Origin of the sequence: Streptomyces sp. NBC_00252, from assembly GCF_036187565.1 — a bacterium.
In the GTDB taxonomy this organism is placed as follows: domain Bacteria; phylum Actinomycetota; class Actinomycetes; order Streptomycetales; family Streptomycetaceae; genus Streptomyces.
This window is the reverse complement of sequence record NZ_CP108087.1, coordinates 690,728-746,891: the sequence shown is the minus strand read 5'-3', so window position 1 is coordinate 746,891 and position 56,164 is coordinate 690,728. Positions and strand designations below refer to the sequence as shown.

54 protein-coding genes and 1 pseudogene (2 of these 55 cut by a window edge) are annotated in these 56,164 nt (G+C 69.7%); 30 read left to right on the top strand and 25 right to left on the bottom strand.

Features of this window, described 5'->3' with window-relative positions; genetic code table 11:
- From OHT77_RS03270 to OHT77_RS03260, 3 genes are all read left to right on the top strand, one after another.
- On the top strand, positions 1–1,267 hold the final stretch of the coding sequence (locus OHT77_RS03270) for a discoidin domain-containing protein (RefSeq protein ID WP_328826415.1). 1,835 nt of this gene lie to the left of the window's left edge; only the last 1,267 of its 3,102 coding nucleotides appear in the window; the start codon falls outside the window, past its left edge; it ends in the stop codon at positions 1,265–1,267.
- A 240-nt stretch (positions 1,268–1,507) separates the two neighbouring features.
- Positions 1,508–5,068, top strand: coding sequence for a choice-of-anchor D domain-containing protein (locus OHT77_RS03265; RefSeq protein ID WP_328826414.1), 3,561 nt, complete (start codon positions 1,508–1,510; stop codon positions 5,066–5,068).
- A 65-nt stretch (positions 5,069–5,133) separates the two neighbouring features.
- Positions 5,134–7,107: a discoidin domain-containing protein gene (locus tag OHT77_RS03260; RefSeq protein ID WP_328826413.1), complete on the top strand. Its 1,974-nt coding sequence runs from the start codon at positions 5,134–5,136 to the stop codon at positions 7,105–7,107.
- A gap of 45 nt (positions 7,108–7,152) precedes the next feature.
- Here the strand turns inward: OHT77_RS03260 and OHT77_RS03255 are convergent, their stop codons facing one another.
- The 4 genes from OHT77_RS03255 to OHT77_RS03240 all read right to left on the bottom strand — a co-directional run bounded on the left by OHT77_RS03255 (position 7,153) and on the right by OHT77_RS03240 (position 13,228).
- Positions 7,153–8,568 (bottom strand): DUF6461 domain-containing protein, encoded by a 1,416-nt coding sequence (locus OHT77_RS03255; protein WP_328826412.1) that lies wholly within the window; start codon positions 8,566–8,568, stop codon positions 7,153–7,155.
- Positions 8,569–8,769: 201 nt separating this feature from the next.
- Positions 8,770–10,356 (bottom strand): amidohydrolase family protein, encoded by a 1,587-nt coding sequence (locus OHT77_RS03250; protein ID WP_328826411.1) that lies wholly within the window; start codon positions 10,354–10,356, stop codon positions 8,770–8,772.
- 318 nt (positions 10,357–10,674) lie between these two features.
- On the bottom strand, positions 10,675–11,553 hold the full coding sequence (locus tag OHT77_RS03245) for a GNAT family N-acetyltransferase (protein WP_328826409.1): 879 nt from the start codon (positions 11,551–11,553) through the stop codon (positions 10,675–10,677).
- A 454-nt stretch (positions 11,554–12,007) separates the two neighbouring features.
- The gene (locus OHT77_RS03240; protein ID WP_328826408.1) at positions 12,008–13,228 is read right to left on the bottom strand and encodes a metallophosphoesterase; all 1,221 of its coding nucleotides are present in this window, start codon (positions 13,226–13,228) and stop codon (positions 12,008–12,010) included.
- Positions 13,229–13,521: 293 nt separating this feature from the next.
- Between OHT77_RS03240 and OHT77_RS03235 the strand changes: the two genes are divergently transcribed.
- Positions 13,522–14,415: a serine hydrolase gene (locus OHT77_RS03235; RefSeq protein ID WP_328826407.1), complete on the top strand. Its 894-nt coding sequence runs from the start codon at positions 13,522–13,524 to the stop codon at positions 14,413–14,415.
- A gap of 97 nt (positions 14,416–14,512) precedes the next feature.
- On the opposite strand, the gene OHT77_RS03230 is transcribed toward OHT77_RS03235, so the two are convergent.
- A complete protein-coding gene (locus tag OHT77_RS03230) occupies positions 14,513–16,180 on the bottom strand; it encodes a purine-cytosine permease family protein (RefSeq protein WP_328826406.1) in 1,668 nt (555 codons plus the stop codon).
- A 316-nt stretch (positions 16,181–16,496) separates the two neighbouring features.
- On the opposite strand from OHT77_RS03230, the gene OHT77_RS03225 reads away from it, so the two are divergent.
- The 4 genes from OHT77_RS03225 (at position 16,497) to OHT77_RS03210 (ending at position 18,699) form a co-directional block, all read left to right on the top strand.
- Positions 16,497–16,952: a MarR family winged helix-turn-helix transcriptional regulator gene (locus OHT77_RS03225; protein WP_328826405.1), complete on the top strand. Its 456-nt coding sequence runs from the start codon at positions 16,497–16,499 to the stop codon at positions 16,950–16,952.
- A gap of 251 nt (positions 16,953–17,203) precedes the next feature.
- Entirely contained in the window at positions 17,204–17,695 is a 492-nt protein-coding gene (locus tag OHT77_RS03220) for a DUF2975 domain-containing protein (protein ID WP_328826404.1), read from the top strand.
- Positions 17,695–17,952: a helix-turn-helix domain-containing protein gene (locus OHT77_RS03215; RefSeq protein ID WP_328826403.1), complete on the top strand. Its 258-nt coding sequence runs from the start codon at positions 17,695–17,697 to the stop codon at positions 17,950–17,952. Before OHT77_RS03220 ends, OHT77_RS03215 begins: the two co-directional genes overlap by 1 nt.
- 279 nt (positions 17,953–18,231) lie before the next feature.
- Positions 18,232–18,699 (top strand): LysR substrate-binding domain-containing protein, encoded by a 468-nt coding sequence (locus tag OHT77_RS03210; RefSeq protein ID WP_328834135.1) that lies wholly within the window; start codon positions 18,232–18,234, stop codon positions 18,697–18,699.
- 129 nt (positions 18,700–18,828) lie between these two features.
- Here the strand turns inward: OHT77_RS03210 and OHT77_RS03205 are convergent, their stop codons facing one another.
- A complete protein-coding gene (locus OHT77_RS03205; RefSeq protein ID WP_328826402.1) occupies positions 18,829–19,812 on the bottom strand; it encodes a tetratricopeptide repeat protein in 984 nt (327 codons plus the stop codon).
- 124 nt (positions 19,813–19,936) lie between these two features.
- On the bottom strand, positions 19,937–20,233 hold the full coding sequence (locus tag OHT77_RS03200; protein ID WP_443047905.1) for a DoxX family protein: 297 nt from the start codon (positions 20,231–20,233) through the stop codon (positions 19,937–19,939).
- Between the two features lie 75 nt (positions 20,234–20,308).
- Between OHT77_RS03200 and OHT77_RS03195 the strand changes: the two genes are divergently transcribed.
- Entirely contained in the window at positions 20,309–20,671 is a 363-nt protein-coding gene (locus OHT77_RS03195) for a winged helix-turn-helix transcriptional regulator (RefSeq protein ID WP_328834133.1), read from the top strand.
- A 30-nt stretch (positions 20,672–20,701) separates the two neighbouring features.
- Here the strand turns inward: OHT77_RS03195 and OHT77_RS03190 are convergent, their stop codons facing one another.
- Positions 20,702–21,085, bottom strand: a complete 384-nt coding sequence (locus OHT77_RS03190; protein ID WP_328834132.1) for an STAS domain-containing protein — start codon at positions 21,083–21,085, stop codon at positions 20,702–20,704.
- Positions 21,086–21,341: 256 nt separating this feature from the next.
- On the opposite strand from OHT77_RS03190, the gene OHT77_RS03185 reads away from it, so the two are divergent.
- The 3 genes from OHT77_RS03185 (at position 21,342) to OHT77_RS03175 (ending at position 24,510) form a co-directional block, all read left to right on the top strand.
- Positions 21,342–22,091 (top strand): helix-turn-helix domain-containing protein, encoded by a 750-nt coding sequence (locus tag OHT77_RS03185; protein WP_328826401.1) that lies wholly within the window; start codon positions 21,342–21,344, stop codon positions 22,089–22,091.
- A gap of 53 nt (positions 22,092–22,144) precedes the next feature.
- Positions 22,145–22,585: a pyridoxamine 5'-phosphate oxidase family protein gene (locus OHT77_RS03180; protein WP_328826399.1), complete on the top strand. Its 441-nt coding sequence runs from the start codon at positions 22,145–22,147 to the stop codon at positions 22,583–22,585.
- 197 nt (positions 22,586–22,782) lie between these two features.
- Positions 22,783–24,510, top strand: coding sequence for a sensor histidine kinase (locus tag OHT77_RS03175; protein WP_328826397.1), 1,728 nt, complete (start codon positions 22,783–22,785; stop codon positions 24,508–24,510).
- A gap of 121 nt (positions 24,511–24,631) precedes the next feature.
- Here OHT77_RS03175 and OHT77_RS03170 read toward each other — a convergent pair whose 3' ends face one another.
- Complete coding sequence (locus tag OHT77_RS03170) at positions 24,632–25,483, bottom strand: alpha/beta fold hydrolase (RefSeq protein WP_328826396.1); 852 nt, start codon at positions 25,481–25,483, stop codon at positions 24,632–24,634.
- A gap of 109 nt (positions 25,484–25,592) precedes the next feature.
- On the opposite strand from OHT77_RS03170, the gene OHT77_RS03165 reads away from it, so the two are divergent.
- Positions 25,593–25,994, top strand: a complete 402-nt coding sequence (locus tag OHT77_RS03165; protein WP_328826394.1) for a winged helix-turn-helix transcriptional regulator — start codon at positions 25,593–25,595, stop codon at positions 25,992–25,994.
- 229 nt (positions 25,995–26,223) lie between these two features.
- Here the strand turns inward: OHT77_RS03165 and OHT77_RS03160 are convergent, their stop codons facing one another.
- Positions 26,224–26,736, bottom strand: coding sequence for a universal stress protein (locus OHT77_RS03160; RefSeq protein ID WP_328826392.1), 513 nt, complete (start codon positions 26,734–26,736; stop codon positions 26,224–26,226).
- A 227-nt stretch (positions 26,737–26,963) separates the two neighbouring features.
- Between OHT77_RS03160 and OHT77_RS03155 the strand changes: the two genes are divergently transcribed.
- On the top strand, positions 26,964–27,812 hold the full coding sequence (locus OHT77_RS03155; protein WP_328826391.1) for a universal stress protein: 849 nt from the start codon (positions 26,964–26,966) through the stop codon (positions 27,810–27,812).
- A gap of 53 nt (positions 27,813–27,865) precedes the next feature.
- On the opposite strand, the gene OHT77_RS03150 is transcribed toward OHT77_RS03155, so the two are convergent.
- From OHT77_RS03150 to OHT77_RS03140, 3 genes are all read right to left on the bottom strand, one after another.
- Entirely contained in the window at positions 27,866–28,024 is a 159-nt protein-coding gene (locus OHT77_RS03150) for a hypothetical protein (protein ID WP_328834504.1), read from the bottom strand.
- A gap of 153 nt (positions 28,025–28,177) precedes the next feature.
- Positions 28,178–28,879, bottom strand: a complete 702-nt coding sequence (locus tag OHT77_RS03145; RefSeq protein ID WP_328826390.1) for a response regulator transcription factor — start codon at positions 28,877–28,879, stop codon at positions 28,178–28,180.
- Positions 28,880–29,046: 167 nt separating this feature from the next.
- Positions 29,047–29,511, bottom strand: coding sequence for a cyclic nucleotide-binding domain-containing protein (locus tag OHT77_RS03140; RefSeq protein WP_328826389.1), 465 nt, complete (start codon positions 29,509–29,511; stop codon positions 29,047–29,049).
- Positions 29,512–29,686: 175 nt separating this feature from the next.
- On the opposite strand from OHT77_RS03140, the gene OHT77_RS03135 reads away from it, so the two are divergent.
- From OHT77_RS03135 to OHT77_RS03110, 6 genes are all read left to right on the top strand, one after another.
- Positions 29,687–30,190, top strand: coding sequence for a hypothetical protein (locus OHT77_RS03135; protein ID WP_328826388.1), 504 nt, complete (start codon positions 29,687–29,689; stop codon positions 30,188–30,190).
- Between the two features lie 336 nt (positions 30,191–30,526).
- Positions 30,527–31,153: a DoxX family protein gene (locus OHT77_RS03130; protein WP_328826387.1), complete on the top strand. Its 627-nt coding sequence runs from the start codon at positions 30,527–30,529 to the stop codon at positions 31,151–31,153.
- 153 nt (positions 31,154–31,306) lie between these two features.
- Positions 31,307–32,188 carry a universal stress protein gene (locus OHT77_RS03125; protein ID WP_328826385.1) on the top strand — a complete coding sequence of 294 codons (882 nt, stop codon included), beginning with the start codon at positions 31,307–31,309 and terminating at the stop codon, positions 32,186–32,188.
- A gap of 31 nt (positions 32,189–32,219) precedes the next feature.
- Complete coding sequence (locus tag OHT77_RS03120; protein WP_328826383.1) at positions 32,220–32,399, top strand: hypothetical protein; 180 nt, start codon at positions 32,220–32,222, stop codon at positions 32,397–32,399.
- 5 nt (positions 32,400–32,404) lie between these two features.
- Positions 32,405–33,268, top strand: a complete 864-nt coding sequence (locus OHT77_RS03115; protein ID WP_328826382.1) for a universal stress protein — start codon at positions 32,405–32,407, stop codon at positions 33,266–33,268.
- Positions 33,269–33,352: 84 nt separating this feature from the next.
- Positions 33,353–35,743 carry a phosphoketolase family protein gene (locus OHT77_RS03110; protein ID WP_328826381.1) on the top strand — a complete coding sequence of 797 codons (2,391 nt, stop codon included), beginning with the start codon at positions 33,353–33,355 and terminating at the stop codon, positions 35,741–35,743.
- 83 nt (positions 35,744–35,826) lie between these two features.
- On the opposite strand, the gene OHT77_RS03105 is transcribed toward OHT77_RS03110, so the two are convergent.
- The 5 genes and pseudogenes from OHT77_RS03105 to OHT77_RS03085 all read right to left on the bottom strand — a co-directional run bounded on the left by OHT77_RS03105 (position 35,827) and on the right by OHT77_RS03085 (position 40,981).
- The gene (locus tag OHT77_RS03105) at positions 35,827–36,804 is read right to left on the bottom strand and encodes a hypothetical protein (RefSeq protein WP_328826380.1); all 978 of its coding nucleotides are present in this window, start codon (positions 36,802–36,804) and stop codon (positions 35,827–35,829) included.
- Positions 36,805–36,935: 131 nt separating this feature from the next.
- On the bottom strand, positions 36,936–37,880 hold the full coding sequence (locus tag OHT77_RS03100; RefSeq protein WP_328826379.1) for an ATP-binding cassette domain-containing protein: 945 nt from the start codon (positions 37,878–37,880) through the stop codon (positions 36,936–36,938).
- Positions 37,881–38,054: 174 nt separating this feature from the next.
- Positions 38,055–38,952: pseudogene (locus OHT77_RS03095) on the bottom strand (aldo/keto reductase).
- A gap of 72 nt (positions 38,953–39,024) precedes the next feature.
- A complete protein-coding gene (locus OHT77_RS03090) occupies positions 39,025–39,612 on the bottom strand; it encodes a hypothetical protein (RefSeq protein ID WP_328826378.1) in 588 nt (195 codons plus the stop codon).
- Between the two features lie 151 nt (positions 39,613–39,763).
- Positions 39,764–40,981, bottom strand: a complete 1,218-nt coding sequence (locus OHT77_RS03085) for an erythromycin esterase family protein (RefSeq protein WP_328826377.1) — start codon at positions 40,979–40,981, stop codon at positions 39,764–39,766.
- 58 nt (positions 40,982–41,039) lie between these two features.
- Here OHT77_RS03085 and OHT77_RS03080 point away from each other — a divergent pair, with 58 nt between their 5' ends.
- On the top strand, positions 41,040–41,852 hold the full coding sequence (locus OHT77_RS03080) for a TioE family transcriptional regulator (protein WP_328826376.1): 813 nt from the start codon (positions 41,040–41,042) through the stop codon (positions 41,850–41,852).
- A gap of 76 nt (positions 41,853–41,928) precedes the next feature.
- Here the strand turns inward: OHT77_RS03080 and OHT77_RS03075 are convergent, their stop codons facing one another.
- Positions 41,929–43,110, bottom strand: a complete 1,182-nt coding sequence (locus OHT77_RS03075) for a serine hydrolase domain-containing protein (RefSeq protein ID WP_328826375.1) — start codon at positions 43,108–43,110, stop codon at positions 41,929–41,931.
- Between the two features lie 172 nt (positions 43,111–43,282).
- Between OHT77_RS03075 and OHT77_RS03070 the strand changes: the two genes are divergently transcribed.
- Entirely contained in the window at positions 43,283–43,810 is a 528-nt protein-coding gene (locus OHT77_RS03070) for a hypothetical protein (RefSeq protein WP_328826374.1), read from the top strand.
- 56 nt (positions 43,811–43,866) lie between these two features.
- Here OHT77_RS03070 and OHT77_RS03065 read toward each other — a convergent pair whose 3' ends face one another.
- Entirely contained in the window at positions 43,867–44,562 is a 696-nt protein-coding gene (locus tag OHT77_RS03065; protein WP_328826373.1) for a TetR/AcrR family transcriptional regulator, read from the bottom strand.
- Positions 44,563–44,705: 143 nt separating this feature from the next.
- Between OHT77_RS03065 and OHT77_RS03060 the strand changes: the two genes are divergently transcribed.
- Complete coding sequence (locus OHT77_RS03060; RefSeq protein ID WP_328826372.1) at positions 44,706–45,863, top strand: FAD-dependent oxidoreductase; 1,158 nt, start codon at positions 44,706–44,708, stop codon at positions 45,861–45,863.
- 74 nt (positions 45,864–45,937) lie between these two features.
- On the opposite strand, the gene OHT77_RS03055 is transcribed toward OHT77_RS03060, so the two are convergent.
- Positions 45,938–46,342, bottom strand: coding sequence for a MerR family transcriptional regulator (locus OHT77_RS03055; RefSeq protein ID WP_328826371.1), 405 nt, complete (start codon positions 46,340–46,342; stop codon positions 45,938–45,940).
- A 360-nt stretch (positions 46,343–46,702) separates the two neighbouring features.
- Between OHT77_RS03055 and OHT77_RS03050 the strand changes: the two genes are divergently transcribed.
- The gene (locus tag OHT77_RS03050; RefSeq protein WP_328826370.1) at positions 46,703–48,217 is read left to right on the top strand and encodes a SulP family inorganic anion transporter; all 1,515 of its coding nucleotides are present in this window, start codon (positions 46,703–46,705) and stop codon (positions 48,215–48,217) included.
- Between the two features lie 196 nt (positions 48,218–48,413).
- Here OHT77_RS03050 and OHT77_RS03045 read toward each other — a convergent pair whose 3' ends face one another.
- A complete protein-coding gene (locus OHT77_RS03045) occupies positions 48,414–48,890 on the bottom strand; it encodes a nuclear transport factor 2 family protein (RefSeq protein WP_328826369.1) in 477 nt (158 codons plus the stop codon).
- 151 nt (positions 48,891–49,041) lie between these two features.
- Between OHT77_RS03045 and OHT77_RS03040 the strand changes: the two genes are divergently transcribed.
- Both OHT77_RS03040 and OHT77_RS03035 read left to right on the top strand, forming a co-directional pair.
- Positions 49,042–49,521: an RrF2 family transcriptional regulator gene (locus tag OHT77_RS03040; protein ID WP_328826368.1), complete on the top strand. Its 480-nt coding sequence runs from the start codon at positions 49,042–49,044 to the stop codon at positions 49,519–49,521.
- Between the two features lie 83 nt (positions 49,522–49,604).
- On the top strand, positions 49,605–50,081 hold the full coding sequence (locus tag OHT77_RS03035) for a hydrolase (protein ID WP_328826367.1): 477 nt from the start codon (positions 49,605–49,607) through the stop codon (positions 50,079–50,081).
- 131 nt (positions 50,082–50,212) lie between these two features.
- Here OHT77_RS03035 and OHT77_RS03030 read toward each other — a convergent pair whose 3' ends face one another.
- Positions 50,213–50,833 carry a TetR/AcrR family transcriptional regulator gene (locus tag OHT77_RS03030; protein ID WP_328826366.1) on the bottom strand — a complete coding sequence of 207 codons (621 nt, stop codon included), beginning with the start codon at positions 50,831–50,833 and terminating at the stop codon, positions 50,213–50,215.
- A gap of 169 nt (positions 50,834–51,002) precedes the next feature.
- Between OHT77_RS03030 and OHT77_RS03025 the strand changes: the two genes are divergently transcribed.
- The gene (locus tag OHT77_RS03025; protein WP_328826364.1) at positions 51,003–52,109 is read left to right on the top strand and encodes an FAD-dependent monooxygenase; all 1,107 of its coding nucleotides are present in this window, start codon (positions 51,003–51,005) and stop codon (positions 52,107–52,109) included.
- 22 nt (positions 52,110–52,131) lie between these two features.
- Here the strand turns inward: OHT77_RS03025 and OHT77_RS03020 are convergent, their stop codons facing one another.
- Entirely contained in the window at positions 52,132–52,776 is a 645-nt protein-coding gene (locus OHT77_RS03020; protein ID WP_328826363.1) for a TetR/AcrR family transcriptional regulator, read from the bottom strand.
- 143 nt (positions 52,777–52,919) lie between these two features.
- Here OHT77_RS03020 and OHT77_RS03015 point away from each other — a divergent pair, with 143 nt between their 5' ends.
- Entirely contained in the window at positions 52,920–53,699 is a 780-nt protein-coding gene (locus OHT77_RS03015) for an SDR family oxidoreductase (RefSeq protein ID WP_328826361.1), read from the top strand.
- 118 nt (positions 53,700–53,817) lie between these two features.
- Here the strand turns inward: OHT77_RS03015 and OHT77_RS03010 are convergent, their stop codons facing one another.
- On the bottom strand, positions 53,818–54,492 hold the full coding sequence (locus OHT77_RS03010; protein ID WP_328826360.1) for an SUKH-4 family immunity protein: 675 nt from the start codon (positions 54,490–54,492) through the stop codon (positions 53,818–53,820).
- Between the two features lie 513 nt (positions 54,493–55,005).
- Here OHT77_RS03010 and OHT77_RS03005 point away from each other — a divergent pair.
- Positions 55,006–56,115 (top strand): 3-oxoacyl-ACP synthase III family protein, encoded by a 1,110-nt coding sequence (locus OHT77_RS03005; protein WP_328826359.1) that lies wholly within the window; start codon positions 55,006–55,008, stop codon positions 56,113–56,115.
- A protein-coding gene (locus OHT77_RS03000) for an SDR family NAD(P)-dependent oxidoreductase (RefSeq protein WP_328826358.1) crosses the window boundary here: on the top strand, positions 56,112–56,164 show its start. The gene runs 814 nt beyond the window's last position; only the first 53 of its 867 coding nucleotides appear in the window; it begins with the start codon at positions 56,112–56,114; its stop codon lies beyond the right edge, outside the window. Before OHT77_RS03005 ends, OHT77_RS03000 begins: the two co-directional genes overlap by 4 nt.

Sequence of the window (56,164 nt, the reverse complement as noted above, 5' to 3'; positions counted from 1 at the left end):
CTCCACCGGATTCGTCGCCACGTTGAGCGACAACCACTGGCCCCCGCCCGCTCCCGAAGGCCCCTACGGCGGCAGCCCGGCCGCCGTGCCCGGCACAATCCAGGCGGAGAACTACGACACCGGAGGGCAGGGCGTCGCCTACAACGTCACCTCCGTCAACGGCAACGCCAACTCCTACCGCGCCGACGGCGTCGACCTGGACAACGCCTCCGATACAGGCGGCGGTTACAACCTCGGCTGGACCGGCGCCGACCAGTGGTTCCGCTACACGGTGGACGTCGCCACGGCAGGCACGTACACCCTCGACCTGCGCATCGCGGCCCCGACGGCGGTGACCGGCGCGCTCCACCTGTCCGACGCCTCCGGTACGAACCTCACCGGCCCCGTCGACCTGCCCGCCACCGGCGACTGGCAGACCTGGGGCACCGCGACCACCCACGTCACCCTGCCCGCGGGACGGCAGACCCTGACCCTCGACCAGGACACCGGCGGCTGGAACCTCAACTACCTTGCCCTCACGGCGAGTAGCGGCACACCGACCGCCACCCTGACCGCGTCTCCCGGGTCACTCGCCTTCGCCGACCAGACGGTGAACACGACCAGCGGCGCGCAGACCGTCACCGTCACCAACTCCGGTACGGGCAGCGCCTCGTTCACCGGCATCACCGCCGGCGGCGACTTCGCGCAGACCAACACCTGCGGCAACTCCCTTGCACCCAAGGCGAGTTGCACGGTCTCCGTCACCTTCCGGCCCACCGCGTCCGGCACCCGCACCAGCACCCTCACGCTGACCGGCAACCAGGCCAATAGCCCTACAGCAGTGGCCCTTTCGGGCACCGGCACCGAGGCCGCGAACACCGATCTCGCCGCCGGCAGGCCCACCAGCGAGTCCAGCCACGCCGACGTGTACCCGTCGGCGAATGTCACGGACGGCAACCAGGGCTCCTACTGGGAGAGCGCCAACAACGCCTTCCCGCAATGGGTCCAGGTCGACCTCGGCTCGGCCCGGAGCGCCTCCCGAGTCGTCCTGCAACTGCCCGCCTCCTGGGGCGCCCGCACCCAGACGCTGACCCTCGGCGGCAGCACCGACGGAAGCACCTTCGCCACCCTGAAGTCCTCGGCCGCCTACACCTTCGACCCGAGCACCAAGAACACCGTGACGCTCACCTTCCCCGCCACCACCCGGCGCTACTACCGGATCACCGTCACCGCCAACACCGGCTGGCCCGCAGGGCAGTTGTCCGCGTTCCAGGTCTGGGCCGCCTGACCCGACCCCACGCTCCCCGCGGTGCCGCCGGACAGCCCGTCCGGCGGCACCGCCACGCGCTCGGACACCCGGGATCTTGCAGGATGCATTTTTGTTTGTTGCAAAGCTCTGTTCAGATATTGCGTGATCATGTCAAGGATATTACGGTCCCCCATGCATCGTCACCAACCCCTGTCCCGCCCCCCTCCCTGACGGTGTCAGCGGAACAGTTACGGCATTTCGCCATGTAAGGAGTGGTAAGTGCTCCATTCCATCCGAGATCTGAGACGCGCCCTCGTCTGGTCGGTCAGCACCGCGATGCTGGCCGCCGTCGGCGTCCTCGCCCTGCCCGTCACAGCCGCCTCGGCGGCGACCACGGCCACCGGCGGGAGCGGCGCGAGCCTTCCGTACGTCGAGGTGCAGGCGGAGAACTCCGCCACCAACGGCTCGGCCATCGGCCCGAGTTACGCCCAGGGCCAGCTCGCCGACGAGGCGTCGTACCGCAAGGCGACGACGCTCCAGGGCACCGGCCAGTACGTCACGTTCACCACTCCGGTGGCGACCAACTCGATCAACTTCCGGTACAGCATCCCCGACACCTCGAACGGCTCGGTCTACACCGCCCCGCTCTCGCTGTACATCAACGGCACCAAGCAGCCCGACTTCACCCTGACCAACGCCTACAGCTGGTACTACGGCAGCTACCCCTTCACCAACTCCCCGGGCAGCAACCCGCACCACTTCTACGACGAGGCCCACCGCCTGTTCTCCACCACCTATCCGGCGGGCACGACCTTCAAGCTCCAGGTCGACGCGGGGGACAACGCCTCCTCGTACACGATCGACTTCGCCGACTTCGAACAGGTCGGCGCCGCCCTCACCGCACCCTCGGGCGCGGTGTCGGTGACCAGCAAGGGCGCCGACGCGACCGGCGTGGCCGACGCGACCAGCGCGTTCAACGCCGCGATCAGCTCGGCGGGCCCCGGCGGCACCGTGTGGATCCCGCCGGGCACCTTCAACATCCCGGGCCACATCAGCGTCAACAACGTCACGATCGCCGGCGCCGGCATGTGGTACTCCACCGTCACCGGCACGGCCCCCGGCTTCTACGGCAACTCCGCGCCCAACGCGAGCACCGACGTCCGCCTGCAGAACTTCGCGATCTTCGGCAACGTGCAGGAACGCGACGACAGCGCGCAGGTCAACGGCATCGGCGGCGCGATGAGCGACTCGACCGTCTCGAACCTGTGGATCGACCACATGAAGGTCGGCGCCTGGATGGACGGGCCGATGGACGGCCTCACGTTCACCGGCATGCGCATCCGTGACACCACCGCCGACGGCATCAACTTCCATGGCGGCGTCACCAATTCGAAGGTGACCAACAGCGACATCCGCAACACCGGCGACGACGGCATCGCCACCTGGGCCGACTCCGCCATCGGAGCCGACGCCAACGACACGATCTCCAACAACACCGTGTCCCTGCAGATCCTCGCCAACGGCATCGCGATCTACGGCGGCCACGACAACACCGTCAGCGGCAACCGCGTGGTCGACACCGGCCTCGCCCAGGGCGGCGGCATCCACGTCGGCCAGCGCTTCACCTCGACGCCGGTCGGCACCACCACCATCTCCGACAACACCCTGATCCGCGACGGCAGCCTCGACCCGAACTGGCAGTTCGGCGTAGGGGCGTTGTGGTTCGACGGCAGCCAGGGCGCGATCAACGGCCCCATCAACGTCACCAACGCGCTGATCCAGCAGAGCCCCTATGAAGCGGTCCAGTGGGTCGAGGGCACCATCAGCGGGGTCAACCTCAACAACGTGACCATCGCGGGCACCGGCACCTTCGCCCTCCAGGAACAGACCGGCGGCGCCGCCAAGTTCACCAACGTCACGGCCACCGGCGTCGGTTACTCGTCCCCGGTGTACAACTGCTCGGGCGGCAACTTCGTCGTCACCGACGGCGGCGGCAACTCCGGCATCAGCGGCACGCCGTACTGCGGCGGCTGGCCCGCCCCGGTCTTCCCGCCCTACCCGTCGGAGGGCGTGACGGCCACCCCGGGCGCGCTCAACTTCGGTTCGGTGGCGACCGGTTCGACCAGCGCGGCACAGACGGTGACGGTCTCCAACCCGACCAACACCGCCGCGGCCGTCTCGTCGATCTCCGCCAGCGGCGACTACGCCCAGACCAACACCTGCGGCTCGTCCATCGCGGCGAACGGCTCGTGCACCGTCAGCGTGAAGTTCACACCGACGGCGACGGGCAGCCGTAACGGATCCCTGACCGTCAACGCCGGCGGGACCACCAGCACGGTCAGCCTCTCCGGCACCGGCACCGCGCCGGGCCCGGTGCTCAACACCGACCCGGCGAGTCTGTCCTTCCCCGCCACGGTGGTCGGCTCCTCGGCCAGCACGCAGACGGTGAAGGTCACCAACTCGGGCACCGCGTCGGCGACCGTCTCGGCCGTCTCGGCGACCGGTGACTTCAGCCAGACCAACAACTGCTCCACCCTCGCGGTCGGCGCCAGCTGCACGGTGACCGTCGGCTTCAAGCCCACCACGGGCGGAGCGCGCGCGGGCAACCTCACCGTCACCAGCAACGCCAACAACAGCCCGACCACCGTCGCCCTGACCGGCAGCGGCATCGACAGCACCACCAACATCGCCGCAGGGCGTCCCGCCACGGCGAGTTCGGGCAGCAGCCCCTACGTCGCCTCCAACCTCACCGACACCGACGCCTCGACGTACTGGGAGGGCACCCTCGGCTCGTTCCCGCAGTGGGCGCAGGTCGACCTCGGCCAGAACTACGGCGTAGGCAAGGTCGTCCTCAAGCTCCCGCCGGCGACCGCGTGGTCGGCCCGTACCGAGACCCTCTCGGTGCAGGGTTCCACCGACGGCTCCAGCTTCTCCACGATCAAGGCCTCGGCCGGATACACCTTCGACCCGAGCGCCAACAACAACACCGTCACCATCACCTTCAACGCCGCCACGGCGCGCTACGTACGGGTCAACATCACCGCCAACTCGGGCTGGAACGCTGCCCAGTTGTCGGACTTCGAGGTGTTCCCCAGCAGCGGCGGCTCCTCACCGGCGACCCTGTCGGCCGACCCGACGTCGCTGACGTATCCCTCCCAGGCGCTCAACACCGACAGCGCCGCCAAGACGGTCACGGTGACCAACACCGGTACCGCCGCCGCGACCGTCTCCGGCATCACCGTCACGGGCGACTTCAGGCAGACCAACACCTGCGGCTCGTCGATCGCGGCGAACGCCTCCTGCACGGTCAGTGTCACCTTCAGGCCCACCGCGTCCGGCACCCGCGCCGGTGATCTCACCATCGCCAGCAACGCGTCGAACGGCACAACCACCGTCGCGCTGACGGGCGTCGGCGCCGGAACGGTGAGCAGAAACCTCGCCGCGGGCGCGGCCACCACCGAGTCCAGCCACGCCGACGTGTACGCCTCGTCGAACGTGACGGACGGCAACCAGGGCACCTACTGGGAGAGCGCCAACAACGCCTTCCCGCAGTGGGTGCAGGTCGACCTCGGTTCCGCACAGAGCGCGAGCCGGGTCGTTCTCCAACTCCCCGCGACGTGGGGCGCCCGCAACCAGACGCTGTCCTTGTCGGGCAGCACCGACGGCTCCTCCTTCAGCACCCTCAAGTCGTCGGCGACGTACACCTTCGATCCCACCACCAACAACACGGTCACCATCAATTTCACCGCGAGCACCCAGCGATACCTCAGGGTCAACATCACGGCGAACAACGGCTGGCCGGCCGGTCAGCTCTCCGAGTTCCAGGTCTGGAACACCTGACCTGACCTGACGGTGCCGCCGGGCGTACCCGCGCCCGGCGGCACCGGCCACCGAAAGGAGTCGAGATGGGTGTCACACGGAGAGTCTTCCTGAGGGCCGCGGTCGCGGCCACCGCGGTGGGAGCGGCGGGAGCCACCGAGACCGTGCTCGCCCCCACCGCGTCGGCGGCCAGCGGGCCGGGCGACGTCGTCGGCAAGATCACCGTCGGCTACCAGGGCTGGTTCGCCTGCATCGGCGACGGCGCGCCCATCAACGGCTGGTGGCACTGGACCCAGAACTGGGGCCAGCCGCCGTCCCCGACCAACACCGGCATCAAGTGCTGGCCCGACATGCGCGACTACACCAACACCTACCAGACGTCGTACGCGGCCCTCGGCAACGGCCAACCCGCCACCCTGTTCTCCTCGTACGACCAGCAGACGGTCAACACCCACTTCCTGTGGATGCAGCAGAACAGCATCGACACCGCCGCGCTCCAGCGCTTCAACCCCACCGGCGGAGAGGGCCCCACCCGCGACGCCATGGCGACCAAGGTGCGCTCCGCCGCCGAGTCGTACGGCCGGAAGTTCTACATCATGTACGACGTCTCCAACTGGACGAACATGCAGTCCGAGATCAAGACGGACTGGACCAACAAGATGTCCGCGCACACGGCGAGTTCGGCGTACGCGAAGCAGAACGGCAAGCCGGTCGTCTGCATCTGGGGCTTCGGCTTCGCCGACCCCAACCATCCCTTCACCCCCGACGCCTGCCTCGACGTCGTCAACTGGTTCAAGGGACAAGGGTGTTACGTCATCGGGGGCGTCCCGCGCGAATGGCGCACCGGCACCGGCGGCTCCCAGTCCGGCTTCCTCGGCGTCTACCACGCCTTCAACATGATCTCGCCGTGGATGGTCGGCGCCATCGGCACCATCGCCGAGGCCGACAACGCGTACACCACCTACACCGTCCCCGACCAGGCCGACTGCAATGCCAACGGCGTGGACTACCAGCCCTGCGTCCTGCCCGGCGACGTCTCGGGCCGACAGCGCGCGCACGGCGACTTCATGTGGCGTCAGTTCTACAACACGGTGCGGGCCGGGGTGCAGGGCATCTACATCTCCATGTTCGACGAGTACAACGAGGGCAACCAGATCGCCAAGACCGCCGAGACCCAGGCCTGGGTGCCCACCAACTCCGGGTTCCTCGCCCTCGACGAGGACGGCACCGCCTGCTCCGCCGACTACTACCTGCGTCTCACCGGCGACGGCGGCCGCATGCTCAAGGGCCAGCTGGCACTGACGCCCACCCGCCCCACCCCGCCGGTGGTCACCAACGGCGGCGACACCGCACCGCCCACCGCGCCCGGCACCCTGACCGTCACCGGACACACCAGCGACTCCGTCTCGCTGCACTGGAACACCTCGACCGACAACGTCGCCGTGAGCGGCTACCGCGTCCTCCGGGTGTCCGGCTCCACCAGTACCCAGGTGGGCACCACCAGCTCAACGTCCTTCACCGTCCAGGGACTTGGCGCGTCCACCGCGTACACCTTCGACGTCGTCGCCTACGACGCGGCGGGCAACGTGTCCCAGCCCTCCAACCAGGTCACCGCCACCACCGACGCCCCCTCCAGCACCACCAACCTGGCGCTGCACCGCCCCACTTCGGAGAGCAGCCACACCCAGACCTACTTCTCGGCCAACGCGGTCGACGGCGATACCAACACCTACTGGGAGTCCGCCAACAACGCCTTCCCGCAGTGGATCCAGGTCGACCTGGGCGCCTCCACCGGCGTCAGACGGATCGTCCTGCGCCTCCCTCCGGCCACCGCCTGGGCCACCCGTACCCAGACCGTCTCGGTGCAAGGCAGCCCGGACGGGGGCACGTTCACCCAGCTCGTCGCCTCCACGGGCTGCACCTTCGACCCGGCGAGCGGCAACACCGCGACCCTCACCCTCCCGTCCACCGTCAGCACCCGCTACGTACGCCTCACCATCGCCGCGAACACCGGCTGGCCGGCCGGGCAGGTCTCCGAGTTCCAGGTCTACGGTGCCTGAGCAACAGGCCTAACTGGCAGGGGAGTTGGTCGGCGCGCCGCGCTGTCACCAGGTGCCGAAGACCGCGCCCTGGTGCGTCCCCGTGAAGTGGTCGGGCCTGGGTGTGACACCGGCTATCAGGCAGGCGATCTCCAGCGGCGGCGGAAGGAAGGTGACCTCGTCCTCGCGGTACACGCCCAGGCCGATCTGCTTCATGAACGGCAGCATCGCGTCCGGCTCGGTGCCTTCGGGGGCGGGTTCGCCGCTGTGCAGGAGGTCGTGGTCGTCGTCCTCGTACACCGCGACCGGGTCGCCGTCCCGGTACCAGGAGAAGAGGACTTCGCCGTCGAAACCCTCGTGCCAGACGAGGACCTGGGTCCCCTCCGACATGGCCCGCGCCCGCTCCATGCCCTCGATGCTCCCCGGTTCGATCAGCATGACCCAGTCGTCGATCGGCACGGCCAGCGCGCACTTGACCGGCTGGCCGTCGGGATCGGAGAACGCGGCGGAGTCGACGTCCTCGTAGGTCATCGCGCTGATCGTCCCGGGGCCGGCGCCGAGTCTCCGCAACGCCTCGGGGCCGTCGACGTGTTGCACCCAGGTGATGGTGAAGGGCCCGGAAAGTTCCAGCAGTTCGAACCAGTCCGTCGCCAACCCGCTGTCGGCAGGACGGGTCGGCTTGGCCGCCTCCAGCACCTCCCGGCGCGCGAACTCCTGCCGCAGCGCAGTGAGTCGGGCCTCCTCGGCGGCGGTCCCGCTGGCATGGATCTCGGTGCCGTCCTCACCCAGCAGCACCACGTCACCCGCGTCGCGCACGACCACCTCGGAGACCACGACCGACATCGGGTCGAGCCCGTAGCGGCCGGTCCATCGCTGCAACACCGTGGAGTCGGTGCCCGCACGCAGCACACCGTCCGTCCCGAGGGAGAGCGCCGCACCGGCATCACCTGCGGTGCCCACCCAGACGGACCGGTCGGCGCCGTGGTCGCCCGGTGTGTGGAGCAAGGTCCTGCCGGCGGAGGTGTGGGTCAGCGTGTAGCGGCCGTCCGGCGACACGATGGAGTCGGCCAGGACCTCGCCCCGCCGCAAACGGTCCCCGCTCGCCGGCCGATGGGCCGCCAGCTCCGCCGTGGTCACCGGGTCGCGGCTCCACCGCACCCACCCGTCGGGATCCACCAGGACGAGCCGCCCGTCGTCACGAACGATCGCGGCGGAGACCCGGCGGTCGACACCGCCCGAGGACCACACGGGAATCCCCGGCGGACCCTGCAACATGAGGAGCCCCTCGGTCAGCAGAGTGAGCGCCCCGGGCGCCGACACCGGTCTGCCGATCTGCCACACGTCACGGTCGGCACGGGTGTCCCGCAGCGCCAGCGTCCCGTCCCGCCGATGCTGCAAGGCGTACGCACCGTTCGGCGAGACGAGGGACTGCACGAAGAGAGACTCCCCGGCCTCCAGCACAGCCCTGCTGCGGTTGTCCATCACGACCTCCGGTCGTTGCGCGCGTCTGCTCCATGGGGCGGACATCGCCGCCGCCACCGGTCATGCGCGCAGACGATGCCACACGGCACTGACAACCAGTCGGGCGGTGTACAGGCGTGGTGACACGACATAGGCGCATGCTTTGCTTTCACCAACAACATGCCTGTCACGCAGGCGAGTTGAACTCGGCGCCGGGGTCTGTCAGGGGTGTCCGCCGCAACCGCAGCCCTTCATGGCCGCGCCCTCCTCGGGCGGTGGGGTCTGCGCGGCGGACTTCTCCACCGCCGCGAGCAGGTGGCTGCGCTCCTCCGGCGGGATCCACCTGCCGTCGACGACCACGCCGTGGATGCTGCGGGTGTTGCGGATGTTCCGAAGCGGGTCGGCGTCGAGGACGAGCAGGTCGGCGGCCTGGCCGCGGGCCACGGTGCCGACGTCGGGCAGGCCGAGGGTGCGGGCCGCGTCCTGCGTGGCCGCGTGCAGGACCTCGGCCGGGGTGAGGCCGGCCGACACGAGCAGCGCCAGCTCGTCGTGGAGGGCGAAGCCGGGGACGAGGTACCCCGTGCCGGTGTCGGTGCCCGCCGCCAGCCGCACCCCCATGCCGTGCAGCTCGCTCACCAGCCGGAGCCGGTGCGCGTAGATCTCGCGGATCTGCCGCTTCTGCTCGGGGGTGCGCCCGCCGGTGAGGGCCGTCAGCTGGTCCGGCCAGCTCTCCACCTGCCAGGCGGGCAGGTATTTCCAGTCCTCGGCGCGGGTCGGAACGTCGTCGGGGAGTTCCAGTGTGCGGTGCACGCTGAGCGTGGGGACGACCGTGGTCCCGTGGGTCGCCAGACTCCGGAAGAGGGCGTCCGACAGGCCACGGTCGTAGCCCTGCACGGCCCGCCATTCGAGGGGATGCACCTGCTGGAACCAACTGTGGTAGCGGGACAGGCTGCTGGGGTCTTTCGGGTCGATCCGTACGGCGTCCAGGAGGCGCCGGATCTCCTTCTCGTGCCGTGAGGTGGCCAGGAGCAGCGCGTGCAGATGCTCGATGGTGCGGTGGCCGGCGGCGCTCGCCTCCGCGATCCGTACGGTGTCGGGGCAGTGCCCGAGGTGGGGGAGGCCCTGACGCCTGGCCTCGTCCGCGATGGCGAAGTAGGACTCGCGGGACAGGCGGGAGTACACCTTGACGAAGTCCGCGCCCTCGCGCTTGACCCGTCGTACGGCGCGCCGGGCCTCGGCCGCGTCGGCCACCTCGATGGTCGGGCCGACGTCCGCCGCCCACAGGGAGGGCGTGCCGTCGACGATGGGGCTGCCGATCACCCAGCGGGGGCCGAGGAGTTCACCGCTGCGGATCTTCCGCCGCCACTCGTGGTGGAGCGGCTCGCCCCGCATCTCCCGGACCGTGGTGACACCGGTGAGGGCGTACAGCGCAGGGACCACCGTCTCCGGGCCGTCGCTGTGGGTGTGCGCCTCGATCAGTCCCGGCATCAGGTACTTGCCGGTCAGGTCGACCGTGCGGGTGCCGGGGCGCAGCCGGATGCGTGTGCTCGGGGCGACGGCGGTGATGCGGCCGCCCTCGACGACGACCGTCATGTCCGGGGCCGGCGGCGCTCCCGAACCGTCGATCACGGTGACGTGCGTGAACGCCAACTGGCCGGTACCGGAGCCGACTTCGGCCTTCGCCCCGACCGCGCGTGCCGTGCCGACGGACGTCGTGCTCACCAGCGCCGTACCCGTCACGGCGGCGGCCCCGGCCAGGAACCCTCGTCGGGCCACCCCGCGCTGTGCCCCAACTGTCGCTTCGGACATGCTGTTTCCCCTCCAGTTCGCGATGTCGTCGGCCGTAGCTGCCGACACCCACGACTCTGGCGGACCGGCAGCGATAGGGCAGTGCGGCCAAACCGTGTGTATGGGGGTGTTGTTGGGACCACCCCTGGCTGTCACGGCGCGGCCCTCAGCAGGCCGCGGACTTGCAGCACGACAGCGGGGTCTTCGGAGTCGCGTCGGTCCCCGAGGGCGGGCCGGCACAGCGGCAGCATCCGGGGCGGGAACCGAAGCGCGGACGGGCCAGGCCGGGCTGGGTGACGCCCCGGCCTGGCCCGTCCGCTCTGGCCCGTCCGCTCTCTGCTAGAGGTCGAGCTGATGCTGGTGTGTCGTGTGCGTGGGTGTGTAGCCGAGACCGTCGTTGATCTGTCTCATGTGCGTGTTGCTCTCGGCGGTGTCGGTCAGGAGGCCACCCAGGTCCGGATAGTCCCTACGGGCCTGTCGGATCGACTCGGCCTTCATCCACCGGCCGAGACCGTGTCCGCGGTGCCCGTGGAGCACACCGGTGCCGTAGTGCTGGCCGTCACCTGTGCCGTTGCCGGGGACGACGAGTTCGGTGAACCCGGCGATCGAGCCGTTGGAGGTGTCGATGGCGACGACGGTGTGCAGGTGGTCGCCGCGCTGTTCGACGGCCTTCGCCGCGGCCCGCACACGGTCCACGTCCCAGGTCACGATGCCGTGGTCGGTGTCGTCCATGGGCATGTCGTCCATGGCGTGGCGTGAGGCGGCGAACGTCTGGGCGAGGTCGTCGGGGACGGTTCCCTGCCAGGACATCAGCCGGTAGCCGAAATGCGGACGCTCGATGATCTCGGTGAGGACGGCGGTGTCCACGTCGGCGAGCGGCAAGCGGGCGTACCTCAGGGCAAGGACCTTCCGGAAACCGCGCGCTGCCAGGAAGCGGTCGCCGGGCGATCCGGCATCTGCCTGCGCGACGACACTGCGCCGGGCGTTGTCCCGAGCGGTGGCCACGGCGCTGTCGAGGAGCCGGGAGCCGACGCCCTTGCGGCGCTCCGCGGGATGAACACGGACGTCGAGCTCGGCCAGGTGCTCTTGACCGCCGTCGAACAGGCGCAGAAAGGCCGTCCCGACAGGGATGGAATCCGCGTCCGACGCCAGCCAGGCAAGACGCCGACCGCGGGTTCCGTGAGCGGGGTCGGTCAGTGGGGTGATGCGAAAAGACAAGGTGTCTCCGTCGTGTGGAGGTGGCAAAGGTCCGTACGCGAGCTCAACTCCTGGGCACTCGTGCGCATGTGCTCCACACCTCCTCCTCGACGGCACCGCCCTGTATCGATGCGAGGCGGCTGGGCGAACCTAGCTGGCCGATCGGCTCGTGGGCAACGGGTTAACGACACACGCTTCCTAGTTCCTGGTGCTCTGCACGGCCGGTCCCGAGGCACGCGCCACGGCCGTCCAGGACGTCACCGCCGACGCGCACCGAGCGGTCGAGAACCATGGGGTCGGCAAAGTCCTGGTGGACGTCATCTCCTGACGCCCAGTCGGCCACGGCTCGCCCACCCGCCGCCCCGGGGAACCCGGCGTGAGGCGGCCCGGTGGGCGGGGTCACCCCGACCACCCCGCACCTCAAGGGATCTCACGTCCCCCTTGCCCCCGCCCCCGGCTTGCCGGCCCAGCAGCTCTACGCCGAGGCCGGCTCCTGCGGGGAGCGGAGGACGAGCAGGGTGATCTCGCTGGGGGCGAAGACGCGGAACGGCGGGCCCCAGAAACCGGTGCCACGGCTGGTGTAGAGGAGGGTGCGGGCGCCGTGGTGGGTGAGGCCGGCCAGGGCGGGCTGGTCGAGGCGGACCAGGTAGTGGAAGGGCCAGATCTGGCCACCGTGGGTGTGGCCGGAGAGCTGGAGATCGATGCCGGCGGCCGCCGCACGGTCGACGAACTTCGGCTGGTGGGCCAGGAGCAGGACGGGCAGGTCGGGATCCGCACCGTTCAGGGCGCCGTCGAGGTGGGCGCGGTGGCCCGCCAGGCCGGAGGACTCGGCGGTGACGTCGTCCACACCGGCGACGACGAGGGTGTCCCCGCCGCGTTCGAGCAGCAGATGCCGGTTGCGCAGCGGCTCCCACCCCAGCTCGCCCATCAGGTCGACCCAGCCCTGGGCCTCGCTGTAGTACTCGTGGTTGCCGGTGACGTACACGCGGGCCCGGGTGGCCTGGACGGTACCGAGCGGGGCGGCCTGGGCGCGGCGGCGTTCGGCCGTGCCGTCCGCGATGTCGCCGGTGTGGCAGACGACGTCGGCGTCCAGGGTGTTGACCGTCTCACACACCCGCGCCGACCAGCGGGCCCGGTCGAGCGGGCCATAGTGGGTGTCGGTGATGAGGGCGACCCGGAGCCCGTCCAACCCGGCACCCAGGCGCGGGAGTTGGACGTCGAGTCGGCGCACGCGCGGCACGCGGCGAGCCTCGGCGTAGCCCCAGACGAGCAGTACGGCGGTCACGCCGAGGACGGCCCACGTGACGATGCGGGCGCGGTCCTCGCCGGTGCCGACCCCGGCCAGGGTCAGGGCGAGCCGCAGCACGATGCCGAGCAGCACGGACCAGGTGAACAGCACCCAACTGGAACCCAGCAGGGTGTCACCGAGGATCGCCGCCCCGTCCTGCTGGCGCTTGCCGTGGCCGCGCCCCATCGCGAGCGGCATGACGACGAGACCGAGGACGAACAGCGCGGTGCCGACCAGCGTGACGGGGAGCGGCCAGTGCTGGCCGCCGTACAGGAGCACCCAGCAGGGGACGGCCCACAACAGGACGGGGGCGATCAGGGGGAGGTAGCGCATCAGGCGGTGCAGCGGGCTCTGCCGCGAAGCTCGCGCCTCGCTGTCTGCGGGTCGGGTGTTGCTCGTGTCGGTCACGCTTCCCCTTTCCGGCCGGGCTGCCGTCCCGCGCACTTTACCGGTCGTTCTCGGGCGGTCGGACGGACGTTCGCCGGGGCGGCGGGACGGGCGGGCGCGGGTGTGGCCTCGTGGGGCGAGGGTGCCTCGTCGGGGCGTGGACGGGCGTAGCGATCCCGGACGATCCAGGCACTGTGGGTGTCGTCACAAATCGGTCCGTTACGGCTTTTTCGTGGCACGGGTCACGTCACGGAACGGCCCCCTCGTCTACGTTCGCAGGTCTGTGCCACCGTCCCCGAGACCTCCGAGGCCCCATGCCGTACCGCCGCCCGAATCTCCGACCCACCACACGGACCGCGAGCGCGCCCGGCCGACGCGGCAGGCGTGCCGGTCTCTGCGCGGTACTGCTCACCGGCTTCGTGACCACCGCCTTCGCGGCCGGTGCGGTCGGCCCGGCCGCGGCAGCCGGCACCGGCACCGGCGATGGCACCACACCCGCGACCGCGCAGAGCGTGGCGCGCGTGACGACCGCCGTGCTGGATCTCGACCACCCCGCCACGAAGCCGCAGGTACGCGGGAAGGATGTCCCCTATGACACGGCCAGCATCGTCAAGGTCGACATCCTCTCCGCGCTGCTCCTCCAGGCACAGGACGCGGGACGTGGTCTCACCCAGCAGGAGCGCACCCTCGCCGAGGCGATGATCGAGCACAGCGACAACGACGCGGCGAACGCCCTCTGGCGGGAGATCGGTCTGGCGCCCGGCCTTAAGGCGGTGAACAAACGCCTCGGCCTGACCTCGACCGTCGGCGGGACCGGCGGACTGTGGGGTCTCACGCGCACCACGGCGTCCGACCAGATCGGCTTGCTGCGCGCGGTCTTCGCCGCAGACGGGACCGCCTCCGCGACCAAGCCCGCACTGACCGCGGCCTCCCGCACCTACATCCGCACGCTGATGACCCGCATCGCCACCGACCAGTCATGGGGCGTCTCAGCGGCCTCCGACTCCGCCTGGGCCCTCAAGAACGGCTGGCTGCAACGCAGCACCACCGGCCTCTGGGACGTCAACAGCGTCGGACAGGTCACCTCGGGAACACACCACTACCTCGTCGCCGTCCTCTCCGACGGCAACACATCGATGGCGAGCGGCATCAAGACCGTCGAAAGCGCGGCCCGCACGGCGGTCACCTCGGCCCGCGCGGCCGGCTGACGGCGTCACCACCTTGAATCGGCCCGCACCGAAGCCCAAACGGGACCGATCACCAAGGTGACCGGTCCCGCCGGAGGAAGGGACGTGCGCTGGTCGTTCAGGCGGCCGTCGGGTGGGCCGGGAGGACGTGGTCGCCGACCTTGTCTGTGCTGAGGCACAGGGAGCAGACCTGCGCGTCGTGGGTCTCGCAGGCGGCCAAGTCCGGGCGCTCGTACGGCTGATGGCAGACGTGGCAGTCGTACGTCGTGGCGCTCGGGTTGCCCTCCGGGTCGAGCAGGGGCTCGTCGATGCCGTCGTCGGTGCGGCGCAGGTAGTACCTGCCCTTGGTGGCGATCGCCATCAGCGGGGTGAGGACGAAGGCGATGACGGCCGCGGCGACGGGGGAGTACGGCTGGAGGGTGTCGCCGAGGCCGTGGAAGTACATGGCGATCGAGAGCCCCGACGCGGCCACGAACGCGACCACGCCGACCGGGTTGACGGCGTACAGCATGCCGCGGCGGAACTCCGGCTGGAGCGGGGAGAGCTTCAGGAGGTACTTGTTGACGCCGATGTCGGTGGCGACGGTGACGATCCAGGCGATGGCGCAGTTCGAGTAGAAGCCCAGGATATTGTTGAGGAAGCTGAACATGTCGGCTTCCATCAGGGCGAGCGCGAAGCCCAGGTTGACCAGGACGAAGACCATGCGGCCGGGGTAGTGCTTGGTGACGCGGGTGAAGGAGTTCGTCCAGGCGAGCGAGCCGGAGTACGCGTTGGTCACGTTGATCTTGATCTGGCTGATCACGACGAGGGCGACGGCCAACGGGATGACCAGCCAGGACGGCATCATCGCGTCGAAGGCGCCCTTGAACTGCTGGATCGGCTCGGGCGCGACGTCCGGTCCGACCTTGGCCAGGATGTACACGGCGAGGAAGACACCGATGGTCTGCTTGAGCGCGCCGAGCACCACCCAGCCGGGACCGGCCATGACCACGGCGGTCCACCAACTGCGCTTGTTCGCCTCGGTCTTGGGCGGCATGAAGCGCAAGTAGTCGATCTGCTCCCCGATCTGCGCGATGAGCGACAGGCACACGCCCGCGCCCAGCAGCACGGAGGCGGTGTTGACGCCGCCGTCGCCGTCCGTGCCCGCGTAGTTGAGGAAGCGGTCGACGGTGCCGGGGTCGGTGGAGATCAGATAGGCGAGCGGCGCGATCATCAGCAGCAGCCAGACCGGGGTGGTCCACACCTGGAGCTTGCTGAGCGCCTTCATGCCGTAGATCACCAGCGGGATCACCATCAGCGTGGAGAGCAAGTAGCCCAGCCAGAGCGGGAGTCCGAGGCCGAGCTTGAGGCCCTGGGCCATGATCGAGCCCTCGAGGGCGAAGAAGATGAAGGTGAAGCTGGCGAAGATGACGCTGGTGAGGACCGAGCCGTAGTAGCCGAAGCCGGAGCCGCGGGTGATCAGGTCCAGGTCGATGTTGTAGCGGGCGCCGTAGTAGGCGAGGGGGAAGCCGGTGACGAAGATGACGACGGCGGCCACGGCGATCGCCACGAGCGCGTTGCCGGTGCCGTGCGCCAGGCCGATGCCGGCGCCGATGGAGAAGTCGGCCATGTAGGCGATGCCGCCGAGGGCGGTGGTGGCCACGACCATCGGAGTCCAGCGGCGGTAACTGCGGGGCGCGAAGCGGAGGGTGTAGTCCTCCATCGTCTCCCTGGTCGCCTGGCTGGTCGCCTCGCTCGTCGGGGAGCCCGGCTCGGCGGCTGTCTGTGGGGACTCGGTCGTACTCATCGGCGGCCCTTCGGGGATGCGGGTGAGGGGGAGCGGGTGGCGCGGATGCCGGGCGCGGGGCGTGAATCCGGCTTTCGAGGTCGCATGCTCTGCTCAGGGGTCGCACGCTAGAAATCGCATGTTTCCCGGAAGTCTTTCGACCTGTGAACGGCTCGTTAAATACTTCCCGGGGGAAGGAAATGTCCCAACAGGGCCACTGCCGGGCTCAGTTCACCGCTTGCTGGGCCGATAGGAGACGCCCGTAGTCAGACCTTTCCCTGGGAAGTACTGTTCGGGGAGATGCAGTCGCCGATGTGAGTTGCGTGTGGAGGAGAGGATGACTGTGGCTTCGGAGTTGCCCCGCGATCTCCCGCAACTGCTGAGCAGTGTGGAGCGGTTGATGACCCGTCGACTCGCCGCCGAACTCGAGGCCGAGGGCTGTTCCGTCGAGGAGTGGCGGGTGTTGTCCCTTCTCTCGGACGGGCGCGGGCACACGATGTCGGATGTCGCCGAGTACGCCCTGATGCCCGCGCCGAGCCTCACCAAGCTGGTCGACCGGCTCGTCTCGGGAGCCCTCGCCTACCGCCGCAAGGACCCCGGGGACGGCCGACGGGTCCTGGTCTATCTCTCCTCCCGGGGCCGCAGCCGGCACCGCGCCCTCGCCGTGCCGGTGGAGCGGGTCGAGACGCAGATGTGGGACGGACTGCCCGGCGCGCGTGACCTGGCAGACGGACTGACCCGCCTCAAGGTGCAGCTGTCGCGGGTGCCGGAGCCGGTCAGAGCTGAGCGATGACGTCGAAGTCCAGGTCGTCGGCCCGGCCGAGGTAGAGCCGCTGCTCGAGATGGTTGGCGCGTTCTCAGCTGCGCCTCGGACCGCCTCTTCGTCGCGATGGACACCGAGCACCTGCTGACCCGCCTGACGGCCCTCGGGCTACCGCCGGCCGCCGTAGAGGCCGTCTCCGCGCCGCCACGCTCCGTTCCGCCACTTGTTGAATCGATCGAATATCGATAGATTCCCATCGTTATTCGATGGAAGGGTGAGCCGTGGGAAAGCTGACAGTGAGTGCGCTGCGCGCCGTGCTCGTGGTGGTGCTCATCGGCACCGTGCTCGTACAGGTGCTGATGGTGTGGACGTTGGTCAGCGGGAACGACCCGGAGGACGGGTCCCGGCCGCTGGCCGCGTTCCGGGTGATCACGATCCTGGGGTTGATGTCGGTCCAGGTCGCCGTCGTCTGCGTATGGCGGCTGGTGGCGATGGTGCGTCGCGGGACGGTGTTCTCCCCGGTCGCCTTCCGCTACGTCGACGGTGTCATCGGCGCGACCGTGGCCATCGCCCTCCTGTGGTTCGCGGTCACGGCCGTCAACGCGCCGGGCCAGCGCGACGATCCGGGAGTCACCCTCATCATGGGCGGGATCGGCCTGGCCATCCTGGGCGTCGCGCTCATCGTCCTCGTCCTGCGCATGCTGCTCGTCCAGGCCGTCGCGCGAGATGTCCAAGCGGCGCGGATGCAGGCCGAGTTGGACGAGGTGATCTGATGCCGATCGCCGTCGACATCGACGTGATGCTGGCCAGGCGCAAGATGTCCGTGGGCGAACTCGCGGACCGCGTGGGGATCACCCCCGCCAACCTCGCGGTCCTCAAGAACGGCCGCGCCAAGGCGGTGCGCTTCGCGACGCTCGCCGCGCTCTGCGAGGTCCTCGAGTGCCAGCCGGGAGACCTGCTGCGGTGGGAAGCCGAGGCCACGACCGGCGATGACGTGGCCCGGGACGAGCAACTCCGCCCCACTCGCTGAGAGATGACTGGCATCAGCAGTGGGCGGGCCAGGTCCGCGACGATGTCCATCCGGCCGGTCGGCGCGGCCTGGGCGATGATCTCGTCGACGGTCTCGGAAGTCCGCGTGCGTAGACCCCGCAGCCGGGGGTGGTTCGGGGTGTCGTTGTAGAGCATCTGCCGGGTCAAGGCCACTGCCAGCGGCCGGAGTTCCTCGGACACGGCGGCGAGGGCGGGGTAACGCGCCGACGACAGGCCCGGGTTGCCCGTCGTGCTTCTGACCGCCGCGTGACCGGTCGCGATCCAGGCCGGCATTCGCGCAAAGCTAGACCCGTGGATCAGTGCGCCCGCGCACTCTGCCCGTGGGCGGGCCTTCGCCCGGTTCGCGAGCGCCCACGGGGTCGTGCCGTCGGCGGAGCACCTGGCCGACCACATGATTGCCGTCCAGACCCTGCTGGCCGCGCAACTCGGTGCGGCGGTGCTGCCCGCGTTCTTCGCGGCCCAGTTGGAGCAGGTGACCGTGACACCGCTGCCCATTACCGGCAGCCAGATCACCCGGACCCTCTACCGCACCGGGCACACCGGCACGGCGGTGGCCGCGCGGGCGGTGGCGGACGCGTTGCAGCAGGCGGCGCGTGATCATGCCGAGACGGGGACCGTCACGGGGCAGGCGAAGGGGGACATCGTGGTCCGGCCCCTGCATGACCCGACGGAGCCGCCATCGTCCTCGGCGTCGCGCGGGGCGCTGGGTACTCCGCGAACCCCCTGACCAGCAGGCGCAGTTCGGCGTCCGGCGCCGCGCTGAGAGGTTGTCCGGCAACTGGTCTTCGGCGGTGATGCGTGAATCCCCTTGTGCCGGGGGTGAGTTGTGCGTGGGGTCGGTGCCCGTGGGGGAGTCTCAGGTGTTTTGGATGCGGCGGGCCGCCGTCACGAGTTCGGCAGGCAATGCGGGGCCGGCGCAGGCGTGGTCGATCAGCAGGTCTCGGTACGGGGTAATCGGCAGGTTCGAGGCCAGTTCGATGAGTTCGTTCAAGTCGGCGGGGGAGCCGGTCAGTCGTGCTCGGTAGGCGGCTCCGGCGGCGCGGAGTGTGAGTTCTGTCGGTGCGTGGGCTGTTCCCTGGTCTGTCAGTCGGACCGCGGCGGCGAAGTCGCCCTGCTCGGCGTGTATGTCGGCCAGGTCGAGGTACAGCGACCAGTTGGCCGGGTCGAGGGCGAGAGCGCGCTCGAACGCAGCCGCCGTCTGTTCGGGGTTGCCCAACTTGCGCCATGTGCCTGCTCGTACGACCTCTGTGAGCATGATCCGCTGCAATGAGTCCGCCTGGTCGCAGAGTGCGAAGGACGTATCGGTGAGACCGCATGCCCGCAGCAGGATGGCCATCTTGGCCAACGCGTCCGGTGAGGGTCGGTCGGCAGCGATCGTGTCGATGGCTCGGAACCAGGGGTGAAAGCGTTTCCGCATGCTTTCGGTGTCCAGGGCGTGGCCGTAGTCCATCGTTCGCATCGCGGCCTCGGCCAACGCGTCGGCGCTCACGGCTCCGAGGAATCGTGCGTCGTTGAACCAGGGCGCGCCGGCCCAGGCGATCTCGGGCTGCGCACCCGTCACCGTGCCGATCGCCAGTGCCGCACTGTCCATATCGCCATCGAGGAAGCTGACGTACGACTGCGCCAGTAGCGTCCTCAAGGAGCCGGCCCCCTGGACGACTTCGGTGAGTTCGGAACGCCTGTCCCTCCACAGCTCGGCAAGGGCCGTATAGGGCTCGGGGTTCTCGGGCGCGGCGGCGATGGCACCCGTCAGATAGTGCACGGCTGCTGCCGGGCTGCCTCCGCAATGCGCCATCACCTGCGCGAGACCTACTCCGGCTGCTACCGCTTGATTCGACATCGTCCGAGGGTATCCGTGGTGGATCAACGACGGTCCTGGGGCTTGTTGTTGGTGGTCTCGCCAGGTTGTGCACTCAATTGGCTGGCTGGGCCACGGACCCGGTACGTCGCGCTGCAACGGCCGGTCAGCCCAGGAAGCGGCCGGTCGCGGTGAAGGCGGCGAGTAGGAGCAGGAGCGCGTTGACGGGCAGCGGTTGGGTTTCGTGGCGGACCAGGTGTATTCGTAGCGCGAATATCTGTATGACGGCCAGGCCGACCGCGGCGATCGGGGTGAGGATCGGGGCGATCCCGGTCAGCCAGGGCAGGATCACGCCGAGTGCGCCGAGGATCTCCACCAGCCCGACCGCCTTCACCGCCGCGTCCGACGAGTCCTTCATCCAGTCGAAGTTGCCCGACGCGACCAACTGCTCGCGCGGGCGCACGAGTTTGAGCCCACCCGCGGCGATGTAGGTCAGTGCCAGCAGGCCCTGGACAATCCACTGGCGAAGGTCACACGCGTGACGACCGATCGTGCCCCGCGGATCCCGGAGGGCGGTGCGGTTCGCGAGGTGCTGGACCGGATCGGGGACAAGTGGAGCCTGCTGGTGATCGGCACGCTGCGGTCCGGTCCGTTGCGGTTCGGTGAGTTGGAGACGGCGATTGGTGGCATCTCTCAGCGGATGCTGACGCTGACGCTCAAAAACCTGGTCGAGGACGGGCTGCTCGTGCGTACCGCCTACGCGGAGGTGCCGCCTCGGGTCGAGTACGAGATGACCGAGTTGGGGCGGAGTCTCGTGCCGTTGGTGATGGCGCTCGCCGAGTGGGCGATGGCCAACCATGAGCAGATCAATGCGAACCGTAGGTCCAGGTCCTCCAAGTAGTGCGTGGCCCTGCTGATGAGTCGCTTGGAGTCAGCCCGCTGCCGCTGAGGTGTCGTCGAACTCCGGCCTGGCGGCCAGGGCGTTCGAGAGCCGTGTGTGGATCTCGAAGACGCCGCCGAGTTGGGCGTGGCGCAGTATCCGCAGGAAGCCGGCGTCAGCGGTGACGAGCCGGAGCCGTCCGCCCCGGGTCGCCGTCCGGTTCCGTGCTCGGCACAGCACACCCAGCCCGGCGCAGTCGACGAACGACACGGTGCGCAGGTCCAGTACGAGATCGGGATGGGGGCCTGCGGTCAGCATGTCCAGGCGGGCCGACAGCGGCTGCGCCGTGAGGAGGTCGAGCTCGCCGGACAGCGTCAGGACGGTCGTCCCGGCGATCACACGTTCCGAGGAGCGCAGGGTGGCGGTGGTGTACATCTCGGTCATGGTGCGAGCCAACCGCCCAGGTGGTCCCGCGTGGAAGGGCCGACCGGCCCCGTCCGCATGTTCGACCTCGCCGTGCGGCCGAGCCCGCAATCGTGCGGTCGTAGCGAGCCCGTTCGGCCGACTGCACGAGCCCGTCCGGCCGGACTATGAGGGCCGACCGGCCCAAGCCAGGAACGACGGACCCGCACACGCTGGACACACGAGGAAGTCGCCGTCCAGGCGGCAGGGCGAAAGGAAGTGACCGGTCATGTCTGACTCGTTCCCGATGAGCGCGACGGAGGGCTCACCCGCGGGTGACCTCGGGCGTCGGATCGCCGTACGGCGTACGGCACTTGGGCTCTCCCGGGAGGAGACGGCCGACCGGGCGGGCGTGGCGGGGAGCTATCTCCAGTACCTGGAGGAGTTTCCCGGTGCCGCGCCGGGCCGGAATGTTCTCCTCAGGCTTGCCGATGTCCTGCGGACCAGCGTGACCGACCTTGCCGGGGGCGACGGCGACCGGACGCCGGGCTCGGGGCGAGCCGGTTCCGACCCGACGTTCACCGAGCTGACCGTCGACGAGTGCCGTGAGCTGTTGTCGGCGCATGGAGTGGGCAGGGTTGCGATACCCACCGCGTCGGGACCCGTCATCGTGCCGGTCAACTACAGCGTGGTGGACGGCGCGATCGTGTACCGGACCGCTCACGGTGCGATGCCGTCCCGGGCGGCGGGCTGCCAGGTGACCTTCGAGATCGACCGTATCGACGACACGTTCGCGGAAGGCTGGAGTGTGCTGGCGCTCGGCCGGGCGCGGACCGTGACCGAAGCGGACGACGTACGGCGTCTGACGGAACACGCGTTCAGCGCGCCGTGGGCCGGCGGTGTGCGCGAGGAATGGGTTCGTATCGACGCGCTGAGTCTCACCGGACGCCGGATCACCACGCGGCAGGGGACGTTCGCCGCAGCGGACGGGACTGATGGCCCCTCACCCGCCGACCTCGCGCGGCGGATCGTGGAGTGACACCCATCCATGGACCCGCAGAGCCGCGCACAGGGCGAGAGACGGACTGGCTGATGTATTCCAACGACGGATTCCGCGAACTGGAACGTCACGAGTGCCTGCGTCGGCTCGGGCAGGCGGTCGTCGGCCGCATCGTCCACACTCGCCAGGCCCTGCCCGCCGTACTGCCCGTGAACTTCTCCCTGGACCATGACGGCGCGGTGCTGCTGTGCACCTCCGCTGCCTCGGAGCTGGTGCGCGCGATCGACGGCTCTGTGGTCGCCTTCGAGGTCGACGAGGTCGATGCCCTCGCGCACTCCGGCTGGAGCGTGGTCGTCACCGGATCGGCCACCGTCGTGACCGACCCGGCCGAACACGAACGCCTGACCCGCACCGGCCCGGCCTCCTGGGTGCCCTCGCCGCAGGAGGTCTTCGTCCGCGTCGAGCCCGAGATGGTGACGGGGCGTGAAATCGTCGGCGGGCGTTCGGTGTACAGGGTGGATCTCTCCGGTTGACCTGGGAGATCCCGGGTCGGCACAAGCTGAAGGGCACGCGGGCACGCGGGCACGTGGCTGGGCAAGAACCTCGTCGCGGGCCCGGGCATTTCCTCCAAAGGCGTGATCCCGTATCCCCACCAGCTTGGGGGCGACTACCGTGGCACGTGACCGGAGTCGTAGGCCGGCGGCGCGATGAGGGGATCTGGAGGATCACCGTGGGAAGCCCTGAGGAGTCCCGGGTGGCACGGATCCGGCTGCCGCAGCTCAAGATGGACGAGCTGCTGGAGGAGCTGCAGGCCCGCCTGGACACCGCCCGGGGTACGCGCGACCGCGTGCACAGCCTGCTGGAGGCGGTCCTCTCGGTCGGCCGGGAGCTGGACCTGGAGCAGGCTCTCCACAGCATCGTGGAAGCGGCGGCGGTCCTGGTCGACGCGGAGTACGCCGCGCTCGGTGTGATCACCCCGGACGGGAAGGCGCTGTCGGCCTTCCACACGGTCGGTGTCACCGAGGAACAGATCGCCGAGATCGGCCCCTATCCGCAGGGCCACGGCATTCTGGGCGAGCTGATCCGCCACCCGGAGCCGTTGCGGCTCGCGAAGATCTCACAGCACTCCGCCTCGTACGGCTTCCCGGCCCACCATCCGCCGATGAACAGCTTCCTCGGTGTCCCGATCCGGGTGCGCGAGCAGGTCTTCGGCAACCTGTACCTGACCGAGAAGCGCGGGGGTGCGCAGTTCGACGAGGACGACGAGTCGGTGCTGTCGACGCTGGCCGTGGCGGCGGGCGTGGCGATCGACAACGCCCGTCTGTATGAGGAGTCCCGGCTGCGGGAGCGCTGGCTGCAGGCCAACGCCGAGGTCACCCACAGGCTGATGTCCAGGAGCGCGCGGACCGACGTCCTCGCCCTGATCGCCGAGCGGGCCGGCGAGATCACGGGATCGGCCCTCGCGGCGGTGGCCCTGCCGATGGAGGACACCGGGTCACTCGCCGTGGAGATCGCCGTCGGGATGGACGCCGAGGCGCACCAGGGGCTCGTCCTGTCCCTGGACCGCAGCCTGATGGGACTGGCCTTCGCCCGTGCCGCCCCCGTCACCAGCGCGGACGTGGGCCACGACGCTCGCATCTCGCTGGACCCACCGCGTTTCGGGGGACTGGGTCCTGCTGTGGCCGTGCCCATCGGTACGGGCGAGGCGGGTGTGCGGGGTGTGGTCCTGCTGGCGCGGGAGGCGGGGCGGCAGCCCTTCTCTTCGACGGAGACCGAGACCCTTCAGGCCTTCGCCGCGCAGGCGGCCGTAGCGATGGAACTGGCCGATCGCCGTCTGGACGCCGAGAAGATCGCCGTGCTCCAGGACCGCGACCGCATCGCCCGCGACCTGCACGACCTGGCCATCCAACGGCTGTTCGCCACCGGTATGACCCTGCAGAGCGCCGGCCGTTTCATCGACCACGACGAGGCCGCCGAGCGTGTGGCGCGGGCGGTGGACGACCTGGACGAGACCATCAAGATCATCAGGTCGACGATCTTCGGCCTGCGGGCGCGTGACGGCGGCGCGGGGACGGGGCTACGGGCTCGTGTCGTGCGCGCGGCCGGCGAAGCCGCACCCGTGCTCGGCTTCGCACCGAGCGTCCGGATGGAGGGCCTGGTCGACACCGACGTGCCTCGGGAGACCGCCGACCACGTGATCGCCGTGCTCTCCGAGGCCCTGACCAACATCGCCCGGCACGCCCAGGCCGACCGCGCGGATGTGGCCCTGGTGACCGACGGCCGGGAGGTCTGCCTGTCGGTCACCGACAACGGCGTGGGCATCCCGGCCGAGGGCCGACGCAGCGGGCTGCGGAACATGGAGGAGCGGGCGCGGCAACTGGGCGGAGACCTGGAGTGGAGCACTCCGGGGGGTGGCGGCACTGCGCTTGTGTGGAAGGTGCCGGTGAGGGAGGAGTAGGCGCCCGCGTCGTCTCGGCAGATCGGACGTCACGCAGACGCGGTGGTGGCTTGTACGTGTTTGGCGCGCCGGGGAACGCAACGACCCTAGGGCGTGTATCGAGTGGCGGCGGCTGTCCCGGTCACGCTGCGATCTCGTCCTCACCGGCCAGGAACGGGTTCAACAGCTTGAGCAGGGCGTGTGGTCGGTGCAGGGGGATGATGTGGCCGCAGTTCTCGATGACGTGGGCGGTGAGGTCGTCGGTGACGGGGCGGAGTTGGTGTTCCAGTGCGGTGCCGACAGGGTGTGCGCCCAGGGCCATGGTCGGCATCGTCAGGCGGGTGGTGGTGACGGCCTGCGCGATCTGCTGTGCGCTTTCGGGCAGGGCCCGGTAGTACGAGAACGCGCGCCGCAATGCGTGGCTGCCCGTGTACGCGTGGACAAAGGCATCCCGGATGGCAGGGGGTACCCCGTCGCCGAGCGTGCCGGTGTGCAGGAACCAGTCGATGTAGGCCGCCTCGTGGCCTTCCAGCACGGTCTCGGCGAGGCCCGGCGCTGCGGTGTGGAAGCCGAACCACCACGGCGGCCCGCCGGCAAGGAAGTCCTCGGCGCCGGGCAGCCCGCCCAGCACGGACTCCATGAGGACCAGGCGCCGGACGAGACCGGGGTGGCGCAGGGCGAGGAGGAAAGCCGCCGGGGTACCCGCGTCGATACCCACCACGGCGGCCGAGGGTACGCCGAGTTCGGTGAGAAGCGCTGCGGCGTCCTCCGCCAGGGTGCCGGCGTCGTACCCGGAGGCGGCTGGGCTGCTCGCACCGAATCCGCGCAGGTCCGGTGCGATGACGCGGTAACGGTCGGACAGGTCGGCCATGACGTCCGTCCACAGCTCCCAGGTGTGCGGAAAGCCGTGCAGCAGCAAGACGGCCGGGCCTGATCCGGCGAGGGCGACATTGAGTTCGACGCCATTGACGGGGATGCGTCGCAATTCGGGCACGGGGGCTCCAGGCCTGGTGAGGGGCGGTGAGGAATGGTGACAGGGTCACGCTAGGGAACTAGCCTGGTCCTTCCAAGACGGCACTTTCCCATCAGGTGGTGAGCCCGAGGTGACCACGTCCACGCCCGGCGAACCCGCTCGGCGGCCGGGTGAGCGCGGTGATCTGCTGGACCCGCTCTGCCCGACCCGCCAGTTGCTCGACCGCATCGGTACCAAGTGGACGTCGATGGTGGTGAAGGTGTTGGCCGAGACGGATCCCGATGAAATCCGGTTCGCGGAACTTCGGCGGCGCATCCCGGGCATCTCGCAGAAGATGCTGTCCGTCACGCTGCAGAGTCTGGTCCGCGACGGCCTGGTCGCCCGCCGCGTGGAACCCACCGTGCCGCCCGCCGTCCACTACCGGCTCACCGAGCTGGGCCTCTCCCTCGAAACGCCGCTTGCCGCTCTGCGGGTCTGGGCCGAGACGCACATGCCCGAGATCGACCGCAGCAACAGGCTCGCCGGGGCCTGATGGTCCGCAAACGATGTGGCGTATCCCGCGGCGACGCAGACATGTGTGGCTGTTGCGGGAGGCGTATCCGTAGCCGACCCGCACACGAACAGGAGGGACGCGCGGCCCGTCCGCCTTCGAGCTCTTCGGCAACAACGCCTCTAACGCTGGCCACTGACCATCCGTCAGATCGGCTCATGCTGTGAAACCGAGATCATCCATCGCGCAAGAACAACTCTCGAGGCGTCCCTTAGGGGGCTCGACTCCCGGCCGGCAAAGGCGAGTTGACGGCCTCCACCGGCTCCTGGAGCCGGTCCGCGACCGGCACGGTCACCACGGGGACCGTCGCGTGCCGTAGGCATTCACGGCCCACCGGGCCGACGGAGGGCATTCCGAAGGTGCCGTGTGCCTTGCGTCCCAGGGTCAACAGGCGGGCGCCACGGGCTTGTTGGAGCAGTACACGGGCGGGTGGTCCCTCCAGGACGACGCGGAGGACGGTATCGCCGGTCCGGGATCCGAGGGCCTCGCGCACGGTGGTGGCGAGGACCTGCGTGGCCTGCTCGTGCTCCTGGGCGACTGTGGGCCCGGCGGGCATCGGAGCGTAGGGCGCGTGACCGTTCGCGGCCGGTTCCCAGGCGTGGACGGCGACCAGGTCCGCGTGCAGGACGGTTGCCTGCTCGGCCGCCCAGCGCAGCGCGGCCATCGACGCCGCGGATCCGTCGACGCCCACCACGATGCCGTTGCCGTCGGTGTGTTCGGTCATGGCGGCCTCCCTGGTCGGTGTCCTGTCACCACAGTGGCCCGGATACGGATGCCGTGGCGTGGGCCGACGGGCCCTGGCCGGTGGCCGGGAGGGCGCGGCGGGAGGGCCGGTCGGTGGGGCGAAGGGGTCCGTCCGGCCCCTGTGGGCGTGCGGTGGGCGGCGCGAGTCTGGGTCCAGTGGAGCGCTTCTTCCGTTCGGGGAGGGTGCCTGGAGAGGGGTGGACTGCGATGAGTGGGCCGGTGGTCGTGGGAGTGGACGGTTCGCGGTCGAATCTGGCGGTGGTGGAATGCGCCGCACGCGAGGCCGAACGGCTCGGTGTCGACCTGGAGTTGACGCAGGCGGTCGGCTGGCCGGCCGGTGCCGGGCGGTTCGGAATTCCCTCGTGGGAGGCGGGCGTGACCGGCGGCCACGCGTCGACGAGTGGATTGCTGGCCGAGGCCGAGCGGAGCGCCCGTGGTGCCGCACCGGGCGTGAGGATCTCGCGCGGAGTCCTCGTCGGCGCACCGGGGACTGTGCTGGAGCGCGAGTCCCGCGCCGCCTCGCTGACCGTCGTCGGAAGCGACGGCGCACGAGGCCGTGGCACCCTGCGCGACGGCTCGCTCGCCGGGCACCTGTCCGGGTGTCTGTCCGGCCCGCTGCTGGTGGTGCGCGGCCGGCCGAACCCGGTGGGCCCGGTGCTGCTCGTGGTCCATGGCGCGTCGACGCTGCGCGGAGCCGCCGAGTTCGCCTTCGCCGAGGCCTCGGCACGCGGAGCCGACCTGGTCTCCGTGCAACTGCGGAACATCTCCGCCACGCGTCCCTACGGCGGTCCCGCCCCGGTCGACACCCGGGACGAGGAGGACGTCGCGCTCACCGAGGCGCTCTCCGAGCTGCGCGAGCGGTACGCGGACGTCACCCTGCGCTGCCGCCAGCTGCAGGGCCGGTCCCGCCGGGCCCTCGTCGAGGCCAGCGGGGACAGCCAGCTCCTGGTGGTCGGGGTGCGCGACCGGTACCGGTTCGCGCGGCTCCCGCTGGACCCGGTCTGCCAGACCGCACTGCACGAGGCGGACTGCCCTGTCGCCCTCGTCCGCTGCTAGCCCCTCGCGGGAGGCCGTAGACACCAGTGACCGGTAGCACCCCAAGTGGAGTTCTACCGGGCACCTGTCTGGGTGAACTCCAGTCGGCCGTGCGGGAGTTGATCGCGCAGGTCGGGCCACTCCAGCGCTTGGTGAAGGAGCGAGGCCCTCACGCCGTGGGCGGTGGTCACCAGCAGGGCGCGTTCCAGCGGGCCGATTGCCTCCGGTGGCATGCAGAGGGCTTCGCCGCCCGGTGGGTGGACCCAGCGGCGGCTTTCCGCGGCGCGGCCCGTGCCGGCGGAGTGTCGAGAACCGGGCAGAGGTGTGGGGAGGTCCGGGAGAGGGGCGTACGGCTTCGTGTCCGGCCGTAGGGCCCCTCGCGCGGCTCAGCCGCCGGAGCGGTGGGTGGACTCGGACTGTTCCAGGTGGGTGGCGAGGACCGCGGCCTGAACCCGGCGTTGGACGCCCAGCTTGGCGAGGAGCCGGGAGATGTGGTTCTTGACGGTCTTCTCCGACAGGTAGAGCCGCTTGCCGATCTCGCGGTTGGTGAGTCCGTCGCCGATCAGTGCGAGGATCTCTCGCTCGCGCGGCGAAAGGCTTGCCAACTCCGGTGCCATTTGCGGGGCTTGGGTCGGTTCGGCTCGCAGTGAGCGCATCAGGCGGGCTGTCGTCGCGGGGTCGAGCATCGACTGGCCGGAGGCGACGGTGCGTACCGCCGAGACCAGGTCGGAGCCCTTGATCTGCTTGAGGACGTAGCCGGACGCCCCGGCCATGATGGCGTCGAGCAGGGCGTCCTCGTCGTCGAACGAGGTGAGCATCAGCACGGCCAACTCCGGCATCCGGTCACGGAGTTCGCGGCAGACGGTGATGCCGTCGCCGTCGGGGAGACGTACGTCCAGGACGGCTACGTGCGGGCGTACCGCGGGGGCTCGTACGAGGGCGTGTTCGACGTTCTCGGCGTCGCCGACCACCGAGATGTCCTCCTCGGCGTCCAGGAGGTCCGACAGACCGCGGCGCACGACCTCGTGGTCGTCCAGCAGGAAGACGCGGATCGGGTCCTGCGCGGTGAAGGTGCGTGCCTCGGTCATCTCGACGCCTCGTTCCCCGGAGTGTGAACGGACTGCGCACCGTCCGTGACCTCGATCATCACGCGCCCGGCCCCGAAGCACTAGGGCCGACCGGCCCAACCCGCCCTCGCGCCGTCACGGCTCCGCGATCTCCTCGCCGTATCGGAGGGCGCTCGCCCTCCGCTCGCTCACCGCATGCCACCACTGCCATACGGGCCGTACAGGTCCAGCAGCCGGGTGCGGGCCGAGCGAAGTCGGTGGGCCACGATGTCGCCCACCCACTGGGAGACGTTCACGCCGAACTCGGGATCGTCCTTGCACAGGGCGCGTACGGCCCCGGCGTCGAATTCCCAGGCCCGTACCGGGATCGTCGCCTCGGCGCCCAGGTGCCAGGTGTGTGGGCCGAACAGCCAGGACCAGCCGACGAGTTCGTTGTGCCCCAGTGACTCGATGACGGCGGCCTGGCGACCGGGCACGTGCATGTCGAGGGCTACCGTCCCGGTGCGGATGATCCAGAACCGGTCGGCGCGGGCGCCCTCATGGAGGAGCCGGGTGCCCTGCGGGACGGACACTTCGCGGGCGAGTTCCATCAGTTGCTCGCGGTGCTCCGGGGGCAGGGCTCGCGGCATGCTCATGGTCGGGGAAGCGTTCATGGCGACCTCCGGAAGGCGTGTGTAGCTACCACTTCCAGCGTCCGCGCCCGGCTCCCGACGGACCATGGGCCATCCAGCCCGGGGACTGGGCCGACCGGTGCCCCAGGAGAGCATCTCGTCTCACGGAAGCAGGGGTGCCGTCGGCGTCCGGGAGGTGGGTTCGTACGATCGGAGCGTGATCAATCGGACCACGGTGGCTACGGGGCGGAAGCGGGTCTTCGGGATCGTCGTCTGCGGAGTGATGGCTCTGTTCCTCTTCGGGCTCGCCGGCTACATGGCCGTCGCGGCCGTCGGGCGCCTGGGGCTGGACGGGCAGGAGCTGACCATGCGGGTCACGGACTGCGAGGCTTCCGCGCCGGTCACAACATCCCGGGGCGGCGGGCATCCCGACCTCGACTGCAAGGGGTTCGTGGACCCGGCGCAGGACCCCGGCGCCGGGACTCGCAGGATCACGGCGACCGGCTTCTCCTCCGCGCCCGTCTTCGGCGCGCCGGTGAAGGTGGCCAAGGAGCCGTGGGGGTCCTGGGTGCCGGTGGACCAGGGCAACTGGAACCGGCTGGGCCGCGCACTCTCCCCACTGATCCCGCTCGCCTTCGCGGGCCTGTTCGCCACGGCGCCCGTGGCCGCCTACCGCCGGTGGAAGAACGCCAGGCGGATGCCCGAGGGGGCCTCGGCGTAGAAGAGGCCGCGCTTCCCGAGCGCGTCGGGAAGGGGGTCGTATCAGTTCGGCGTCGAGGCTTCTCCACCCGGGCGAGCGGCCGAGCCGGACGGCGAGCAGTCGAACCCCGTCCGGCTCACCACCAATCCCTCAGGCCGGCTCACCACCAATCCCTCAGGCCGGCTCACCACCAGTCACTCAGGGACGCACGAACCATCCCGTCGGCCCAACCGGCCCTGCAGAAGGGGACGTTCAGCCCGGTACCGACGGACCAACGGCATCAGGTCACCGGAGGCCGGGCGCACGAGAGTCAAGGGTGCAACGAACGAACCCGACACCTCGAGAGGACCCCCGACCATGGCCGTGCACGAGTACCCGCACCGCACCTCCGGCTTCCACCTGCCCACGTCCCGCAGGAACGGCTCGGCGTCGGACGGTGGCGTGACGGCAGCCGCCACGGCGACCACCGCGACGCGTTCCTACGTCTTCGCCTCTCTGCGCCTGCTGACCGGGTTCGTCTTCCTTTGGGCGTTCCTCGACAAGACCTTCGGCCTCGGTTACGCGACGCCGTCCGGCAAGGGCTGGGTCGACGGCGGCTCGCCCACCAAGGGTTTCCTGAGCAGTGTGGCGGCGGGTCCGATGGCGTCGACGTTCCATGACTGGGCCGGTGCCGGTTGGGTGAACTGGCTGTTCATGCTCGGGCTGCTGGGCGTCGGTGTCGCGATGGTCTCCGGTGTCGCGCTGCGGCTCGCCGCCGTCGCCGGTACCGCGATGATGGCGTTCATGTGGCTGGCCGAGTGGCCGCCCGCGAAGCACCTGTCCGACGGCACGCCGAGCATGTCGTCCAACCCGTTCGCCGACTACCACCTCATCTACGCCGTGGTCCTGATCGCCCTCGCGGTCGCGGGCGCCGGTGTCACGTGGGGTCTCGGCAGGGTCTGGGCCGAGCTGCCCATCGTCCGCGACCACACCTGGCTGCGCTGACCACGGCCGGGACGGAGAGGCGGGCCCTCGCCGGGGGCCCGCCCTCCGGCCGCCCATTGGGCCGATCGGCCCCCTTCTGGGACCTGCGGCCCCTGCTGCGGGAACCCCTAGACCACGACGCTGGAATCACATCCCGCCTAGGAGGACGAACCCATGGTCCGCAGTGTTGTCGCAGGTCTCGATGGTTCACCCGAGAGCCGTGCCGCCGCCGAGTGGGCGGCCGGTGAGGCGGAACTGCGTGGTCTGCCGCTGAAGATCGTCCATGTCTGGGTGCCCGCCCCGGACCCGTTGGCCCAGGCCCCGTTCATCGGCGCGGAGACGCAGCAGCAGTGGAGCGAGCGGATTCCGCGTGAGGCGGGCGAGGGTCTGCGCAGGCGTCACCCCGGCGTGGACGTGACCGTGGAGCAGGTGAGCGGTACGCCCTCGGACGCGCTGGTGGGTGCCGCGAAGGACGCCGAACTCCTGGTTCTCGGCTCGCGTGGCCTGAGCGGTGTCGGCGGCTTCCTCGTCGGTTCCGTCGGGCTGTCCGTCGTGGCGCGTGCCGAACTGCCCGTGGTCCTGGTCCGGGCCGACGAACAGGCTGCCGACGAGGACGGGACGAACCCCGGGAGGCGGCCCGTGGTCCTCGGCCTCGACGCCGAGGGGCCCGCCGACCCGGTGATCGAGTTCGCGTTCGCCGAGGCCGCCCGGCGCGGCACCAGCCTGCGCGTCGTCTACGGCTGGAGCCTCCCGCCGTACTACGCCTACGGCTTCGCGCTGGACGCCGGCCTGCACGACGAGCTCTCCCAGGAGGAGACCGGCTCCCTCACCGAGGCCCTGCGCCCGTGGCGGCAGAAGCACCCCGACGTGGAGGTCTTCCTGGAGCCGCGCGTCGGGAGCGCCGCCGACCACCTGGTGGACGCATCCCGTGAGGCCTCCCTCGTCGTCATCGGCCGTCGGATCCGCCGCGGTGGGCCCGGTGCCCACATCGGCCCGGTCGCGCATGGCGTTCTGCACCACTCCACCGCCCCGGTGGCCGTCGTCGCGCACGACTGATCCACCCCTGTCCGCCGGAGGAGCAGCAGTCATGAAGGCAGCCGTCGTACGAGCGTTCGGTGAGTCCCTCGTCGTAGAGGAGCGCCCTGGCCTCGAGTCCAGGGTCGGTCGCGAGACCCGCCTGCCGGACCCCGTCAGCGAGTCAGGCGATGACGTGACGCGCGGCGACGTCACGGCCCGGGTCGGCTTCGACCTCGTGGCGGGGCGGTGACCGCGATGACGCTCCCCATGGTCGTGGGTGTGGACGGCTCCGAGCCGAGTCTGCGGGCCGTCGACTGGGCGGCCGACGAGGCGGCGTTGCGCGGAGTCCCGCTGCGGGTGGTCTACGCCTCGCTGTGGGAGCACTACGAGGGGACCTCGATCGCCGAGGGACTCGCCAAGCCCGACGAACAGGTGCTCGCCGAGGACATCGTGGACACCGCCGCGCGTCGGGCCCGTCTCCGTCGCCCCGAACTCGACGTACGTACCGAGGTGTTGACGGAGGAGCCCGAGTACGCGCTGGTGCGGGAGAGCCGCAGCGCCTCGGTGCTGGTGACGGGCACCCGTGGCCGCAGCGGCCTCGCCGAGGCGCTGCTCGGTTCCGTGAGCCTGATCGTCGCCGGGCACGCGCAGTGCCCGATGGTCGTCGTCCGCGGCACCCAGGCACAGGCCGGCACACGCGGCCGTGTCGTCGTGGGTGTCGGAGAGAAGCCGGCGGGATCGGCGGCGGTGCGGTTCGCCTTCGACGAGGCGCGACGGCGTGGGGTGTCGGTGGAGGCCGTACGGGCCTGGCGTTGGCCCGCGCGTGAGTCCACCGATCATTCACTCACGGTCGGTGAACCCGCCCGACTGCACGAGCAGTTGGCGGTGGAGGCCCTGCACACGGCGTTCCACGACGTTCCCGCCGATGTCGCAGCACACCGGCGTACGGTCGAAGGACCGACCCGGTCCGTCCTCGTGGACGCCTCCCGGGACGCCGACCTCCTGGTCGTCGGAGCCAGGCGCCGCCCGGGCCACTTCGGGCTCCAACTGGGCCGGGTGGCACACGGAGTACTGCACCACTCCGCCTGTCCGGTCGCCATCGTGCCCGAGAAGGGATGAGTGTGATCGTCGCCAACTCCAGCTGCTGACGCCGTAGTTCGTCCCCATCGCCCGTCGACCCACCGATGACTTCAGGAGCCTCCGATGTCCCAGGCCGAACAGCACGACGCCAACGCCCTGTCCGTACTCTCCGACGACGAACTGCGCACCCTGGACGCCCACTGGCGGGCCGCCAACTACCTTGCTGCGGGCCAGATCTACCTCATGGCGAACCCGCTCCTCACCGAACCGCTCCGCCCCGAGCACATCAAGCCGCGACTGCTCGGCCACTGGGGGACCTCACCCGGCCTCAACCTCGTGTACACCCACCTCAACCGGGTGATCAAGGCACGAGACCTGGACGCGCTGTGCGTGTGGGGACCGGGACACGGCGGCCCTTCCGTGGTCGCCAACTCCTGGCTGGAGGGCAGCTACAGCGAGACCTACCCGAATGTCTCCCGCGACGGGGCGGGCATGCAGCGGCTCTTCAAGCAGTTCTCCTTCCCCGGTGGTGTGCCGAGCCATGTGGCGCCCGAGACCCCCGGATCGATCCACGAGGGCGGCGAACTCGGCTACTCCCTCGCGCACGCCTACGGCGCCGCCTTCGACAACCCGGACCTGCTGGTCGCCTGTGTCATCGGCGACGGCGAGGCCGAGACCGGGCCGCTCGCCGCCGCCTGGCACTCCAACAAGTTCCTCGACCCGCTCCACGACGGCGCCGTCCTGCCGATCCTGCACCTCAACGGCTACAAGATCGCCAACCCGACCGTCCTGTCCCGCCTGCCCGAGGCCGAACTCGACGAACTGCTGCGCGGCTACGGCCACGAGCCGATCCACGTCACCGGCGACGACCCCCTCACGGTGCACCGTGCCATGGCCGCCGCGTTCGACGACGCCCTGGACCGCATCGCCCTCATGCAGCGCACCGCCCGCGAGGACGGCGTCACCGAGCGCGTGCGCTGGCCGATGATCGTGCTGCGTACGCCCAAGGGCTGGACCGGACCCGCCGAGGTCGACGGCGTCCCGGTCGAGGGCACCTGGCGCGCACACCAGGTCCCGCTGGCCGAGGTGCGCGAAAACCCGGAGCACCTACGGCAGTTGGAGGCGTGGCTGCGGTCGTACCGGCCGGAGGAACTGTTCGGCGCCGAGGGCCGGCCCGTCGCGGACGTCCTCGCCTGTCTGCCCGAGGGCACCAAGCGCCTCGGCTCCAGCCCGTACGCCAACGGCGGTCTCCTCGTACGGGACCTGCCGATCCCGTCCCTCGACCGGTTCGCCGTCCCCGTCGACAAGCCGGGCACGACGCTGCACGAGCCGACCCGCATCCTCGGCGACCTCCTCGAACAGGTCATGGACGACACCTCGGCCAGCCGCGACTTCCGGCTCGTCGGCCCGGACGAGACCGCCTCCAACCGGCTCCAGGCCGTCTTCAACGCCAGCGGCAAGGCCTGGCAGGCCGAACTCCTCCCGGTCGACGAGCACTTGGACCGGCACGGTCGCGTGATGGAGATCCTCTCCGAACACACCTGCCAGGGCTGGCTGGAGGGCTACCTCCTCACCGGCCGGCACGGGCTGTTCTCCTGCTACGAGGCGTTCGTGCACATCGTCGACTCGATGGTCAACCAGCACATCAAGTGGCTGAAGACATCGCGGGAGTTGGCGTGGCGGGCCCCCATCGCCTCCCTCAACTACCTTCTGACGTCGCACGTCTGGCGCCAGGACCACAACGGCTTCTCGCACCAGGACCCCGGCTTCGTCGACCACGTCCTCAACAAGAGCCCCGAGGTCGTCCGCGTCTACCTCCCGCCGGACGCCAACACCCTTCTCTCCGTGGCCGATCACGTCCTGCGCAGCCGCGACTACGTCAACGTGGTCGTCGCCGGCAAACAGCCCTGCTTCGACTGGCTCTCCATGGACCAGGCCCGCGCCCACTGCGCGCGCGGCGCCGGGATCTGGGAATGGGCCGGCACCGAGAACGGCGGCGAACCCGACGTCGTCCTCGCCTGCGCCGGTGACGTCCCCACCCAAGAGGTCCTGGCCGCGGCCCAGTTGCTGCGCCGCCACCTGCCCGACCTGGCCGTCCGTGTCGTCAACGTCGTCGACATGACCCGGCTCATGCCCCGCGACGAACACCCGCACGGCATGCCCGACTTCGAGTACGACGGCCTCTTCACCGCGGACAAGCCGGTCATCTTCGCCTACCACGGCTACCCGTGGCTCATCCACCGCCTCGCCTACCGCCGTTCCGGCCACGCCAACCTGCACGTGCGCGGCTACAAGGAGTCCGGCACCACAACCACACCGTTCGACATGGTCGTCCGCAACGACCTCGACCGCTACCGCCTCGTCATGGACGTCATCGACCGCGTGCCCGGCCTCGCCGTACGCGCGGCCGCCGTGCGCCAGACCATGGCCGACGCCCGCACCCGCCACCACGCCTGGATCCGCGAACACGGCACCGACCTGCCCGAGGTCGCCGACTGGACCTGGGACGCCTGACAGGCCCGGTCGTCATTCCCCCGCACTCAGGACATCGGCGCTGGTCGCGGTCAACGGCCCGGGCGGAACCGACGCGGCAGGCGTCAGACCGCCTCCGCCTCCGCGACCAGCGCGTCAAGTGCCGTACGCAGCAAGGTCAGTTCGGCCGGGGTGGGGTCGGCCGGTTCATGCGGGACGAGTGCGGCGGGGTTCACCGCGGTGGTCGTGCCCTCCGGGCCGGACAGGGCTGCGGCGCGGGCGAGCACCGCGCCGTTGTCGGGCGGCGGGGTGCCCAGGCCTTTGCCGAGATTGCGTAGTGCGGGCGTGAGCGGGGGCCGGGGGAAGGGGAAGTCGGCGGGGAGCAGCCCGGCCTGGTGGGTGTGGTCGTCGCCGCGGAAGTCCAGGGTCCAGTTCTCCCAGCGCGGCAGCGGCCAGTCGTGGATGCCGGCCACGGTCCCTACCGCCCAGAGGGAGACCGTGCGGGTCTGCGGGTCGAAGTGGACGCCGCCGTCGGGCATGTCGGTGAGCGTGGGCGTGGGCGGCGACGCGACGATCAGGTCGATCAGGCCGGGGCCGCCCGCGAGGTGGTCGATGGGTTCCCAGTCGCTGCCCCACGCGCGCACGCTTCCGTCGGGCAGGCGCAGGGAGACGACGGAGGAGGGCTCGGCGTACTCGGTGTAGGGGAACCCGGAGGGCTCGAAGGTCTCAAACCAGCCCGGCGAGCGGGTCAGATCCCGGCCGATTCCCAGGTGGTGGGTCAGGTCGCCCAGGCCGTCGTGTGCGAAGCGGACGTCCCAGCCCGGCCAGGTCCTGGCAAGTACGGCCCGGGCGGCGAGGTGGTCGGCCCAACTGTCCACGTAGGCGAACCAGAGCAGGACCCGGCGGTCGTGGTCCACGAGTGCGGCGCCCTCGCACCACACGTCGTCGAGCCATTCGTCGATCTCCCGGTTGGCACGGAAGCAGCGCGTCGCCGCGGCAGGGCCGGGCAGCAGGTCGTCCGCCACCCGGTTGGCGGCCCAGTGTGAGTAGTACCGCTGCCAGGTGCCGTTCTCGACCACCACGTATTGCGCTCGTGCTCCCATGACCTGCGAGATTAGCGACGCTCGGTGAGGGACGGCGAACGCTTTTTCCGCGGCCGACTCGGGCTGTACGGGGGCGACTTGGCGAACGGTCCGGCGGTGGCTTCCTGGCCGTACGTCATATACGCGCTGGATCAACGGTGTTGGTGTCCGTCGGTCAGGGTGAAGAACACGTCGTCGAGGTCGGGGGTGTGCACGGTGAGTTCGTCGGCCTCGATGCCCGCCGCGTTCACCCAGTCCAGGATGGCGCGCAGTTCGCGCTGGCTGCCGCCGCTGGGGATCCGCAGGGCCAGTGCGTCGTCGTCCGGGGTCGCATCGCGGAGGGCGGTCGCGGCGGACTTGTAGGCGCCGGGGTCGGTGAAGCGCAGGCGTACGTGTCCGCCGGGCACGAGCCGTTTCAACTCGTCGGCGCTGCCTTCGGCGGCGATGCGGCCGTCGTTCAACACGGCGATGTGGTCGGCGAGTTCGTCGGCTTCGTCGAGGTACTGAGTGGTGAGGAAGACGGTCGTGCCGGTGGAGACGAGTTCGCGGATGATGCCCCACATGTTGTGGCGGCTGCGGGGGTCCAGGCCGGTGGTGGGTTCGTCGAGGAAGATGATCCGGGGGTTGCCGACCAGGGTCATGGCGAGGTCGAGGCGGCGCTTCATGCCGCCGGAGTAGGTGGATGCGGGTTTCTTGGCTGCTTCGGTGAGGTCGAAGCGTTCCAGCAGCTCGGCGGCGACCCGCTTGCCCTCGTGCTTGGAGAGGTGGTGGAGGTCGGCCATGAGGAGCATGTTCTCCTCGCCGGTGATCAGCCCGTCGACGGCGGAGAGCTGCCCGGTGACGCCGATCGTCGCCCGCACGGCCTGCGGATCCAGGGTCAAGTCGTGTCCGCCGACGTGCAGTTGACCGGCGTCGGCGGTGACGAGGGTGGAGAGGATCTTGACGGCGGTGGTCTTGCCTGCGCCGTTGGGGCCGAGCAGGGAGAAGATGGTGCCGGTGGGGACGGTCAGGTCGATGCCGTCGAGGACTGTCTTGTCCCCGTAGGCCTTGCGCAACCCGGTGGCTGAGATGGCGAGTTCATGGGGTGTTGTGGTCATGGTGCAGAGCGTGCGGCAGGGGGCCTTCAGCTCGGTTTCACGGTGGTTTCAGCGCCCGCTGGTGAGCGAGACGTGAGCGTGCGGACCGGTGAGTGTCGCGCGACCGTCCGTAGGTACCTCCGTGTCGATCACAGGGCAGGCCGAGGGCTGGCCGACGGTCGGCGGTAGCTCCGCCTACCGGGAGCCCGCCCTTGGGCGTGACTTGTAGAAGGACTCCTTCAGGTAGGCGGTCTGGTGTGGCTGGTAGGGCTCCTCCAGGTACGCGGCCTCGTCCTCGTCGAGTTCGACATCCACTGCTGCGACCGCGTCGGCCAGTTGGGCCGGCTTGGTGACACCGACGATGGGTGCGGTCACCGCTGGGTTGCACATGACCCAGGCGAGGGCGACCTGGGCCGGGGACAGACCCCGCTTGCCCGCGATCTCGTGGACGCGTTCGGCCACCGCCTGGTCCTCGTCGCGGTAGAGGATCCTGCGGCCCTCGTCGGTCTCGGCACGCGCCGTGGCGGCGTCCCGGACCCGCGTCAGCCTGCCCCGCGCCAGCGGGCTCCACGGGATCACGCCGATGCCCTGGTCGGCGCAGAGCGGAAGCATCTCCCGCTCTGCTTCCCGGTGGATGAGGTTGTAGTGGTCCTGCATCGACACGAACCGGGTCCAGCCGTTCAGGTCGGCCAGGAACAGAGCCTTGGCGAACTGCCAGGCGTATATGGAAGAGGCTCCGAAACCGCCTCAGGGACGCGTCGAGTTCGGCGAAGATCACCTTGCGGGACAGCCCCGCTCCGTTCGGGCCGGGGCGCATCCGCATCCAGACCCTGGTGGAGAGAACGACCTCCTCGCGCCGGGTGAAGTCCTTGACCGCCTGCCCGACGATCTCCTCGCTGCTTCCGGCGCTGTACCCGTTGGCCGTGTCGAGGAAGTTGACGCCGCTCTCGAGGGCCTGCCTGATGATGTCCCGGCTGGCGTCCGCGCCCAGCGACCAGGGCTCGCCGCCCCGGTCCGGCTCGCCGAAGCTCATGCAGCCGAGGGCGATGGCGGAGACTTCCAGCCCGGTCGTTCCGAGCTTGCTGTATCGCATGCGTCCAAACCTAGGAGCCGGAGTGCGCTTCAACGCAACACGTCTCGGTCCGGAGCTCGGAGGCGTGTGCCGCTATGACTGGAAGACCACGACCTGGTCCGACACCGAGAAGTCCGCACCGCAGTCGGGACACGCCGTGGAGCCGAACAGGTGAGTCAGATGCACGGCGGCCGCCGACTGTTCAGCCCTGACGGCCACTTCGTGCAGCCGTGATGCCAGGGGCGGCAGGTCCACGGGCTCCGTCGGGCGGACCGCGCTGACTATGGGGCTCTCACGGCCGACCACCTGAAAGCGGGCGTTCGGGTTCCGACGACGAGTGCCTGGACCCTTGTAGGAGAGGTCGATCTCCAAGCTCAGTGCGCAGGAGGGGCACACCACGGGGTGTTCCTTGCGGTGCAGATTGCGCCTCCATACGGGCACGCCCTCAAATGCCAGGAGGTGCTCCAGCCAGCACAGAAAGTCGTCCGTATCGCCCTCGAAGGGCCTTGTCATCACGACGTTCTGGGTCAGCTGATGCAACTCGTTGATCGCAGCCGGGTAGTGCGCCTGCACGTACCACGCCACGTCAGCCAGCTCGGGATCACCGATTTGGTCAAAGCGTTGTGGCAGGTCGGCCGCGGATCCATAGGCGTGCTTCAGGCGGGACCAGTCCAGTGTCATGCCCGCAATCATCGTCGGGTTGCTGAACGAGGAGGGCGTGTTCGTGAGAGACGCTCCGGGCCGCGGGGGCATTACCTCGGACAGTCCGGACCCGGTGGCTGCGCTTCTCGATGCCCTACCCATGTCTTAGGGGCGAGTTGACCAGCCGGAGCTAGCCCCGCACGACGTCCTTGACGAACACGACACCATCCACGTCCGAGAGCTGGAGCGGGTCGAGCGGGGCGTAGCCGAACCACGGGGATACGCGGGGCGCGGGGCGGCGGCTGTCGAGGGTGGTGGCCAGGCGTGCGGCGTCGACGAGGCACCGGTCCTCCGGGCGTGCGTACAGGAGGCCCTCGACGGTGTCCGACGGTGGTGTGTCCACGCCCTGGTGCGGGATCGTGCCGAGGGCTGTGGCCAAGAAGGCGTACTGGCCCCCGAGTTGGGCCTGCACGAGCGCGCCTGCGCTCCACCACTCCAGCGGCGCCCCGCCCATGCGCATGGTGCTCTTCCCGCGCTGGAGATGGGAGTTGTGGGCGTTGACGAGTACGGGACCCCTTTCCGCGAGGGCGAGGAGGTTGTGGGCCATCATCTGGTCCCGTATCTCGACCAGCCGGGTCAGGCGGGCCGGTGACGTGTCGGCCATCCAGTGGTGGTAGCGCAGCAGGCCGATCGCGGTTCGCGCGTACAGGTGGGCGCGATCCTGGTCTTCGCGGGAGGCCGCGGCTAGCAGGTGCGGCGACTGCGTGTCGAGCAGCGCCGCCAACTCAGCTGTCAACAAACGTAGTTGAGCGGCGTCGGCGGACTGGCCCACGGACCGGCCCGGGTCCATCATCGCGGCCGGCTCGGTCCAGCGGTCGTCCGTGCCGAGCAGGCTGTCGAGAGTTTCCGCGGTGCAGGGGAGCAAGTCCGCGCTCACCCAAGCAGATAGGCAACGGTGGAGTCCGATGAGGGCCTGCCGGGGACTCGCGGCGCCCGTGATCTCCAGCGGGCCGTCGACACCGGCGAACCGGAGCCGCTCGGACGCGGGCCTGCCGGCCTGGTCGGCGCGGACGTTGTGGGCGCGCATCCAGCGCACGAGGTCCCGGTTGCCGGCGAAGGCACCCCAGCCGTGGCTGAATCCATGGGCCATGACCTCGTCGAGCGTGCCCGTGCCCGAGGTGACGTAGTCGTTCACGGCCAGGCCGGCCATGCAGTCGCTCTCGATGGCGATCGTGCCGTAGCCCTCCTGCTCGACGAGCTGACGGAAGAGTTCGTTGCGGAGACCGAGGAGGGTGTTTTCGCCATGGGTGGGTTCGCCGAGTGCGAGCAGTCGTGGCCGGCCCGGAAGCAGTCTCATGACAGCGGATGCCTCGACGGCGTGGACGATGTCCGTGATGTCGGTAGCCATGCCTTCAACGCTATCGTTGAACCTCCGCTTGAAACTTTCTCGCGATATCGGCAGGCACATGGCCAGAAACCCTCAAAGCACCGAACGACTCAGGCCGGTCGACCTAGCGCGCGGACACGGCCTGTCGACCCAGGCGATCAGGAACTACGAGGAGGCGGGCATCCTCCCCGCCGCCGACCGCACACCCCACGGTTACCGCACCTACACCCCGCTCCACGCACGTGCCCTGCGCGCCTTCCTCGCCCTGGTGCCGGGCCACGGCCACGGGACGGCGGCGTCGATCATGCGGGCCGTGAACGAGGGCGCCGTAGAGGAAGCCTTCTGCCTCATCGACGAGAGTCACGCCGAACTCCTGGACGACCGTCGGACCCTTCAGGCGGTGGAGCGGGCCCTCCGCGACCTCGATGCCAACGAGGCGACGGCGCTCCAACCCAAGTCGACCGCAGTGCGCGGGACTTGGCCTACGTCCCCCTCCGCATCCGGCGCCACCTTCATCGGTCCGCTGGCGGAGAAGCTCGGCATCCGCCCCGCGACGCTGCGCAAATGGGAGCGCGCCGGCCTGGTACACCCCCACCGCGACCCGCTGACCGGCTACCGCGTCTACGGCGAGGCCGACGTACGCGATGCCCGACTGGCCCACCAACTCCGGCGCGGTGGCTACCTGTTGGGCCAGATCGCCCCGCTGCTCGCCCAGGTACGGGCAGCGGGCGGACTGGAGCCCTTGGAGGCCGCGCTGACCGACTGGCGTGATCGGTTGTCCCGGCGCGGGCGCGCGATGCTCACTGGGGCCGCGGAGTTGGAGGAGTACCTTGAGTCCGGCCGCGAGGCGGTGGTGTCGGCGCCCCCGGCAACTGCACAAGTTCCCAAGTGACTTGGGCCGCGAAGCTCTCGACCTCAAGGGACCGGCCCAGCGAACCCTCCCCCCACCGCGACGACCACGCCCCCGCTCACTGGGCGCCCCCACCCCCGCCGCACAGCGCATGATCAATCAGCGAACTGGCCGCGTTCTCCTGGGACATGATGTGCTCCATCGTGTCGCCACGCGCCTCCGACATGGAGACCACGGCGCTTCGTCTGCCGTCGTCCGTGACGCCGTTGAGGGTGATGTAGCCGCCGTCGCCGCCCTCGTGGCTCCAGTAGGTGCCTCCGCAGGTGAGGGGACGTTCGGCCAGGCCGAGGCCGTAGCGGCCGCCGGGCCAGAGTTGTTGGACCTCCGCGCTCACGGGGACGGTCTGCTTCATCTCGGTCAGTTGGCGCGCCGGGAGGAGTCGGCCCGTGAGAAGGGCGCGGAAGAGGACGTTCTCGTCCCGTGTCGTCGTGACGAACGACAGGTTCTCGTGGTCCACCGGTACCTGATCGGTGACGTCCACCAGGGCGTCGGGGCCGAAGAGTTGGTACGCCTTGGCGTGCGGCCGGGGGAGTGTGGGCGAAGTGCCGACCCAGCGGGTGTGGTCGAGGCCGAGGGGGTGCAGGATGCGGTTCTCGATCTCTTCGTGGGCGGTGTGACCGGTGGCCTTCTGGATGATCGTGTCGAGCAGGACGTAGCCGGTGTTGGAGTACGCCCACCCTTCGCCGGGCGCGAAGTCCGGGGCGTGGGCCATGGCGCGGGCGATCAACTGGCCGGAGCTGTAGACGTCGTAGCGCTGCTGGTAGTACTCATCCGGCGTGGTGTATCCGGGCAGGTCGTCGTGGATTCCGCTGGTGTGCTGGAGGAGTTGGCGGATGGTGATGCGGCGGCCGTCGTTGCCGTTGCCGTGCACCACTCCCGGCAGCCAGTGCTCGACCGTGTCGTTCAGGGTGAGCCTGCCCTCGGCCTCCAACTGGAGTACCACGGTGGCCACCAGCGTCTTGGACGTGCTGGCCATACGGAAGTAGCCGTCGGAGGAGACCGGTTGGCCGGTGTTCAGGTCGGCCGTGCCGCTGGTGGCCACCGACTGCCGGCCGTCCGGCGCGATCACGCGGGCCTGCACTCCGCTGACCCCGAGGGCATGGATCGTCTCGGTGTCCTGGCGTAACTGCCTTGTGAGGAAGCCGTCTTGGGGCTGAGCGATGGCCGTTGTCACTTCGGCGGTGAGCAGCGTGACGACACCGATGGCCAGGGCGAGGTGCTTCCGCAGGGTCGGAATCATGGCTGAACGCTAGGTTCGGCCGCCGCGGAGGCGCGATCCGGCTTACCCGATGATCGGGATGGGGATAGCCCCCGGACGGGTTCGGTCGTAGGCAGCCCGGTTCAACAGCCCTCATGTGCCGTGAGTCCATTCTGAGTTGAGGGTCGGCGAACGCTACGGCTTGAATACGGTCATGGACTCACCGATCTGGGACACGCTGCCAGCCACTGAGCGCTCCGCCGTGGACGCACTGATCCAGCGTGACCACCGGATCGCGGCCGTCGCCCGCCTGCGCGAGGCACTCCCGGCCGGATCTAGGCCGGGCCTGCACGAGATACTCGCCGTAGTGGCCGAGCGCTACCGGGAGTTGGGCCTGCGCTTCGAGCGGTATCCGACCGCGCCGTTGGATCCGGCGAGGCTCGCGGAGGAGATCGCGGCGTTGCCCGGTCGGACGATCGCCATCGAGGCACTGTGGGACGGGGACACCGACGGCTGGTTCGTGGAATTGGTGGTGCTCACGGACGGGACGCCTGCCGAACACCGGCTCGCCACCATCCGGCACGGCAGTGACATGCGGTTGTTCAACGGCACGGTGCCGCCGTGGCCCGAAGCGCAGGAGGCGGAGACGGTCGGACGCGCCCTGGCCGAGCGGTTCGAGGTGCCGTTCCGTTTTGCCGACCCTCTGCGGGCCGGATCAGTGTGCCGTGAGGTAAATCCGTAGTAGGTGCTCACGCCCCCCGGCCCTACAGCCTCGGCGCAGAGTAAAGGCCACTTCCGCTACGACGGCGCCGGGTCCGTCACGTCAGGCCGGGCGGTGATCCCCGTGAGGATGAGGTCGATGCCCGCGAGGAACTCCGTACGGTCGTCGTGGACGCGCAGCTGCTCCGCGACGTTGCGGGTGAACGCGAACTCCTCGGGGTCGAGGTTCGCCCAGGCCTCCGAGACGGTGTCGAGGAACTGGGTGCGGTCCGTGTCCGGTGGGCACTGCCGGGCGTTGGCCGCGTTCTGGCCGGCGACGCCGAGGATGTAGCTCAACAGCGAGGAAGCGGCCGTGAATTGGGCGGTCTGGGGGACCCCGAGGGCTTGGACCTGGCGTCCGATGTGCTCGAAGACCCGCAGCATCGGGGACTGCGGCGGGGCCCCGGAGAGTTGCGTGCCGACCCACGGGTGGGCGTCGATCGCGTCGAACACGCCGAGCGCGAGGGCGCGGATCGCTTCCTGCGGTGACGGATCGGCGGTGTCGGTGGTCGTCGTGCGGGAGAGGACGGCGTCGGTGGCGGCGCCGAGGAGTTCGTCCTTGCCGGTGACGTGCCAGTAGATCGCGCCGGGACCGGTGGCGAGCCGTGCGGCCAGCGCGCGGAACGTGAGGCCGCCCTCGCCCGCCGCGTCGAGCAGCTCGATCGCCGCTTCGACGACACGCTCCCGGGAGAGCGGTTCCTCTCGTCGCTCGGGGCGACGCGTCCTCGTTGGCATACGCACATCCTGACACATCCCTGGAACGCCGTTCCAGCTTGACAACACTGGAACGCCGTTCCAGTCTGATTGTGGAACAGCGTTCCAGAGTGGTCCGGCCGGGGCTCGGTCGGCAGGCATGCGACACCACCCGAGGAGTCATCATGAACACGGACATCACGCCCATCACCGACGCGGCGACCACGAACGTCACGATCATCGGCGCCGGACTCGGCGGCCTCACGCTCGCCCGGGTCCTGCACGTCCACGGCATCCAGGCCGCCGTCTACGAAGCGGAGGCGTCACCGACGGCCCGCGCGCAGGGCGGGATGCTCGACATACACCGGGCCACCGGCCAGTCCGCTCTGGAGGCGGCGGGGCTGACCGACGAGTTCCGTGCCCTCATCCTGGAAGGCCGCGAGGCGACCCGCATCCTCGCCTCGGACGGGACCGTTCTGTTCGACGACGACAGCGAGGGCGAACGCCCCGAGGTGCAGCGCGGCGAGCTGCGCCGGATCCTGCTCGACTCCCTCCCGCCCGGCACGGTCCGGTGGGGGCACAAGGTCAGCGGTGTCCGTGCCCTCGGCGACGGCCGCCACGAGGTGGCGTTCGCGGACGGCACCTCTGCCGTCACGGGCCTGCTGATCGGCGCGGACGGAGCGTGGTCCCGGGTCCGGCCGCTGCTCTCCGACGCCGTCCCCGAGTACATCGGGATCTCCTTCGTCGAGACCTACCTGTTCGACGCCGACACCCGGCATCCGGCGACCGCGAAGGCCGTCGGCGGCGGAGCGCTCTTCGTGCCCGTGCCGGGCAAGGGCATCCAGGCCCACCGGGAGGGCGACGGATCCCTCCACACCTACGTCGCGCTCAGCAAGCCGCAGGACTGGTTCGCCGCCATCGACTTCACCGACGCCGACACGGCCGCCGCGCGGATCGCCGCGGAGTTCGAAGGCTGGGCGCCTGAACTCACCGCACTCATCACCGACGGTGACACCGCACCTGTCCTCCGCACCCTCAACGCCCTTCCGCTCGCGCACAGTTGGGACCGAGTGCCGGGAGTGACCCTCCTCGGCGACGCCGCCCACCTCGCGGCCCCGAACGGTGAAGGCGCCAACCTCGCCATGTATGACGGCGCCGAACTCGGCAAGGCCATCGCCGCACACCCTGGCGACATCGAGTCCGCGCTCACCGCGTACGAGGAGGCACTGTTCCCCCGTAGCGCCGCGTCCGCCGCCGACGGCACCGAGCTGCACGAGCTTCTCTTCGGGGCCGAGGCGCCGTACAGCCTGGTCGACATGTTCACCGGACATCAGCAGCCGTGACGAGACGTTCGTGGGCGGAGGCGAGCATCGGCTGACGAGGGGCGAGGGGCGAGGGGCGAGGGGCGAGGGGCGAGTTACGGTGCCGGGGTCCGCGTGAGGCGCTCGGCCAGCGTGACCGCGAACTCCTCCGCACGTGCCAGCTGGGTGCGCAGGTCCGCCACCCGCTCCTGAGTGGCGCGCTCGAAACCGCGGATCCGCTCCAGCAACTCCTCGCGCTCGGCGACCGACAGCGTCTCGCCGGAGTCCAGCCGATCCGTGGCCTCCAGCAGGGCGCGCATCTCGTCCAGCGTGAAGCCGAGCGGTTTCATCCGGCGGATGACCATGAGACGGGCGACGTCGGACTCGGTGTAGAGGCGGAAACCGCCCTGGGAGCGGGCGGACGGGGTGACGAGGCCGGTCGTCTCGTAGTGGCGGATGGTGCGCAGCGACAGTTCGGTCCGTGTGGCGACCTCGCCGATCTGCATGTGCTCGCTGCTCACGCGGGGCGCCTTCCTCGTCTCTCGCCACGGTCCCGGAGGGCCACAGTCGATCTCTACTCTAACGTTAGGGTAGAGTTCGCCGCCGTTGCCGGGGTCGGCATGGACCGTACCCCTTCCCAGAAGCATCTCGGGGCCGATGACGCCCCCGGTGAAGACCGCTGCCCACGGGAGCGAGCCTGCGCATGCCGGTGATGGCAGGCGCGGCCGGCAGCTCGCCGTAGTCCTTCGCCCCAGGCAGCACCTGTTCCTACCCGGAATGCCGCCCACCGACTTCGTGAACCGCCGCCCGGCCGTCCACACCTCCCCAGCGCGCCCATGGTGACCCCGGGTGTGCCCGACCACGACAGGGTTCCTCTCCTCTTGTCCTCCTCCGCACCGTCCCCACTGTCTCCGGCCACCTGGACGCGGGGTCCCCGGCGCCCGTCCTGGCTGTCGCCGAAGGTGCTGCGCACCGAGGTCCTGGCCGGCCTGGTGGTCGCCCTCGCGCTGATCCCGGAGGCCATCTCGTTCTCGATCATCGCCGGGGTCGACCCGGCGATCGGCCTGTTCGCGTCGTTCACGATGGCCGTGACCATCGCGTTCGTCGGCGGCCGGCCCGCGATGATCTCCGCGGCCACCGGCGCCGTGGCCCTGGTCATCGGACCGCTCAACCGCGAGCACGGATTCGGCTATCTCGTCGCGGCCGTGATCCTCGCCGGCGGTTTCCAGATCGTCCTCGGCGTACTCGGGGTCGCCAAGCTCATGCGGTTCGTGCCGCGTTCGGTGATGGTCGGGTTCGTCAACTCCCTCGCCATCCTCATCTTCATGGCGCAGGTGCCGGAGATGCACGACGTGCCCTGGGCCGTCTACCCGCTCCTCGCCGCGGGCCTCGCCCTGATGGTGCTCTTCCCGAAGGTCACCAAGGCGGTCCCGGCGCCGCTAGTCTCCATCGTCGTCCTCACGGCGATCACCCTCGCCGCCGGGATCGCCGTACCGACCGTGGGCGACAAGGGCGATCTGCCGTCCTCGCTCCCGGTGCCGGGGCTGCCGGACGTGCCGTTCACCCTGGAGACGCTGAAGATCGTCGCGCCGTACGCGTTCGCCATGGCGCTGGTCGGCCTGATGGAGTCGCTGATGACAGCCAAGCTCGTCGACGACATCACCGACACCCACTCCAACAAGACCCGCGAGTCCGTCGGCCAGGGCATCGCCAACATCGTCACCGGCTTCTTCGGCGGCATGGGCGGCTGCGCGATGATCGGCCAGACCATGATCAACGTACGGGTCTCCGGAGCGCGCACCCGGCTGTCGACGTTCCTGGCCGGCGCGTTCCTGATGGTGCTGTGCGTCGTCTTCGGCCCGGTCGTCTCCGACATTCCGATGGCCGCCCTGGTCGCCGTCATGGTGATGGTCTGCTTCGCGACCTTCGACTGGCACTCCATCGCGCCGAAAACCCTCAAGCGGATGCCGGCCGGGGAGATCACGGTCATGGTGATCACCGTCGTGTGCGTCGTCGCCACCTCGAACCTCGCCATCGGTGTCGTCGTCGGCAGCATCACGGCGATGGTCATCTTCGGCAAGCGCGTCGCCCACCTGGCCGACGTCACCTCCGTCACCGACCCCGACGGCACGCAGGTCGTCTACTCGGTCACGGGCGAACTGTTCTTCGCGGCCTCCAACGACCTCGTCGGCCGCTTCAACTACGCCACCGACCCCGACAAGGTCGTCATCGACCTCTCCGCCGCGCACATCTGGGACGCCTCCTCGGTGGCAGCGCTCGACGCCATCGAGACGAAGTACGCCCAGCGCGGCAAGACCGTCGAGATCATCAGCCTGAACGAGCCCAGCGCCCGCCTCCACAAGACCCTCAGCGGCGAACTGACCGGCGGGCATTGATCGTTGGGAGCCCGTCCGGGGTTCCGGGTTCCTGGGGATTCGGCGGCGGGACGCGAAAGGGCGCCACCGCCTAGGGGCGGGATGCCGATCCGGAGGGCGGCCTCTGCGAGATTCCGGAGGGGGAGTCGGGGATCAGCCGCGGCGGTAAGGATCGAACTGATCAAGTGGCTTAGCAGAAGCCGTATCTGAGGTCGTGTCAGAAGACGTAAGGGATGTCGTGAATGACGTCCTGGTGGCGGATGCGCCAGGCGCCGTCGGTGCGGCGGAAGGTGAAGCGGTAGTACCCGGACTCGATGGGCTTGATGGTGCCCTGGGCGCCGAACGTACCGTCGGGCCAGCCGCCTTCGGGCTTCTTGGTGCCGACGACGTCGAAGGTGATGAACTGAGTGTCGATGCTGGCCTCGTCACCGTCGACGGAGACCAGGTGGTCGTAGGTGGTGTGGTGGCTCCAGCCCAGGGGCGGGTGGGGCGCCATGGCCGTGGACATCGCCGCCGCGATCTGCGCTCCGCCGGAGAGGGTGCCCAGCAACTCCGGTCCGTCGGGCCCGCGGTGGTAGTGGATCTCGACGACCGCGTCGGCCTCGTAGAGCTTCGCGAGCGTCTCGCCGTCGCGCTGGTCCGCGGCCCGGGTGTAGCGGGAGACGATCTGCCTGATCTCGTTCTCGCTGCTCATGACGTTCTCCGGTTCTGTCTGCGATGTCCGTGCAATATGCATGCGTGAAAAGTACATATCGGCGAGAGGAAGTGCAACTGTAAGAGTTGCTAATATGGATGTGGCAGGTGTTACCCGGACCGTGCGACCAAGGAGAGGCAGGGGTACGAGCATGCTGGACGTGAGGTTCTCGAGCGCGCTGAAGGCCATGCTCCTGCTGGGGCATGCCGAGGAGTCGGGCAGTCCCATCCTCAGTTCGACCCAGCTCGCCAGGAGTCTGGACACGAACCCGAGCCTGGTGCGCAAGCTGATGGTGCCGTTGGTGCAGGACGCTCTCGTCGTGTCCATCAAGGGCCGCAGCGGGGGAGTCCGCCTCGGCCGGCCCGCGGACCAGATCACGCTGGGCGAGATCTACCGCTCGGCCATCGGCGACAAGCCGCTGTTCGCGCCCCGAGCCGAGGGGCCCCGGGAGTGCCTGGTCACCAACCACTCCGCCGAGTACTTCGCCTGCCTCACCGACGAGACGGAGGCGGCCGTCCTCCATGCGTTGGCGGGGCGCACCCTTGCCGACAGCCTTGACGAGCTGCGCGCGATCGACCGGGCCGGTGCTGCTTCGGGTTCGGAACGGTCGATGACTGTGCCGGGTCACTAGCGGGGCTGGTTGCTGTTGGGGCGTTGGGGCTGGGGTGCCCTGTCAGGGTTCGGGTCGGGTCCAGGTCCGGGGAGAATAGGTTCGTGCTGCGCCAACTGCCGCCCGCGCTCTGGACAGTTCCGTATGTGGGCTCCCGGTTTCCGGGGTCGTCGGCGGTGGCTGACCGGCCCGGTCTTGAGGCCGGGGCGAACTGCCAACTCTTTGCCTACGAGGTGCTTCGGCACTTCGGTCTGACTCCGCCTGATCTGCGGTCGAGCGACCTGTGGGCCGATACGGAGTCCACGACCCGTGTAGCGATGGCTCGGCCGCTGGACCTGCTGTTGTTCAATGCGGACGACGAGGCCTACGGCGCCCACGTCGGAGTCTGGGTGGAGGGCGGACGCGTTCTGCATCTGTGTGCGGAGGTTGGACATCCGGTGGTCTGGGAGATGGGGGAGTTCGCGGCTCGCCGACGCTACCGGGTCCTGGTCGGCATCAAGCGGGTGGTGGGCTCGCCACAGCCACAGCCACAGCCGCATCGGTATCCGCGTCCGCCTGGCGAAGCGCCTCCCGGCCTGTAAGCGGAGGTGGCGGCTATGCCAACTCCCCGAGCCTGTAAGCCTGTTGCCGGGCTACGAAGACGGCGTTGAGGGGCGGGTAGTCCCGCACCCCGAATGAAATCTGGGGGCCGCGTGCCCCCCGGCGCCGGACTCTATCCGGCCGTGCTCCGCAGCCCGGCCAGAACCACATCCGTGATCCTCTCTGCCTCGGTGCGGGTGAAGGGGCGCAGGTTGCGGCTGACGTAGAGGTGGACCGGGCCGGTCAGCAGTTCGGCGAGGAAGTAGCCGTCGACCGGGGGCAGTTCGCCGCGTGCCACCGCGCGGTCCACGACCTGCTGGAGGCTGGCGAGGCGCTGCTCGAAGATGCGGTTGACGGGTCGGGCGACCTCGGGGTTCTCGCCGGCGGACTGGATGGCGCGCTGCATGGCGCGGCCGGTCGTGGTGGACAACAGGTCGGCCAGCGCCACCAGATAGTCGACCAGATCGTGGCGCAGGTCGCCGGTGTCCTCCAGCTCGACCGTGCCCGAGTACTGGAGCAGCGCCTCGGTCACGAGCTCCTCGCGGTCGGGCCAGTTGCGGTAGACGCTCGTCCGGTGCACGCCCGCCAGCTCGGCGACTTCCTCGTAACGCAGGGCGGCGATGCCGTCCCGCGCGACGAGTTCCAGGGTGGCTTCCAGAATCCGGGCACGCGTACGGGCCGTGCGGCCGCCTGGCCGCCGCGCGGTCGCCGACTGGGGTGCTCCGTCTGCGTCCTGCTCTGGGGTCGTCGTCACACCCTCACTTTAATGCAACAGATTGACGTGTTAGTGTTAACGCGACAGATTGACGCTTTTAGTTGCGCGGCAAGCAGACTCCCGGCCTCCGGGATCACCACGACCGCGCTGCCCGACGGTCCGCAGGAGCTTCCTGCGGTACCTCCGCAATCGCCCGAAGAGGACTCCCGTGAACATCCTTATCTCCGGCGGCGGCGTCGCCGGCCTGGCCACGGCACTGGAACTCGGCACGCGCGGCCACCAGGTGACACTCGTCGAACGCGCCGCGCGCCTGCGCGTCACCGGCGCTCCGATCGACGTCCGCGGTGACGCCATCGGGTTCGCCGACGCGATGGGGGTGCTGCCCAAGCTCCGTGAGCAGCGCATCCGGATGGCGGAGCAGGGCGTGTTCGTCGGTGCCGACGGTTCCGTGGCCGCGCGTCTGCCGGTCGGGGAGATGAGCGACTCAGGGGACGACATCGAGATCGCGCGCGAGGACCTCGTGCACACGCTCGCCGCGGCACTGCCCGCGTCGGCGGACATCGTCTTCGGCGACTCCGTCGGCGCGCTCACCGAGGACGGCGACGGCGTCGACGTCCACTTCGTCTCCGGCCGCGCCGAGCGCTTCGATCTCGTCCTGGGCGCCGACGGCCTGCACTCGGTCACCCGCAGGCTGACGTTCGGCCCCGAGCGCGACTACCTGCGTCACTTGGGCCTCTATGTCGCCCTCGCCGACCTGCCCGCCGAAGCCCGGGCCGACCGGACCAATCCTCTCTACAACTACCCCGGCCACCTCGCGAGCATCGCCCGCTACAGGGACAAGGCGTTCGCGGTGTTCCTCTTCCGCTCCGAGCTCCTCGACTACGACTACCGCGACCTCGACGCGCAGAAGAAGCTCCTCACGGACGCCTTCGCGGGACACACCGAGTGGAAAATCCCGCAACTGCTCGACGCGGTCCGCGCCGACCCCGACTTCTACTTCGACTCGGTCAGCCAGATCCACATGCCCGCCTGGCACCGAGGCCGCATCGCCCTCGTCGGCGACGCCGCTCACTGCGCGGCCCTCCTCTCCGGCCGCGGCACCTCGCTCGCCCTCAGCGGCGCACACTTCCTCGCCGAGGAACTCGACGCCGCGGGCGGCGACCACACGGTGGCCTTCGAACGGTACGAGCAACGCCAGCGGCCCTACGTGGAGTTCGCCCAGGCCAGCGTGACGGACGGCGGGGAACTCATCGTGCCGTCGACTCAGGAAGCGATCGATGCGCGCAATGCGCGGCTTCAGGCTGTCGCGACGTGATGGAGGCACCGGGCCCCGAGACTCAGTCCTTGGTGGACGCCCCTGGTCCAGTCGTGGCGTACCGGGCGGCGGTGGTGCGGACGGCCTCGTCGACTACCTGAGTGACGCGTTCGGCGCTCACCTCCCAGCCCGGCACCAGGAGGGTCGGCCAGAAGACGTAGTTGGAGATCATGCCCAGGAACTGGGTGGCCGCGAGGTCCGCGTCCTCGACCCGCACCGTTCCCGCCTCGTGCTCGGCCAGGAGGTAGCTGCGTACGGACTCGAAGTAGGGCAACTTCCCGTGCGAGAACTGGGCTTGGGCCAGCTCAGGGAACCGTGGCAGCTCGGCGATGACGATCCTGAACAGGTCGGTCATCTGGGCGCGGCCCAGCAACTCGGCGTAACGGCGACCGATGACGCCGAGTCCGTCGACGACGTTGCCCGTCGGTGGAGGTTCCTCCTCGTCGGCGGTCGACCAGGACTCGGTCACGATGGCGTCGAACAGGGCGGCTTTGCTCGGGAACTGCTTGAACAAGGTGGCCCGTGAGACGCCCGAGCACTCCGCGATGCGCGCCAGCGACGTCCGGTCGTAGCCCAGCTCGAGGAACAGTGCGGTCGCGGCCGCCACGATCAGCGCGCGCTTTTCCTGGGCGACGCGCTGGTGATACGTCGTCTCGACCTTGTTCATGGGTCGAGCATACGAGGTGAGTGGCTTGACTCACCACTGGCGTCGACCTAGTGTCACGGCAATGGTGAGTCGACCGGCTCACCACTGGCCGCCGTTCATCACTGGTGATCCCGGTCATTCATCCACGCCCGAAGGACCATCTGATGCCTCGCTTCGACAACCAGACCGTGCTCGTGACCGGCGGGACCGGCGGCCAGGGCTCCAGCCACGTGCGCGCCTTTCACGCGGAGGGAGCGAACGTGGTGATCGGCGGCATCGACGCGGAACGCGGCGCCGCTCTCGCCGACGAGCTCGGGACCCGCGCTTGCTTCGCCCGTCTCGACGTCACCGACGAGAGCTCGTGGTCCGCCGCTGTGCTGGCCGCCGAGAGCGCCTTCGGCGCCCTGAACGTGCTCGTCAACAACGCGGGTGTGCAGAATCCGCCCGCGACCATCGAAGACACGGAGCAGGCCACGTGGTCGCGCATCCTCGACGTCAACCTCACAGGGACCTTCCTCGGCATCAAGGCCGCAGCCCCCGCTCTGCGCCGCGCGGCAGGGGGAGCCATGGTCAACATCGCCTCGACCATGGCCCTGGGCGGCACGGCTCACTACGCGCCGTACGTGGCCAGCAAGTGGGCCCTGCGAGGCCTCACTCAAACGGCAGCGCTCGAACTCGGCCGCGACCACATCCGGGTCAACACCATCCACCCCGGCGTGATCTCGACCTCCTTCATCCACGAACCGGCAGCCGGCGCGGTCGCGCCGATCGCCGACTTCTACTCACCCGAGCCGTTCGCCATCCCCCGGCTCGGGGAGCCGACCGATGTCAGCCGCCTCCTCCTGTTCCTCACGTCAGCCGACGCGTCGTTCATCACGGGTTCGGAGTACGTCATCGACGGCGGACTCCTCCTCGGCCCAGCCCTTCAGGCCGCGACCGTATGAGCTTCAAACGCGACCGGGCACCACATCACCAGAAGCCTGTGAAGAGCCTCTTTGCCCGGATTTCAGGGTCAGCTGGAGGCGGTGTCAGAGCCTCAAGACTCAACTGAGCCGCTGTGAATCAGCAGCCGGGGTCGGTGACCACCTCACCCCAGAGTGTGCGGGCTGCGTCGTCGGCCCGGATCGCAGGATCAATGCGCTCGATTCCCGTCAGGACGATCCGCTCGCATGCCTCGCGGCGAGAGAAGTACGCGTTGATTTCTCCTTGGGAGCAGGGGCCGGAGGGCTCAGTGAGCTCCAAGAGAACGGGAATGGCGGCTCGCCAGCGCCAGCTGATCTGGACGAGTTGGGTGATCGACGAATTGATGAAGTCGACGGCCGGGTGATAGAGGTCCCGGTAGACCTCCCGCAGCGCGGGATGCACGTCAGCTGCGGTAAAAGGTGCGGGCCTGATGGCCAGGACCCGACCGTCATTCTCCACCGCGCCGATCTTCGGCGTCAGATCGTGGCCACCCCATCGGCCCAGTTCGTACAGCCTGTCATTTGCGGTGGCCAACTCCCGTTCGCGTGGGCCGACCACGTTGGGGATCAGGGTCGGCTCGGCGTCGGTTTGGAACATGGGCGTGAGGAACTGGTCGTCGGGCAGCCCCCGTTCGGCCAGTTCACGGCAATCGGCCTCTGGCAGCCGCCACGAGTCCACCATCTCCCTGGTCGGTCGGGATCGATGTTCCGATGTGATCAGGGTGTCGAGAGGTGCCTCCATGACGGTTTCCAGACGCTGCTCGATCGATGGCATCGCGTCGGATCCCTCCCCACGTGAGAACCCGGCCCTCGCAAGCAGTGCCTGGGATGCTCGCTTGTCTGTTCACACAACCTAGCTCCCGGGACTGACACCGCCGTTGGCGCAGCAGCCTGCAGTCTGGTGAACGCCTCCACCCATCCCCATTCGAGCCCGCCCGAAATGCGGATGAATACAAAGCCGGCAGGCGGGATCGGCATAGCTACAGAGGGCCTTCCCGAAGCCAACGCAACCCGAATTCAACACGTTCAACACATCCGCCCGCCTCCCTCTCGACCAGCCACCCGTGGTGAATCGGCGTAGGTCAGCGTGAATTGGAGTGTGCGGAATCACGAGGGGTGTCAACCGAATTCGGTGAGTGCTTCTACGGCCTCGGTTCGCGCCCTGTAGGGCATCCGGTGAGGCGGGCAGTCTGGCGGAAGCCGACCGTGTTTGCGGAAAACGCGGAAATCGCGGACAACGCGAAGAGCGGCGAACTCCCAAGCATCGCCCGCCTTTTGGAGGTACACGGTGTCCCCAGCGCCGAGCATCGGCGTCCTCGCCACCGGCTCATGCTTACCCGAGCGCATCCTGACGAACGACGAGGTCGCCGAAGCGGCCGGTGTGGATCCCGACTGGATCGTGCAGCGCACCGGTGTGCTGCGCCGGCACATCGCGGCACCGGAACAGGCCGCCTCCGATCTCGCCGCCGAAGCCGTGCGGAAGGCGCTCACCGCGGCGGGCCTGCCCGCCTCCGCGCTCGGTCTGCTCGTCCTCGCCACCTCCACCCCCGACGAACTCGGCCCCTCGACCGCGTGCCGGGTCCAGGCACTGGTGGGTGCCGACAACGCGGTCGCCTTCGACGTGGCGGCGGCCTGTTCCGGCTGGCTGTTCGCCGCCCGGGTCGCCCGCGACTGGCTCCGCTCCGGCACCGGCGAACGGTACGCAGCCGTGGTCGGCGTCGAGGTCTACTCCCGTTTCGTCGACCCGGCCGACCGCGCCACGGCCGTGCTGTTCGCCGACGGCGCGGCGGCGACGATCCTCGGGCCCGTGCCACCCGGCACCGGCTTCGCCCCGATCCGGCTCGGCTCGGACGGTACCGGCGCGGGCGACGTCCTCATCCCGGCCGGCGGCAGCCGACTGCCCGCCTCTCCGCAGACTCTCGCCGAGGGCCGGCACAAGGTGCACATGGACGGGCGGGTCGTGCGGGACTTCATTCTGCGGATCTTCCCGAAAGTCCTCGGTGACGCCCTGAACCGCAACGGGCTGCGGCTCGCGGACGTCGATCTGCTGGTCTCCCACCAACCCAACCCCTTGCTGCTGCGCCGCGCCGCGGCCGACGCGGGGCTGCCTGAGGACCGGGTCGTGATCGTCGGTCACGAGGTCGGCAACATCGGCGCGGCCTCCCTCCCGTACGCCCTGGCAGGCGCCGACAGCGACGGACGACTGCGCACCGGCAGCCGGGTGCTCGTCACTGCGTTCGGCGCCGGACTGACCTGGGGAAGCACGATCCTGACCTGGACCAGAGCCCGGCCACGCGCCACCCTCCCTGCACCCCGCACCGAGAGCGCCTGCACCGGGACTCCTCGCACGGAGGCCCCCCACCCCGACACCCCCCACCCCGAAGGAGCCCCCCTATGACCGAGTCCCCCTCGCCCACCCCCGACCCCCTCGCCACCCTCTTCCGTCT

Excerpts from the sequence above, each read along its gene's own strand:
- OHT77_RS03260 (WP_328826413.1), top strand. The coding sequence starts at position 5,134 with ATGGGTGTCACACGGAGAGTCTTCCTGAGGGCCGCGGTCGCGGCCACC.
- OHT77_RS03255 (WP_328826412.1), bottom strand. The coding sequence starts at position 8,568 with ATGGACAACCGCAGCAGGGCTGTGCTGGAGGCCGGGGAGTCTCTCTTC.
- OHT77_RS03250 (WP_328826411.1), bottom strand. The coding sequence starts at position 10,356 with ATGTCCGAAGCGACAGTTGGGGCACAGCGCGGGGTGGCCCGACGAGGG.
- OHT77_RS03235 (WP_328826407.1), top strand. The coding sequence starts at position 13,522 with ATGCCGTACCGCCGCCCGAATCTCCGACCCACCACACGGACCGCGAGC.
- OHT77_RS03230 (WP_328826406.1), bottom strand. The coding sequence starts at position 16,180 with ATGAGTACGACCGAGTCCCCACAGACAGCCGCCGAGCCGGGCTCCCCG.
- OHT77_RS03225 (WP_328826405.1), top strand. The coding sequence starts at position 16,497 with ATGACTGTGGCTTCGGAGTTGCCCCGCGATCTCCCGCAACTGCTGAGC.
- OHT77_RS03215 (WP_328826403.1), top strand. The coding sequence starts at position 17,695 with ATGCCGATCGCCGTCGACATCGACGTGATGCTGGCCAGGCGCAAGATG.
- OHT77_RS03205 (WP_328826402.1), bottom strand. The coding sequence starts at position 19,812 with ATGTCGAATCAAGCGGTAGCAGCCGGAGTAGGTCTCGCGCAGGTGATG.
- OHT77_RS03190 (WP_328834132.1), bottom strand. The coding sequence starts at position 21,085 with ATGTACACCACCGCCACCCTGCGCTCCTCGGAACGTGTGATCGCCGGG.
- OHT77_RS03185 (WP_328826401.1), top strand. The coding sequence starts at position 21,342 with ATGTCTGACTCGTTCCCGATGAGCGCGACGGAGGGCTCACCCGCGGGT.
- OHT77_RS03180 (WP_328826399.1), top strand. The coding sequence starts at position 22,145 with ATGTATTCCAACGACGGATTCCGCGAACTGGAACGTCACGAGTGCCTG.
- OHT77_RS03160 (WP_328826392.1), bottom strand. The coding sequence starts at position 26,736 with ATGACCGAACACACCGACGGCAACGGCATCGTGGTGGGCGTCGACGGA.
- OHT77_RS03155 (WP_328826391.1), top strand. The coding sequence starts at position 26,964 with ATGAGTGGGCCGGTGGTCGTGGGAGTGGACGGTTCGCGGTCGAATCTG.
- OHT77_RS03150 (WP_328834504.1), bottom strand. The coding sequence starts at position 28,024 with ATGCCACCGGAGGCAATCGGCCCGCTGGAACGCGCCCTGCTGGTGACC.
- OHT77_RS03145 (WP_328826390.1), bottom strand. The coding sequence starts at position 28,879 with ATGACCGAGGCACGCACCTTCACCGCGCAGGACCCGATCCGCGTCTTC.
- OHT77_RS03140 (WP_328826389.1), bottom strand. The coding sequence starts at position 29,511 with ATGAACGCTTCCCCGACCATGAGCATGCCGCGAGCCCTGCCCCCGGAG.
- OHT77_RS03130 (WP_328826387.1), top strand. The coding sequence starts at position 30,527 with ATGGCCGTGCACGAGTACCCGCACCGCACCTCCGGCTTCCACCTGCCC.
- OHT77_RS03125 (WP_328826385.1), top strand. The coding sequence starts at position 31,307 with ATGGTCCGCAGTGTTGTCGCAGGTCTCGATGGTTCACCCGAGAGCCGT.
- OHT77_RS03120 (WP_328826383.1), top strand. The coding sequence starts at position 32,220 with ATGAAGGCAGCCGTCGTACGAGCGTTCGGTGAGTCCCTCGTCGTAGAG.
- OHT77_RS03115 (WP_328826382.1), top strand. The coding sequence starts at position 32,405 with ATGACGCTCCCCATGGTCGTGGGTGTGGACGGCTCCGAGCCGAGTCTG.
- OHT77_RS03110 (WP_328826381.1), top strand. The coding sequence starts at position 33,353 with ATGTCCCAGGCCGAACAGCACGACGCCAACGCCCTGTCCGTACTCTCC.
- OHT77_RS03105 (WP_328826380.1), bottom strand. The coding sequence starts at position 36,804 with ATGGGAGCACGAGCGCAATACGTGGTGGTCGAGAACGGCACCTGGCAG.
- OHT77_RS03100 (WP_328826379.1), bottom strand. The coding sequence starts at position 37,880 with ATGACCACAACACCCCATGAACTCGCCATCTCAGCCACCGGGTTGCGC.
- OHT77_RS03090 (WP_328826378.1), bottom strand. The coding sequence starts at position 39,612 with ATGACACTGGACTGGTCCCGCCTGAAGCACGCCTATGGATCCGCGGCC.
- OHT77_RS03085 (WP_328826377.1), bottom strand. The coding sequence starts at position 40,981 with ATGGCTACCGACATCACGGACATCGTCCACGCCGTCGAGGCATCCGCT.
- OHT77_RS03080 (WP_328826376.1), top strand. The coding sequence starts at position 41,040 with ATGGCCAGAAACCCTCAAAGCACCGAACGACTCAGGCCGGTCGACCTA.
- OHT77_RS03075 (WP_328826375.1), bottom strand. The coding sequence starts at position 43,110 with ATGATTCCGACCCTGCGGAAGCACCTCGCCCTGGCCATCGGTGTCGTC.
- OHT77_RS03070 (WP_328826374.1), top strand. The coding sequence starts at position 43,283 with ATGGACTCACCGATCTGGGACACGCTGCCAGCCACTGAGCGCTCCGCC.
- OHT77_RS03065 (WP_328826373.1), bottom strand. The coding sequence starts at position 44,562 with ATGCCAACGAGGACGCGTCGCCCCGAGCGACGAGAGGAACCGCTCTCC.
- OHT77_RS03060 (WP_328826372.1), top strand. The coding sequence starts at position 44,706 with ATGAACACGGACATCACGCCCATCACCGACGCGGCGACCACGAACGTC.
- OHT77_RS03045 (WP_328826369.1), bottom strand. The coding sequence starts at position 48,890 with ATGAGCAGCGAGAACGAGATCAGGCAGATCGTCTCCCGCTACACCCGG.
- OHT77_RS03040 (WP_328826368.1), top strand. The coding sequence starts at position 49,042 with ATGCTGGACGTGAGGTTCTCGAGCGCGCTGAAGGCCATGCTCCTGCTG.
- OHT77_RS03020 (WP_328826363.1), bottom strand. The coding sequence starts at position 52,776 with ATGAACAAGGTCGAGACGACGTATCACCAGCGCGTCGCCCAGGAAAAG.
- OHT77_RS03015 (WP_328826361.1), top strand. The coding sequence starts at position 52,920 with ATGCCTCGCTTCGACAACCAGACCGTGCTCGTGACCGGCGGGACCGGC.
- OHT77_RS03010 (WP_328826360.1), bottom strand. The coding sequence starts at position 54,492 with ATGCCATCGATCGAGCAGCGTCTGGAAACCGTCATGGAGGCACCTCTC.